This window comes from uncultured Polaribacter sp. (genome assembly GCF_947497695.1).
In the GTDB taxonomy this organism is placed as follows: Bacteria; Bacteroidota; Bacteroidia; order Flavobacteriales; family Flavobacteriaceae; genus Polaribacter.
Map to the genome: position 1 here is coordinate 346,027 of NZ_CANMHM010000003.1, position 57,671 is coordinate 403,697.

General features: G+C 29.5%; 54 protein-coding genes and 1 tRNA gene (1 of these 55 running past the window's edge). 23 read left to right on the top strand and 32 right to left on the bottom strand.

Features of this window, described 5'->3' with window-relative positions:
• From ffh to Q0731_RS05855, 3 genes are all read left to right on the top strand, one after another.
• On the top strand, positions 1–1,171 hold the 3' portion of the coding sequence (gene ffh / locus Q0731_RS05845; RefSeq protein WP_299061178.1) for a signal recognition particle protein. Its footprint begins 158 nt before the window's first position; 1,171 of the gene's 1,329 nt are visible here — the last part of the coding sequence; its start codon lies beyond the left edge, outside the window; the stop codon is at positions 1,169–1,171.
• A 151-nt stretch (positions 1,172–1,322) separates the two neighbouring features.
• Positions 1,323–2,198: a bifunctional methylenetetrahydrofolate dehydrogenase/methenyltetrahydrofolate cyclohydrolase FolD gene (folD, locus tag Q0731_RS05850; RefSeq protein WP_299061181.1), complete on the top strand. Its 876-nt coding sequence runs from the start codon at positions 1,323–1,325 to the stop codon at positions 2,196–2,198.
• A gap of 3 nt (positions 2,199–2,201) precedes the next feature.
• The gene (locus tag Q0731_RS05855; protein ID WP_299061184.1) at positions 2,202–3,113 is read left to right on the top strand and encodes a YitT family protein; all 912 of its coding nucleotides are present in this window, start codon (positions 2,202–2,204) and stop codon (positions 3,111–3,113) included.
• Between the two features lie 33 nt (positions 3,114–3,146).
• Here the strand turns inward: Q0731_RS05855 and Q0731_RS05860 are convergent, their stop codons facing one another.
• The 5 genes from Q0731_RS05860 to yiaK all read right to left on the bottom strand — a co-directional run bounded on the left by Q0731_RS05860 (position 3,147) and on the right by yiaK (position 8,297).
• The gene (locus Q0731_RS05860; RefSeq protein ID WP_299061187.1) at positions 3,147–3,515 is read right to left on the bottom strand and encodes a cupin domain-containing protein; all 369 of its coding nucleotides are present in this window, start codon (positions 3,513–3,515) and stop codon (positions 3,147–3,149) included.
• Between the two features lie 134 nt (positions 3,516–3,649).
• Complete coding sequence (locus Q0731_RS05865; protein WP_299061189.1) at positions 3,650–4,216, bottom strand: hypothetical protein; 567 nt, start codon at positions 4,214–4,216, stop codon at positions 3,650–3,652.
• A 45-nt stretch (positions 4,217–4,261) separates the two neighbouring features.
• Positions 4,262–5,833 (bottom strand): helicase HerA-like domain-containing protein, encoded by a 1,572-nt coding sequence (locus Q0731_RS05870; RefSeq protein WP_299061192.1) that lies wholly within the window; start codon positions 5,831–5,833, stop codon positions 4,262–4,264.
• Positions 5,834–6,049: 216 nt separating this feature from the next.
• The gene (locus Q0731_RS05875; RefSeq protein WP_299061194.1) at positions 6,050–7,054 is read right to left on the bottom strand and encodes a bifunctional oligoribonuclease/PAP phosphatase NrnA; all 1,005 of its coding nucleotides are present in this window, start codon (positions 7,052–7,054) and stop codon (positions 6,050–6,052) included.
• A gap of 223 nt (positions 7,055–7,277) precedes the next feature.
• Positions 7,278–8,297, bottom strand: coding sequence for a 3-dehydro-L-gulonate 2-dehydrogenase (yiaK, locus tag Q0731_RS05880; protein ID WP_299061197.1), 1,020 nt, complete (start codon positions 8,295–8,297; stop codon positions 7,278–7,280).
• A gap of 593 nt (positions 8,298–8,890) precedes the next feature.
• Here yiaK and Q0731_RS05885 point away from each other — a divergent pair.
• From Q0731_RS05885 to Q0731_RS05950, 14 genes are all read left to right on the top strand, one after another.
• Positions 8,891–9,457, top strand: a complete 567-nt coding sequence (locus Q0731_RS05885) for a hypothetical protein (protein WP_299061199.1) — start codon at positions 8,891–8,893, stop codon at positions 9,455–9,457.
• A 22-nt stretch (positions 9,458–9,479) separates the two neighbouring features.
• Positions 9,480–10,655, top strand: coding sequence for an argininosuccinate synthase domain-containing protein (locus tag Q0731_RS05890; protein WP_299061202.1), 1,176 nt, complete (start codon positions 9,480–9,482; stop codon positions 10,653–10,655).
• A 90-nt stretch (positions 10,656–10,745) separates the two neighbouring features.
• Positions 10,746–11,729 (top strand): N-acetyl-gamma-glutamyl-phosphate reductase, encoded by a 984-nt coding sequence (argC, locus tag Q0731_RS05895; protein ID WP_299061204.1) that lies wholly within the window; start codon positions 10,746–10,748, stop codon positions 11,727–11,729.
• Between the two features lie 73 nt (positions 11,730–11,802).
• Complete coding sequence (gene proC / locus Q0731_RS05900; RefSeq protein WP_299061206.1) at positions 11,803–12,597, top strand: pyrroline-5-carboxylate reductase; 795 nt, start codon at positions 11,803–11,805, stop codon at positions 12,595–12,597.
• Between the two features lies 1 nt (position 12,598).
• The gene (locus Q0731_RS05905) at positions 12,599–13,729 is read left to right on the top strand and encodes an aminotransferase class III-fold pyridoxal phosphate-dependent enzyme (protein ID WP_299061208.1); all 1,131 of its coding nucleotides are present in this window, start codon (positions 12,599–12,601) and stop codon (positions 13,727–13,729) included.
• 113 nt (positions 13,730–13,842) lie between these two features.
• Complete coding sequence (locus tag Q0731_RS05910) at positions 13,843–15,012, top strand: glutamate-5-semialdehyde dehydrogenase (protein ID WP_299061210.1); 1,170 nt, start codon at positions 13,843–13,845, stop codon at positions 15,010–15,012.
• Between the two features lie 101 nt (positions 15,013–15,113).
• Positions 15,114–15,878 carry a glutamate 5-kinase gene (gene proB / locus Q0731_RS05915; protein ID WP_299061212.1) on the top strand — a complete coding sequence of 255 codons (765 nt, stop codon included), beginning with the start codon at positions 15,114–15,116 and terminating at the stop codon, positions 15,876–15,878.
• Between the two features lie 79 nt (positions 15,879–15,957).
• Entirely contained in the window at positions 15,958–16,896 is a 939-nt protein-coding gene (locus Q0731_RS05920; RefSeq protein WP_299061214.1) for an N-acetylornithine carbamoyltransferase, read from the top strand.
• Between the two features lie 70 nt (positions 16,897–16,966).
• Entirely contained in the window at positions 16,967–17,743 is a 777-nt protein-coding gene (gene argB / locus Q0731_RS05925; protein ID WP_299061216.1) for an acetylglutamate kinase, read from the top strand.
• A gap of 2 nt (positions 17,744–17,745) precedes the next feature.
• Positions 17,746–18,813: a M20 family metallo-hydrolase gene (locus tag Q0731_RS05930; protein WP_299061218.1), complete on the top strand. Its 1,068-nt coding sequence runs from the start codon at positions 17,746–17,748 to the stop codon at positions 18,811–18,813.
• 184 nt (positions 18,814–18,997) lie between these two features.
• The gene (gene argH / locus Q0731_RS05935; RefSeq protein ID WP_299061220.1) at positions 18,998–20,272 is read left to right on the top strand and encodes an argininosuccinate lyase; all 1,275 of its coding nucleotides are present in this window, start codon (positions 18,998–19,000) and stop codon (positions 20,270–20,272) included.
• 115 nt (positions 20,273–20,387) lie between these two features.
• Positions 20,388–21,488: a Re/Si-specific NAD(P)(+) transhydrogenase subunit alpha gene (locus Q0731_RS05940; protein ID WP_299061221.1), complete on the top strand. Its 1,101-nt coding sequence runs from the start codon at positions 20,388–20,390 to the stop codon at positions 21,486–21,488.
• Positions 21,489–21,493: 5 nt separating this feature from the next.
• Positions 21,494–21,802: an NAD(P) transhydrogenase subunit alpha gene (locus Q0731_RS05945; RefSeq protein ID WP_299061224.1), complete on the top strand. Its 309-nt coding sequence runs from the start codon at positions 21,494–21,496 to the stop codon at positions 21,800–21,802.
• Positions 21,802–23,190 (top strand): NAD(P)(+) transhydrogenase (Re/Si-specific) subunit beta, encoded by a 1,389-nt coding sequence (locus tag Q0731_RS05950; RefSeq protein WP_299061226.1) that lies wholly within the window; start codon positions 21,802–21,804, stop codon positions 23,188–23,190. Before Q0731_RS05945 ends, Q0731_RS05950 begins: the two co-directional genes overlap by 1 nt.
• Positions 23,191–23,354: 164 nt before the next feature.
• Here the strand turns inward: Q0731_RS05950 and manA are convergent, their stop codons facing one another.
• Entirely contained in the window at positions 23,355–24,569 is a 1,215-nt protein-coding gene (gene manA, locus Q0731_RS05955) for a mannose-6-phosphate isomerase, class I (RefSeq protein WP_299061229.1), read from the bottom strand.
• A 264-nt stretch (positions 24,570–24,833) separates the two neighbouring features.
• On the opposite strand from manA, the gene Q0731_RS05960 reads away from it, so the two are divergent.
• Positions 24,834–24,917 (top strand) — tRNA-Leu (locus tag Q0731_RS05960).
• Between the two features lie 176 nt (positions 24,918–25,093).
• Complete coding sequence (locus tag Q0731_RS05965) at positions 25,094–25,816, top strand: carboxypeptidase-like regulatory domain-containing protein (protein WP_299061231.1); 723 nt, start codon at positions 25,094–25,096, stop codon at positions 25,814–25,816.
• Positions 25,817–26,797: 981 nt separating this feature from the next.
• Here Q0731_RS05965 and Q0731_RS05970 read toward each other — a convergent pair.
• Positions 26,798–27,337 (bottom strand): 1-acyl-sn-glycerol-3-phosphate acyltransferase, encoded by a 540-nt coding sequence (locus Q0731_RS05970; RefSeq protein ID WP_299061234.1) that lies wholly within the window; start codon positions 27,335–27,337, stop codon positions 26,798–26,800.
• A 90-nt stretch (positions 27,338–27,427) separates the two neighbouring features.
• Here Q0731_RS05970 and rmuC point away from each other — a divergent pair, with 90 nt between their 5' ends.
• Positions 27,428–28,771, top strand: a complete 1,344-nt coding sequence (gene rmuC, locus Q0731_RS05975) for a DNA recombination protein RmuC (RefSeq protein WP_299061237.1) — start codon at positions 27,428–27,430, stop codon at positions 28,769–28,771.
• Between the two features lie 55 nt (positions 28,772–28,826).
• Here the strand turns inward: rmuC and Q0731_RS05980 are convergent, their stop codons facing one another.
• Positions 28,827–29,447 carry a hypothetical protein gene (locus Q0731_RS05980; RefSeq protein WP_299061240.1) on the bottom strand — a complete coding sequence of 207 codons (621 nt, stop codon included), beginning with the start codon at positions 29,445–29,447 and terminating at the stop codon, positions 28,827–28,829.
• A gap of 184 nt (positions 29,448–29,631) precedes the next feature.
• On the bottom strand, positions 29,632–30,327 hold the full coding sequence (locus Q0731_RS05985) for a hypothetical protein (protein ID WP_299061243.1): 696 nt from the start codon (positions 30,325–30,327) through the stop codon (positions 29,632–29,634).
• 320 nt (positions 30,328–30,647) lie between these two features.
• Here Q0731_RS05985 and priA point away from each other — a divergent pair, with 320 nt between their 5' ends.
• Positions 30,648–33,092 carry a primosomal protein N' gene (gene priA / locus Q0731_RS05990; RefSeq protein ID WP_299061338.1) on the top strand — a complete coding sequence of 815 codons (2,445 nt, stop codon included), beginning with the start codon at positions 30,648–30,650 and terminating at the stop codon, positions 33,090–33,092.
• An 11-nt stretch (positions 33,093–33,103) separates the two neighbouring features.
• Here priA and Q0731_RS05995 read toward each other — a convergent pair whose 3' ends face one another.
• From Q0731_RS05995 to Q0731_RS06010, 4 genes are all read right to left on the bottom strand, one after another.
• The gene (locus tag Q0731_RS05995) at positions 33,104–33,319 is read right to left on the bottom strand and encodes a hypothetical protein (RefSeq protein WP_299061246.1); all 216 of its coding nucleotides are present in this window, start codon (positions 33,317–33,319) and stop codon (positions 33,104–33,106) included.
• Between the two features lie 28 nt (positions 33,320–33,347).
• Complete coding sequence (locus tag Q0731_RS06000; protein WP_299061249.1) at positions 33,348–33,950, bottom strand: hypothetical protein; 603 nt, start codon at positions 33,948–33,950, stop codon at positions 33,348–33,350.
• A gap of 678 nt (positions 33,951–34,628) precedes the next feature.
• Positions 34,629–35,804: a GlmU family protein gene (locus tag Q0731_RS06005; RefSeq protein WP_299061250.1), complete on the bottom strand. Its 1,176-nt coding sequence runs from the start codon at positions 35,802–35,804 to the stop codon at positions 34,629–34,631.
• Between the two features lie 101 nt (positions 35,805–35,905).
• Entirely contained in the window at positions 35,906–36,679 is a 774-nt protein-coding gene (locus tag Q0731_RS06010) for a choice-of-anchor V domain-containing protein (protein ID WP_299061252.1), read from the bottom strand.
• A 254-nt stretch (positions 36,680–36,933) separates the two neighbouring features.
• On the opposite strand from Q0731_RS06010, the gene Q0731_RS06015 reads away from it, so the two are divergent.
• The gene (locus tag Q0731_RS06015) at positions 36,934–37,479 is read left to right on the top strand and encodes an acyl-CoA thioesterase (protein WP_299061254.1); all 546 of its coding nucleotides are present in this window, start codon (positions 36,934–36,936) and stop codon (positions 37,477–37,479) included.
• Between the two features lie 103 nt (positions 37,480–37,582).
• On the opposite strand, the gene folE is transcribed toward Q0731_RS06015, so the two are convergent.
• The 17 genes from folE to hisG form a co-directional block, all read right to left on the bottom strand.
• Positions 37,583–38,251, bottom strand: coding sequence for a GTP cyclohydrolase I FolE (gene folE, locus Q0731_RS06020; RefSeq protein WP_299061258.1), 669 nt, complete (start codon positions 38,249–38,251; stop codon positions 37,583–37,585).
• Between the two features lie 164 nt (positions 38,252–38,415).
• Entirely contained in the window at positions 38,416–39,780 is a 1,365-nt protein-coding gene (gene hisS / locus Q0731_RS06025; protein WP_299061260.1) for a histidine--tRNA ligase, read from the bottom strand.
• A 111-nt stretch (positions 39,781–39,891) separates the two neighbouring features.
• Entirely contained in the window at positions 39,892–40,830 is a 939-nt protein-coding gene (locus Q0731_RS06030; RefSeq protein ID WP_299061261.1) for a YihY/virulence factor BrkB family protein, read from the bottom strand.
• A 392-nt stretch (positions 40,831–41,222) separates the two neighbouring features.
• Positions 41,223–42,053, bottom strand: a complete 831-nt coding sequence (locus Q0731_RS06035; protein WP_299061263.1) for a prohibitin family protein — start codon at positions 42,051–42,053, stop codon at positions 41,223–41,225.
• 105 nt (positions 42,054–42,158) lie between these two features.
• Complete coding sequence (locus Q0731_RS06040) at positions 42,159–44,045, bottom strand: VWA domain-containing protein (RefSeq protein ID WP_299061267.1); 1,887 nt, start codon at positions 44,043–44,045, stop codon at positions 42,159–42,161.
• 235 nt (positions 44,046–44,280) lie between these two features.
• Positions 44,281–45,588: an MFS transporter gene (locus Q0731_RS06045; protein ID WP_299061269.1), complete on the bottom strand. Its 1,308-nt coding sequence runs from the start codon at positions 45,586–45,588 to the stop codon at positions 44,281–44,283.
• 10 nt (positions 45,589–45,598) lie between these two features.
• Entirely contained in the window at positions 45,599–46,492 is an 894-nt protein-coding gene (locus Q0731_RS06050) for an EamA family transporter (protein WP_299061271.1), read from the bottom strand.
• 205 nt (positions 46,493–46,697) lie between these two features.
• The gene (gene hisIE, locus Q0731_RS06055; RefSeq protein ID WP_299061341.1) at positions 46,698–47,351 is read right to left on the bottom strand and encodes a bifunctional phosphoribosyl-AMP cyclohydrolase/phosphoribosyl-ATP diphosphatase HisIE; all 654 of its coding nucleotides are present in this window, start codon (positions 47,349–47,351) and stop codon (positions 46,698–46,700) included.
• A 16-nt stretch (positions 47,352–47,367) separates the two neighbouring features.
• Complete coding sequence (gene hisF / locus Q0731_RS06060; protein WP_299061273.1) at positions 47,368–48,123, bottom strand: imidazole glycerol phosphate synthase subunit HisF; 756 nt, start codon at positions 48,121–48,123, stop codon at positions 47,368–47,370.
• A gap of 80 nt (positions 48,124–48,203) precedes the next feature.
• The gene (gene hisA / locus Q0731_RS06065) at positions 48,204–48,959 is read right to left on the bottom strand and encodes a 1-(5-phosphoribosyl)-5-[(5-phosphoribosylamino)methylideneamino]imidazole-4-carboxamide isomerase (RefSeq protein ID WP_299061275.1); all 756 of its coding nucleotides are present in this window, start codon (positions 48,957–48,959) and stop codon (positions 48,204–48,206) included.
• A 56-nt stretch (positions 48,960–49,015) separates the two neighbouring features.
• Positions 49,016–49,396 carry a RidA family protein gene (locus Q0731_RS06070; protein WP_299061278.1) on the bottom strand — a complete coding sequence of 127 codons (381 nt, stop codon included), beginning with the start codon at positions 49,394–49,396 and terminating at the stop codon, positions 49,016–49,018.
• Positions 49,397–49,505: 109 nt separating this feature from the next.
• On the bottom strand, positions 49,506–49,862 hold the full coding sequence (locus Q0731_RS06075; RefSeq protein ID WP_299061280.1) for a four helix bundle protein: 357 nt from the start codon (positions 49,860–49,862) through the stop codon (positions 49,506–49,508).
• 42 nt (positions 49,863–49,904) lie between these two features.
• Entirely contained in the window at positions 49,905–50,486 is a 582-nt protein-coding gene (hisH, locus tag Q0731_RS06080; protein WP_299061283.1) for an imidazole glycerol phosphate synthase subunit HisH, read from the bottom strand.
• Between the two features lie 69 nt (positions 50,487–50,555).
• The gene (gene hisB / locus Q0731_RS06085; protein ID WP_299061286.1) at positions 50,556–51,695 is read right to left on the bottom strand and encodes a bifunctional histidinol-phosphatase/imidazoleglycerol-phosphate dehydratase HisB; all 1,140 of its coding nucleotides are present in this window, start codon (positions 51,693–51,695) and stop codon (positions 50,556–50,558) included.
• A gap of 63 nt (positions 51,696–51,758) precedes the next feature.
• The gene (gene hisC / locus Q0731_RS06090) at positions 51,759–52,808 is read right to left on the bottom strand and encodes a histidinol-phosphate transaminase (RefSeq protein ID WP_299061288.1); all 1,050 of its coding nucleotides are present in this window, start codon (positions 52,806–52,808) and stop codon (positions 51,759–51,761) included.
• Positions 52,809–52,908: 100 nt separating this feature from the next.
• On the bottom strand, positions 52,909–54,192 hold the full coding sequence (hisD, locus tag Q0731_RS06095; protein WP_299061291.1) for a histidinol dehydrogenase: 1,284 nt from the start codon (positions 54,190–54,192) through the stop codon (positions 52,909–52,911).
• A 256-nt stretch (positions 54,193–54,448) separates the two neighbouring features.
• Positions 54,449–55,306: an ATP phosphoribosyltransferase gene (hisG, locus tag Q0731_RS06100; protein WP_299061294.1), complete on the bottom strand. Its 858-nt coding sequence runs from the start codon at positions 55,304–55,306 to the stop codon at positions 54,449–54,451.
• Positions 55,307–55,735: 429 nt separating this feature from the next.
• Between hisG and ttcA the strand changes: the two genes are divergently transcribed.
• Complete coding sequence (gene ttcA, locus Q0731_RS06105) at positions 55,736–56,536, top strand: tRNA 2-thiocytidine(32) synthetase TtcA (RefSeq protein WP_299061297.1); 801 nt, start codon at positions 55,736–55,738, stop codon at positions 56,534–56,536.
• A gap of 17 nt (positions 56,537–56,553) precedes the next feature.
• On the opposite strand, the gene Q0731_RS06110 is transcribed toward ttcA, so the two are convergent.
• The gene (locus Q0731_RS06110; RefSeq protein ID WP_299061299.1) at positions 56,554–56,931 is read right to left on the bottom strand and encodes a hypothetical protein; all 378 of its coding nucleotides are present in this window, start codon (positions 56,929–56,931) and stop codon (positions 56,554–56,556) included.
• Positions 56,932–57,191: 260 nt separating this feature from the next.
• On the bottom strand, positions 57,192–57,620 hold the full coding sequence (locus tag Q0731_RS06115) for a peptidylprolyl isomerase (protein WP_299061302.1): 429 nt from the start codon (positions 57,618–57,620) through the stop codon (positions 57,192–57,194).
• Positions 57,621–57,671: the final 51 nt, after the last annotated feature.

Genomic DNA, 57,671 nt, shown 5'->3' on the forward strand with positions numbered 1-57,671 from the left:
AAGAGTGCAAACCAAAGCAATAGGACAAAACGTTTTAACAACGTTAAATCCAGGGCAATTGATGGTAAAGTTAGTTAAAGATGAACTAACGGACTTAATGGGAGGAGAAACTGTAGGAGTTAATTTAGGTGGTTCACCAACCGTTATTTTAATGTCTGGTTTACAAGGTTCTGGTAAAACTACTTTTTCAGGAAAATTAGCAAACTATTTAAAAGATAAAAAATCTAAACAAGTTTTATTAGTTGGGTGTGATGTTTACAGACCTGCAGCAATTAATCAATTACAAGTTGTTGGAGAACAAATTGGTGTTGAAGTTTATGCAGAAGTTGGCAACAACAATCCTGTAGAAATTTCTCAGAATGCCATCAAACATGCAAAAGCAACTGGTAAAAATGTAGTGATTATTGATACTGCTGGTCGTTTGGCTGTTGATGAAGAAATGATGACTGAAATTTCTAACATTCACAAAGCAATTACACCACAAGAAACCTTGTTTGTAGTAGATTCTATGACAGGACAAGATGCTGTAAATACAGCAAAAGCCTTTAATGATATCTTAAATTTTGATGGAGTTATTCTTACAAAATTAGATGGAGATACAAGAGGTGGTGCTGCACTTTCTATTAAATCTGTTGTTGACAAACCAATTAAATTTATTGGTACTGGAGAAAAAATGGATGCTATTGATGTTTTTCATCCAGATAGAATGGCAGATCGTATTTTAGGAATGGGAGATGTTGTTTCTTTGGTAGAAAGAGCTCAAGATCAATATGATGAAGAAGAAGCCAGAAAATTACAGAAAAAAATTGCTAAAAATCAGTTTGGTTTTGATGACTTTTTAAGTCAGATTCAACAAATAAAAAAGATGGGTAGCATGAAAGATTTGGTAGGTATGATTCCTGGTGCTGGTAAAGCTATGAAAGATGTAGATATTGATGATGATGCTTTTAAAGGCATAGAAGCAATTATACATTCTATGACCCCAACAGAAAGAAGCACACCAACAACTATTAATGCAAGTAGAAAAAAAAGAATAGCAAAAGGATCTGGAACATCAATACAAGAAGTAAATCAGCTTATGAAACAGTTTAACCAAATGAGTAAAATGATGAAGATGATGCAAGGTGGAGGTGGCAAAAAGATGATGCAAATGATGAAAGGAATGAAGTAAAGTATGAGTCTAAGTTAGCAGTTAGCAGTTAGCAGTTAGCAGTTAGCAGTTAGCAAAAATGAAAAACTTTGAAACTTAAAGTAAATATTTAAAAAAGCATAAAATTTCTAGTACAAAATACTTTTATTGAAATTTAAAACATACTTAAATTATGATTTTATTAGACGGGAAAAAAACATCAGCAGATATTAAAGAAGAAATTGCTTTAGAAGTAAGAGAAATAAAAGACAAAGGTCTTGCTACACCTCATTTAGCAGCAATCATAGTTGGTAGTAATGGTGCAAGTATTACTTATGTTAATGCAAAAGTAAAAGCCTGTGAACGTGTTGGTTTTGAATCTTCGTTAATAAGATTACCAGAAGAAACTACAGAAGAAGAATTATTGAATGAAATAGCAATCTTAAATGTTGATAAAGATATTGATGGTTTTATTGTTCAATTACCTTTACCAAAACATATTGATGAACAAAAGATATTAATGGCTGTAGACCCTGATAAAGATGTTGATGGATTTCATCCAACGAATGTTGGAAAAATGGCGTTAAACCTACCAACTTTTATTTCTGCAACTCCTTTTGGTATTTTAGAATTATTAGAAAGATACCAAGTAGAAACTTCTGGTAAACATGTTGTTGTTTTAGGTAGAAGTCATATTGTAGGTAGCCCAATGAGTATTTTGTTATCTCAAAAAAGAAAGGTTGGTAACGCAACTGTTACCATGTGCCATAGTAGAACTAAAAACTTAAAAGAAATTACTTTACAAGCAGATATTGTTATTGCTGCCATTGGTATACCTGAGTTTTTAAAAGCAGACATGGTTAAAGAAAATGTTACTGTAATTGATGTTGGTATTACGCGTTTAGCGGATCCAAGTAAAAAAAGTGGATTTAGATTAGTAGGTGATGTTGCTTTTGATGAAGTTGCTGCAAAATCTGAATTTATAACACCTGTTCCTGGAGGCGTTGGACCAATGACCATTGCAATGTTACTAAAAAACACCTTATTAGCTTGCCAAAGAAATAACTAAAAGATGGATGCAAAAACAACCACAAATTATATAAGTGAATACTTACAAATATTTGTTGGTATTGTTTTAACCAGTTTAGGTTTAAAAGCTTTTTTATTACCTAATGGTTTTTTAGATGGTGGTGTTACAGGTATTGCTATCTTGGTAAGAACGCAAATAGATGTAAACATGTCTTATTTGTTGGTTATTTTTAGTATTCCTTTTTTAATTTTGGGCTATTTTACGGTTTCTAAACAGATTGTAATCAAATCGATTATTAGCATTATAGGAGTTGCCATTTTTATACATTTCGAAAATTTTCAAACCATTACTAGTGATAAATTATTGATCTCTATTTTTGGTGGGTTGTTAGTAGGTTCAGGCATTGGAATCGCTATTAGAAATGGTTCTGTTTTAGATGGCTCAGAAATTTTAGGTATTTATTTAAACGATAAATTTGGCATTAGTATTGGTAAAATTGTACTTTTTTTTAATATTATTTTATTTGGTATAACTGCATTTGTTGTTTCTGTAGAGGTGGCCCTCTACTCTATTTTAACTTATATTATTGCTGCAAAAGTTACAGATACTGTGATAGAAGGTTTTGAGGATTTTATTGGAGTTACCATTGTCTCTAAAAACCATAATGCTATCAAAACCGCTATTTTAGAGGAATTAGGTGTAGGCTTAACCATTTATAAAGGTGCATCTGGATTTGGAAATAAAGGAAAAGTAGAAGATTTTGATATTATACACTCTATTGTAAACAGAATAGATATTAAAAAAATGTACAAAATTGTTCAAGAAATAGATACAGAGGCCTTTATTGTTGAGTTTGATGTAAATAACGTTAAAGGTGGTGTTTTAAGACATTATATTGATAAAAAGAAAAATAAAAAATTATCTAATAACTCAGTAAATACTAGTAAAAAATAAATATTCTTTTCTTACGAATCGGCCTACTTAAAATTATTCATCTTCTCTATTTACTAAATCCATAGAAAAAGCAGGCAAACAAATAGCAATATATTCACAAGTCTCTTCAAATGGATTTGAATATTGCACTCTTGTATTTTTTTCTATTTTAATAGATTGACCAGCTTCTAAAACGATAATCTCTTCTTCTATGATAAATTGTTTTTTTCCTCTTATAATGTAAGTGTACTCGTCAAATTCTGGAGTTTGAAAAGGCTCTTTCCAGTTTGGAGGAGCAACCATATGTGCTAAACTTAATTGAGAATTACCATCTGTTGCATTTCCAAAATGTTCTTCTATTAATTTACCATCTGTTGTTGGAACTACAAATGGCGATTTTTGAATCGTATATTTTTTTTTCATAAATGATTGGTTTTGCGTAAGCGATTGAAATGGCATCCTTTTTATGCAAAAAACACTTAAATTATTTCTGCATAAAAAGATATAATTGAAAGCGTGGTCACGCATTTTTATGCGTGATACGCCCAAAAAAGACTTTAATTAAACCAAACAATAAACGTTTTCATCTTTGCTAAATCTGGAATTTGCTCTATGGTTACTTTCTGAGTATTGAATTCTTTTAAACCTAATTCTTCATTATCAATAGTAATTGTGGTATTTAAATTATCTAAAAACAAGGTTGCAGAAGAAAAAGTACGTTCTATTTTATTGATATTATTATTTGCATTGATATCTATAAAATTAGAATTGATGTTGATACCAGATTCCGTTTTAAAACGTGCATCATGAATTTCGATACTTTTTATTGTTGATGTAGAGTCTAATTGTTCTTTTGGCAAAATGGTTAACAAAAGCTTCCCTCCTTTTTCAAAAATATAATATTCATCATCTTCTTGAAAATAATTATCTCCTTGTGCTCCTTCGCTTAAATTTTTAACGATAGAATCGTTTTTAAAAATATCACTTAATTCTTGTATGGTAGTTTTGGTAGTAACATTACCAACCACACCTTTTTCTATTTTAAACTTACTATTGCCACTGCAACTAATTATAAATGCTGAAAATACGATTGCAATTATTGGTACAAGATTTTTTTTAATCATTATATAGGTTTTAATATCTGTTTAAACGTGTTTTATTTCAATTTTTTACTTTAATACTTTTTTTAATATACCAAATGCTGCTCTAATAAAAGTAGCACTGGTTAATACTTTTACAATAGGATTTTGTGCTGTACTTCGCCTTCTTGAACTACTTCTTGACGCTCTTTCTTCTCGTTGTCTTTCCTTCTCTTTTTCTTTAGCTAATTTTTCTTTTTCCTTTTGATCTGCTTCAGCTTGTATTGCTTTTTCTTCTGCCTTATTAATTCCTGCAATCTTAGCATTTAATAATTCGTACGCACTTTCTCTGTCTAAATTTTCGTTATATTTATAGAAAAGACGCGAATTGTTAATAACATTTTTCAGCTCTTTATCAGTCAAAACATCCATTCTACTCATTGGAGCTCTTAACATGGTTCTTGCCAATGGAGTTGGAATTCCTTTTTCATTTAAAACCGATACAAATGCTTCTCCAATACCTAATTGTGTTAGCACATCTTTGGTTTCATAATATACAGAATCTGGATAATTTTCTGCCGCTAACTTAATTGCTTTTCTATCTTTTGCAGTAAATGCTCTTAATGCATGTTGAATTTTTAAACCCAATTGTGCTAAAATATCTTCTGGCACATCTTTAGGGTTTTGCGTAACAAAATAAAGACCAATACCTTTAGAACGAATTAATTTTACAATACTTTCTATCTGATTTAATAAGGCTTTAGAAGCTTCTTCAAACACCAAATGAGCTTCATCAATAAAAATGATTAACTCTGGTTTATCTGCATCTCCTTGTTCTGGAAACGTTTCATAAACTTCAGCTAATAATTGCAACATAAAGGTAGAAAACAACTTTGGTTTGTCTTGTATATCTGTTAAACGTAATACAGAAATAATTCCTTTTCCATCTTCATCTACTCTTGTTAAATCTTCTACTTCAAAAGATTTCTCGCCAAAGAATAAATCGCCTCCTTGTTGTTCTATTTCTACAATTTTACGTAAAATTGCTCCTGTAGAGGAAGATGAAATACGCCCATATTCTGCTTGTATTTCTTCTTTACCTTCATTGGTAACATATTGTAAAACCTTTTTAAAGTCTTTAATATCTAAAAGTGCGAATTTATTGTCATCACAATATTTAAAAATGATGGCTACAATACCACTTTGAGTTTCTGTTAAATCTAAAATTCTTGATAATAAAACAGGTCCAAATTCAGATACTGTTGCACGCATTCTTGTGCCATCTTGTTCAGAAATGGTCAACACTTCTATTGGAAATTTCTGTGCTGTAAAAGGAAAACCAATTTTTGCATGACGTTCATCAATCTTTGCATGTCCTGGACTTGGTTGTGCCAAACCAGACAAATCTCCTTTAATGTCCATTAACAAAACAGGAATTCCTTTATCTGATAGCGTTTCTGCTAATACTTGTAAAGTTTTAGTTTTTCCTGTTCCTGTTGCTCCTGCAATTAAACCATGTCTATTTAATGTTTTTAAAGGAACTTTTACAATGGCATCTGTAATGGTTTCTTCGCCCAACATTGCAGCTCCCAAAGCCACATAATCTCCTTTGGTTTTATAACCATCATTAATGTATTCAAAAAATTCTTCTTGCTGACTCATCTTGTAAAATTTCGATAAAAATAATCAAAGTTTAAGAGTTAAGAAATTATTTGAAGATTTTGTTGAAAATAGTTTTTGTTGGAAGTTGATATTCAAATTCTGAATGAAAAACATCGGCGTAAAAAAAGCCACGAATTCACGAATTATATTAAGCTCAAAATTGAGACGTTCTTATAATTAGTGAACTAATAGCTCATAAACTTAAAAGTATAATTCTTATCCTTTGGGAAAATACTGTGGAATCAATCCTTTTAACTTCTCTAAAGTTTCATCAACAGTTAAATCACTCATTCCTCCAGAAGCATTTGCATGTCCTCCTCCATTAAAATGTTCTTTTGCCAAAACGTTTACAGGGTTTTCTACTCCTTTAGATCGGAAAGAAATTTTCATAATTCCGTCTCTTTCTGTAAACACAATAGCAGCTTTCATTCCTTTTATTGATAAAACAGTATTTGCCAAACTATCTGTATCACCTTTTTTGTAATTGTATTCAGCTAACTCTTCTTTGGATAAGGAAATAATCCCTACATTATTTTCATACAAAATTTCTAATTTTTTACTCATGGCATATCCTTGCAAACGCAAACGAGTTTCTGTATTATTATCACTTAATTTTTCATGAATTAGATGATGTTCCACTCCTGCCTCTAAAAGTTTTGCTAAAACCTCGTGTGTTCTTGGTTTTACATAACTGAATCTGAAACTGCCTGTATCTGTTAAAATACCTAAGTATAAAGGAGTTCCTATTTTCTCATCTAACAGCTCTAAATTGTCAGATTGCTCTATTAAATCTACAATTAATTGTGATGTTGAAGATGCTGTAGTTTCTGAAAGGGTAATTGTTGGAAATTCTTCAGGATTTAAATGATGATCGATCATTATTTTTTTACAAGTTGCCGCTTCTAACAAGGTTTGCATTTCTGGTCCTACTCTATTGGTTGCATTGTAATCTAAACAGAAAATTAAATCTGCTTGTTGCATTTGTGCAGTTACTTCCTCAGGATTTTCATCCATTAAAATAATGGAAGTAGTATCTAACCAATCTAAAAAATCGGGTGCTTTATCTGGATGACAAACCACTGCTTTTTTCCCTAATTTTTCTATAAAATGTAATAAACCTAAAGAAGAACCAATAGAATCTCCATCTGCAGATTTGTGTGCTGTAATAACGATATTTGAAGCAGCTTGTATTGCTGCTTCTATTTGTTTGTAAATATTCATGTATGGTGTTTTGTATAATTACTATAAACTATAACAACTGAATCTTCTTTTTAAGAATGCGAAGGTAGGTTTAATATTGAAGTAACAAAGAAAGTTTTTAAAAATTCAAGTAAAAATCATCGATAATTCACGAATTTTTAACCCTAAAATTTCGCCGGAAATTTGATCACTAAACTTTATCTATCATTAGTTAAAAAAATGCAAGAAACATTCTTTTCGCAATTTACTCTGATAACTCTACTATTTTTTCCCAAACACTATTATTAACTGAAATGCCCTCTTTAAGGTTTTTCGTTTTAGTTTTAGAACTTTGTTCTCCAGGATAATACGTTTTATCTCCAGGATTCATCGGTTCTACATCATGAGTATAATCAATTATTTCGTTGATGAGTTTTTCTTGCAGCTCTTTATCATTAAAAACTTCTGGATAAATACAAAGAAATACCTGAGAAACACCTGTTTCATATTCATTTAAACCTACTCTGTAAGTAGAATCTCCAGCAGATAATAAAGTTGCCAACATGTCTAAAATTATTGAAAGAGCAGATCCTTTCCAATACCCAATAGGTAAACCACGTTCTTTTAATAAAATTTCTTCTGGATCATTAGAAAGTTGGTCATTGCTGTCCCAACCACCAACAAAAGGTAACTTTTCTCCTCGAAGTTTGTAATTGTTTATTTTTCCAAATGCAAATTGTGAAATCGACATATCTAACACAACATGCCCTTCTTTTCTTGGTATTGAAACAACAAACGGATTATTACCAATTCTACTATATTTTCCTCCCCAAGCAGGCATATTAGGTTGTGTATTTGTAAAAATAATTGAAATGCAATCTGCATCTGCTATTTGCCTTCCATACGTTCCACCTCTCATCCAATGATTGGTATTGCGTAAAGCTACCATTCCCATTCCATTTAATTTAGCCAATTCTACAGCTCTATTGGCACATTTTGAAGCATTAACAACACCTGAACCAAAATGACCATCCCACCTTTCTATACTTCCAAAACTTTCTACTTTTTCAGCTTCTGCATCTATTTTAATGATACCTTTTTTAACATATTCAATAAAAAGTGGCACTCTATTAATTCCATGAGAATGTACACCTAACAATGTACTTTCAGTATGCACATTCGCCATTAACTGAGCTTTTTCTTTACTAAACTTGTATTTTAAAAATAGTTTATAAAGTATATCCTGCATTTTTTTGGGTGTAATTTTCTGGGTGTTTTTAGTCATTTTATAATGGTTTTGAAGCTTTAGGCAAATTAAAAAGGTCTATCTTTAGTTTATTGATTAATTACAAATTTGGAGTTTTTATTTTAAAGAAACAAACTGTAGTCATTAATTGCATTTTTAAATATTGCTTCAACTTTTTTTATTGATATTTACTTTTATTGATTTAAAAAATTTTAATCAAAAAAATAAGTAATAACCTTTACTTCAATATTTTTTCATTGCCAAAACCAAACCTGATTTTTTAATATATAATGATTGTTTAATTCATAAAATAATGTACTTTTGTAGCATATATTAACGAAAGGGGCTTTTGCCGACGATTTAGAGTTAATAGTTAAGTTAGTTATTCAGTGAAAACAGAAAACAACATATCTCTTATCTCCTTTGTTTTAGTAGCAAATACTAAAACAGTTGTTCTGCGTTTTCCTAAAACTCGTCCCTAAAAGGGGCTATTCATTTTAAGAAAGTAATTCACTTTCGCTTTTCGTTTTTATATAAAATACATGTTGTTAATTTCTATTTTAAAATAGAAACCATCAACTATTAATCAATTTAAAATTAAAGCTTTTTTAAAGTTTTATGGATAATAAATAATGAATACCAAATTAAACACCAATTTTTTAAGTGTTATAAATAAGGCAGAAAACTATTGCGAAGAAGAAGGAATAGATATTGAACTTGTTTTTAAACTTTCAGAAAATAAATTAGAAATTATTTCTGAAAGATCTAAAGAGCTTCCTACACTCTATTTTGTTAGTGTAGAATTGCTTCGTAAAAGAATTAAAAACGGTTGTTTTATATTGATTAGAGATGGTGAAATATTAGGTCATATTTTTGCACACGAACATTTGGTAAAAGGACATTCTGTTTTTGAAAGAGCTTGTTTATGGGTAAATAGAGATTTTAGAAACTATAATTTGGGTTTGTTATTAATGAGTAGAATGACAGAGTTGTTTACAGAAAGTTTTTTAATTTCGATTGCACAAACTCCTAAAGTGCATCATTATAATCAAATGTTAGGAATGACACATGTTACACTAGCTCAAATGTCTAAAGTATTAGTAGAAGAGTTAGAAAAATTAGGGAAATTAAGAGACGAAATACACTATAAGTATTTTGTAAACGCAACTTTTGAAGCAGAAATAAGACAATTAAAATAAATAATTTGTATAAATAAAATAAATGAAAAAATTAGTAATAGCATATAGTGGAGGCCTAGATACCTCTTATTGTGCAGTAAGTTTATCAAAAGAGTATGATGTACATGCTGTAAGTGTAAATACAGGTGGTTTTACATCAGAAGAAATAAGGAATATTGAAAGTAACGCCTATAAAATGGGGGTTTCTACCTATAAAAATATTGATGCTGTTTCTATTTTTTATAATAAAGTGGTAAAGTATTTAATATTTGGTAATGTTTTAAAGAACGCTACTTATCCTTTATCTGTAAGTGCAGAAAGAATTATACAAGCCATCGAAATAATAGAATACGCTAAAAGTATTGATGCAGAATATATTGCTCATGGTAGTACTGGTGCAGGAAATGATCAAGTTCGTTTTGATATGATTTTTCAAACATTAGCACCTAATATTAAAATTATTACGCCAATTAGAGATCAAAAATTAGCGAGACAAGAAGAAATAGATTATTTAAAGTCTGAAGGAATTGACATGAATTGGGAGAAATCTAAATATTCTGTCAATAAAGGACTTTGGGGAACAAGTGTTGGAGGTGTAGAAACGTTAAAATCTGAATTGCCTTTGCCAAGTGAAGCCTATCCTTCTCAATTAGAAAAAGAAGGAGAAGAAAAAGTAACACTAACCTTTAAAAAAGGGGAATTTATTGCTTTAAACGGACAAGAAAATGCTCCTGAAATTAATATTGAAAAGCTAAATGATATTGCTTCTAAGTATGCAATTGGTAGAGATATTCATGTAGGTGATACTATTGTTGGTACAAAAGGAAGAGTTGGTTTTGAAGCTGCTGCTGCTTTAATTACAGTAAAAGCACATCATTTGTTAGAAAAGCACAACCTAACTAAATGGCAGTTACAACACAAAGAGTATTTGTCTAGTTTTTACGGAATGCATTTGCATGAAGGTCAATATTTAGATCCTGTAATGAGAGATACTGAAGCTTTTTTACAAAGTTCGCAAGAAAAAGTAACTGGTAATGTTGTAGTTAGTTTAAAACCGTATCATTTTTCTTTAGATGGTATCATTTCTGACCACGATTTAATGTCAAGTGCTTTCAGTACGTATGGAGAAGAAAATAAAGCTTGGACTGCTGATGATGCAAAAGGATTTATTAAGATTATTGGAAATCAGAACAAAATTTACAGACAAGTAAATTCATAGTATTAGAAATAGGGTTTAATCGTGTAATTGTTTAATTGTGTAACTCACACTTACACAATTAAACAATTAAACATTTACACTTTTTAAAAGATGAAAAAATTAGAAGTAGGAATTATTGGAGGTGCAGGTTATACAGCTGGTGAGTTGATCAGATTGTTGTTAAATCACCCAAATACAAATATAAATTTTGTATTTAGTACTTCTAATGCTGGTAACAAATTATACAAAGTACACCAAGATTTAGTTGGAGACACAGACATTAGCTTTACAAGTGAAATTAATAATAAAGTTGATGTTTTATTTTTATGTTTAGGACATGGAAATTCTACTGCTTTTTTAGAGAAAAACAGCTTTTCTGATACTACTAAAATCATTGATTTAAGTAATGATTTTAGATTATTAGCAGATAAGAATTTTGAAGGAAAGGATTTTGTGTACGGTTTACCAGAATTAAATAAAGAAGCCATAAAAAAGGCTCAATACATTGCAAATCCTGGTTGTTTTGCTACAGCTATTCAATTAGCTGTTTTACCTTTAGCTGCTAATAGTTTATTAAAGGATGATATCCATATCAATGCTGTTACAGGTGCTACTGGTGCAGGAACATCTTTATCTGCAACGACACATTTTACGTGGAGAGATAATAATTTTTCTCATTACAAAGCATTTAATCATCAGCATTTAGGTGAGTACAACCAAAATATACTTCTATTACAAAATGATTTTAATGCAGAAGTAAATTTTATGCCCAATAGAGGTGATTTTTCTAGGGGGATTTTTGCTACAACCTACACAAAGTTTGATGGTACACTAGAGGAAGCTACCAAAATGTACAAAGCGTATTATAAAGATGCTGCATTTACATTTATTTCTGATCAAAGTATTTTTATGAAGCAAGTTGTAAACACCAACAAGTGTTTGATACAATTAGAAAAACACGGTAACAAATTACTCATTACAAGTACTATAGATAATTTATTAAAGGGAGCTTCTGGAGCAGCGATTCAGAATTTAAATTTAATGTTTGGTTTTGAAGAAACGTTAGGTTTAAATTTAAAAGCAAATTATTTTTAAAAATAGTTTTTAGTTTTTAGTTGTTAGTTTTTAGTACCAGCAACCAAAAACAGAAAACCAAAAACCAATATTTATGAAAATAGCAATTATAGGAACAGGAAACTTAGGAAGTGCCATTGCAAAGGGGCTTATTAAAAATAAAGCTTTTACATCGTTGTATTTAAGTGATAAAAACACACACCAAGTTGATGTTTATAAAGACACTAAAAATGTTACGATTACTAATAATAATAGTTTGGCTATTGAGGCTGCAGAGGTTGTTATTTTTGCGTTACAACCTAAAATTATAGCAACTGTTATAGAGGAGTTATCTTCTATAATTACAGAAAATCATATTGTAATGTCTGTAGCTGCTGGTTTTGAAATTTCTGCAATTGAACGTATTGTTGGTACAAATAAATCTGTAATTAGAGTTATGCCAAATACCGCAATTTCTATTGGTAAATCGATGACGTGTTTGTCTGGAAATGCCAATGGTGAGGCAAAAATGGAAGTTGCTAAAACTATTTTTAACGAGTTAGGAACTACTTTAGAAATTCCTGAATCGCAAATGCAAGCTGCTACTGTAATTTGTTCTAGCGGTATTGCTTTTTGGATGCGTTTAGTGAGAGCAACAACTCAGGGTGCAATTCAATTAGGTTTTGAAGCAGAAGAAGCAGATAAAATTGCGTTGCAAACCTGTTTGGGTGCTGCTAGTTTATTGCAAGAAACAGACAATCATATAGAAGCAGAAATAGACCGAGTAACAACTCCTGGAGGTTGTACCATAGAAGGCTTAAATGCAATGGAAGCAAAAGGAATGAGTACTGCTTTGGTGCAGGGAATTACAGCGTCTTTCGAAAAATTAAATCAACTTAAAAAGAACTAAAATGCCATTATTTGATGTTTATCCACTTTATAATGTAACTCCTGTAAAAGCAAAAGGAGTGTATGTTTATGATGAAAATAAAACGGAATATTTAGATTTATATGGAGGTCATGCAGTTATTTCTATTGGACATGCACATCCAAAATACCTAGAAGCCATTACAAAACAGGTTGCTAAATTAGGTTTTTATTCTAATGCTATTCAGAATCCTTTACAGGTTAAATTAGCCAATAAATTAGAGGCTTTGTCTGGTTGTAAAGATTACCAATTATTTTTATGTAATTCTGGTGCAGAAGCAAATGAAAATGCTTTAAAATTGGCTTCTTTTAAAACGGGTAAATCTAGAGTTGTTGCTTTTAAAAATGGTTTTCACGGACGTACTTCTGCTGCTGTTGCTGCCACTGATAACAAAAATATTATTGCACCAATTAACGCACAACAAAAAGTAACTATTTTAGATTTAAATGATATTGATAGCGTTAAAACAGAACTAGAAAAAGGAGATGTTTGTGCTATTATTGTTGAATTTATTCAAGGTGTTGGAGGTTTAGACCAAGCAACTGCTAACTTTTTTGAACAAGTAGATGTATTGTGTAAAGCAAATAATACGATGTTTATTGCTGATGAAGTACAATCTGGTTATGGAAGATCTGGTAAGTTTTTTGCCTATCAGCATTATAACCTAACACCAGATATTATTTCTATTGCCAAAGGAATGGGAAATGGGTTTCCTATTGGAGGTATTATGGTACATCCAGATATTAAGCCAAAATATGGAATGTTAGGAACTACATTTGGTGGAAATCACTTGGCTTGTGCTGCTGGTTTAGCTGTTTTAGAGACTATTGAAGAAGAAAACTTAATGGACAATGTGATTACAATGTCTGAATATTTTATAAAAATAGCAAAAACAATTCCGCAAGTAAAAGCAATTAAAGGAAGAGGTTTAATGTTAGGGTTAGAATTCGATTTTGAAGTAAGTGAATTAAGAAAGAAATTAATTTACGACTATCAAATATTTACTGGTGGTGCTTCAAATAAAAAAGTACTAAGAATTTTACCTCCATTAACTGTAAAAAAAGAGCATATCAATCAGTTTTTTGAAGCTTTGGTTGATGCTTTAGAAGAATAGAATAATTAAACGCAAAGACACAAAGTTTATTCGCAAAAGTTTTCTAAGTTGATACTGAAACTTTAACGCTACTGAAAACTGAGACTGAGACTGAATACTTGAATACTGAAAAGATGAATACACTATTATCCATAGAAACTAGAAATGCTGTTTTATTAACAATGGCAACACTTTTAGATGAAGAAAGAGAAGCTATCATAGCTATCAATAAAAAAGATTTAGAAGCATATAAAGGCGATGATATTTCTATGTTTGATCGCTTAAAAGCGGATGACAAAAAAGTAGATGAGATGATTGCTGCTGCAAAACATTTGGCTTCTCAAGAAGATCCTGTAGGTGTTGAGCGTTTTAGTTTTAAGCATGATAATGGCATGCAAGTTTACAACAAAACAGCCTCTTTTGGTACGATTTTAATTATTTATGAGTCTAGACCAGATGTTACTGTAGAAGCTGCAGGAATTGCATTTAAATCTGGAAATAAAATACTTTTAAAAGGTGGTAAAGAGTCGTTAAACTCCAATTTAAAAATTGTAGCATTATGGCACAAAGCTCTAAAACAGCATGGTGCATCTACAGATTGGGTAGAATATTTACAGTTTAATAGAACAGAAACGCAAGCATTTTTAGAAAAACCAACACAAAAAGTAGATTTAATTGTTCCAAGAGGTGGAGAACGTTTAATTGCTTTTGTAAAACAACACGCAACTTGCCCAGTTATTATTAGTGGTAGAGGAAACAATTTTGTGTACGTTGCTAAAGAAGCAGATACAGATATTGCTTTAGATATTATTCTGAATGGAAAATCTAAAATATCTGCTTGTAATGCAGTTGATAAAGTTTTAATTGATGAAAATTTACCAAATAGAATAGAATTTGTAAATCAATTAATAGAAAAGTTAACGGCTTTAAATATTGAAGTGTTAAAAGGTAAGAATTTTTCTTCGGATGAAATTTGGTATGAAGAGTTTTTAGATTATAAAATTTTAATTGGTAAAATTGGTTCTAATGCTGATGCAATTGCTGAAATTAACAAATATTCTGGCGGACATTCATCCGTAATTATTACCAAAAATGAAGCTGAAGCTAAAGTTTTTATGGAAAACGTAGATACAGCTGTTGTGTATCATAATGCTTCGTCTCGTTTTACAGATGGAGGTCAGTTAGGTTTGGGTGGAGAATTAGCAATTAGTACAGACAAATTACACCAACGTGGACCAATTGGTTTGCAACATTTGGTAACCAATAGATGGTATGTTCATGGAAATGGACAAACAAGAGGTTAGTTTTTTCAGAGGGCAGTTTTCAGTCACAGTTGGCAGTTGGCAGTTGGCAATAAAAGAGTACAAAATCATAATTTAGAATTAATAATTCGTAATTAAAAGAGATGCAAAAAAAGAAAAGAATCTTACTAAAAATAGGTTCTAACACACTTACTAAAGAAACCGATAATATTTCTAGAGGAAAAATAGAAGATCTTGCAAATCAGATTGCAAATTTAAAAGATACTTGTGAGTTTATTATTGTTAGCTCTGGTGCTATTGCAGTTGCCAAACAGTTTGTAAAATTAGAAAGTAAATCTGAAGATGTTTTTGTAAAACAAGCATTGGCCTCTATTGGTCAGCCTCATTTAATAAGAATTTATCAAGAAATTTTTAGAGAATATGGTTTGTTAAGTTCTCAATGCCTTCTCTCCTATTCAGATTTTGAAAAAAAACAGAGTAAAACCAATATTGTAAACACCATAAATGTATTGGTTAACAATAATTACATTCCTATTATTAACGAAAATGACACCGTTGCAACAGATGAAATTCAGTTTGGCGATAATGATAAATTGGCTGCACTTACTGCAACTTTATTAGAGGTAGATTTATTAATCATTGCTACAAATACAAACGGAATTTATACCAAAGAATCCTTTAAAAATAATACGCCAGAAACTATTTTAGAAGTTACTAATTTAGAAGATTTAAAAAACGTAGTTGTCAATTCTAAATCATCCCACGGAAGTGGTGGAATGGCATCTAAAATAGAAGCTGCTAGTTTAGCTAAAAAAGCCAGTATTGAAACATGGATTGTAAATGGTTTGGAAGATAATTTTATAGAAAATGCTATGAATAATACTGTTCCGTTTACAAAAGTTAAATAAAGCCATAAATTACAAGGAGTTTTAACCCCTTGAGCACAAAATAAGCAAGGGCTTGAAAACCCCTTGTCAAAATAAAAATATGAAAAATTACACCTCCATAAACGACATTGAAAATATCAATTCTTGGATTGAAGAAGCCAAAGAAATTAAAGCAAATCCTTTAAAAAATAAAAAATTAGGAAAAAACAAAACCTTAGGATTGTTATTTTTTAACTCAAGTTTACGTACGCGTTTGAGTACGCAAAAAGCAGCGTTAAATTTAGGAATGGATCCTATAGTAATGAATGTTTCTGGAGATGCTTGGGGAATTGAATTTGGCGATGGAACAGTAATGAATGGTAACACTGCAGAGCATATTAAAGAAGCTGCAGCAGTAGTTTCTCAATATTGTGATGTAATTGCAGTAAGAGCATTCCCTAGTTTAACTGATAAAGAAAAAGACGAATCTGAACAGGTTTTAAATTCGTTTGTAAAATTTGCTTCTGTGCCAATTGTAAGCATGGAAAGTGCAACAGGGCATCCTTTACAAGGTTTAACAGATGCCATAACTCTTGCTGAAAATTCGACTAAAAAGAAACCAAAAGTAGTTTTAAGTTGGGCTCCTCATGTGAAAACATTACCTCATGCAGTTGCGAATAGTTTTACACAAGCGATGCAAAAAATGGATGTTGAGTTTGTAATTGCAAATCCTGAAGGATATAATTTAAGCAAAGAAATAACTAAAGATACGCCTATTTATCACAACCAAGAAGAAGCTTTTAAAGATGCAGATTTTGTGTATACAAAAAACTGGAGTTCTTATGATGATTATGGTAAAATTCTTGAGGTTGATTCAGATTGGATGATCACAAAAAATAAAATTGGCGATGCTAAATTTATGCATTGTTTGCCTGTAAGAAGAAACGTAGTTGTAGAAGATGCTGTTTTAGATTCTGATAGCTCTTTAGTTATTGAACAAGCAAATAATAGAACGTTTGCTGCACAATTGGTTTTGAAAAAGATATTAGAAAATTTATAATTGGCTTTTAGCCTTTAGCTTTTTGCATTTAGGTGCTAAAAGCTAAAAGCAAAGGTCTAATAGCTAAAGAATGGAAAAACTATCAATCATAAAAATTGGAGGAAATATTATTGAAGATGATACGTCTTTAAATGCTTTTCTAAAATTATTCTCTAATCTAGAAGGACACAAAATTTTAGTTCATGGAGGAGGAAAACGTGCTACACACTTTGCATCAAAATTAGGGATTGAGTCTAAAATGATAAATGGTAGACGTATTACTGATGCTGAAACTTTAGAAGTAATAACGATGGTTTATGGAGGTTTGGTCAATAAAAATATAGTGGCTAAATTACAAGCTTTACAAATTGACGCTATTGGTTTAACAGGTGCAGACATCAACAGTATACAATCAGAAAAAAGACCTGTAAAAGAAGTCGATTTTGGTTTTGTGGGCGATGTAAAAGAAATTGCTTCTAAGTCTATTGATAAACTAATAAAAGCCAATTTCACGCCTGTATTTTGTGCAATAACGCACGATAGAAAAGGACAATTGTTAAATACAAATGCAGACACCATTGCAAGTACAATTGCAGTTGGAATGAGTAAAATATACGAAACAACCATTTATTATTGTTTTGAATTGAATGGGGTTTTAAGTGATTTTAATGATAAAAAATCTGTAGTAAAAAACATCAATACTAAAACATATAAAGAGCTGTTAGAGGCTAAAATTATTACAGATGGTATGATTCCTAAAATTGATAATTGTTTTGATGCTTTAAATAATGGAGTTCATCAAGTTCACATAGGTAACACTGCTATGTTAACACAGAAAAACGACAATTTTACAACGATTACATTATAACAATGGATATAGAAAAGTTAACAGAAAACGCAATTTCATTGCTGAAAAAGTTGATTGAAACACCCTCTTTTTCTGGAGAAGAAGAAAATACTGCAAAACTTATTGAAGATTGGTTTGTTCAAAATAAAATTCCGTTTCAAAGAACAAAAAACAATATTTGGGCAACTAACAAATATTTTGATGAAAGCAAACCAACACTATTGCTAAACTCACATCATGATACTGTAAAGCCAAACTCTGCCTACACAAAAAATCCCTTCGAAGTAATTATTGAAGATGGAAAACTATATGGTTTAGGGGCAAATGATGCAGGAGGATGTTTAGTTTCCTTAATGGCTACTTTTGCTACTTTTTATGCTCTCGAAAATCTAAAATATAATTTAGTAATTGTTGCATCTGCAGAGGAAGAAAATTCTGGAAAAAATGGGTTAAATTCTATGTTGCCAATCATACCAGCAATTGATGTGGCTATTGTTGGTGAGCCTACTTTAATGCATTTAGCAGTTGCAGAAAAAGGTTTGGTAGTTTTTGATGCAGATATTGCAGGAACTCCTAGTCATGCAGCACATCCAAATGATAACAATTCAATTTACAACACCATTGAAGTTTTACAATGGTTTAAAGATTTTAAGTTCGATAAAACTTCTGATGCTTTAGGCGATGTAAAAATGACAGTAACACAAATTAATGCTGGTACACAACACAATGTAGTACCTGCTCACACAAATTTAGTGATTGATGTTCGTGTAAATGACGCCTATTCTAACCAAGAAATCAATGATATTTTACAAGAACAATCGCCTTGCACAACAATCACTCCAAGAAGTTTACGATTAAATTCTTCTTGTATCGATACAAATCATGCATTGGTAAAGTCAGGTATTGCAATGGGAAGAAAAACCTATGGTTCTCCTACATTATCTGATCAAGCAGTATTAAATTGCCAGTCTTTAAAATTAGGTCCTGGAGATAGTACAAGATCACATTCTGCTGATGAATTTATATATTTGGCTGAGATTAAAGAAGGAATAAAAATATATGTTGAATTGTTAAATCGTGTAATTGTTTAGATAAAAAAGTTGAAACAAGAAACAAGACAAAAGAAAAGAGACAAGAATCACGATAAAAGTAGAAACAAGAAACAAGACAAAAATTAAAAATTTTGATTGAGATTTCTTATAAATATTAAAGATAAAATACAGTGAGAATTTTGGAAATAAACGAGCCACAATTACACAATAAAACAAAATACAAATGAAACTTTGGGATAAAGGATTTACTATAGATCAACAAATAGAAAAATTTACAGTGGGTAATGATAGAGAAATAGACATACATATTGCAAAATATGATGTGCAAGCCTCTCTAGCTCATGCTATAATGTTAGAATCTATTGGTATTATTAGTGCTGATGAATTGAAAGACTTAAAAAGAGGCTTACAAGAATTAGCTACTGATATTGAAAACGGAACTTTTGTAATTGAACCTTCTTTTGAAGATGTACACTCTAAAATTGAGTGGGAATTGACAAAAAAATTAGGCGAAGTTGGTAAGAAAATTCATACAGCTCGTTCTAGAAACGATCAGGTTTTGGTAGCCTTACAATTGTATTATAAAGAGAATTTGGCAATTATCAATAGTAAAACAGAAACGTTATTTGATACACTTTTAGGTTTAGCAGAAACGCACAAAGAAAGTTTATTACCTGGTTATACACATTTACAAGTAGCAATGCCATCCTCTTTTGGATTGTGGTTTTCTGCTTATGCAGAATTGCTAATTGATGATGTATATATGTTAAACGCTGTAGCTAAAGTTGTAGACCAAAATCCTTTAGGTTCTGCTGCTGGTTATGGTAGCTCCTTCCCTATTGATAGAGAACTAACTACCAAAGAGTTAGGATTTGCTACTTTAAAATACAACGTGGTTGCTGCACAATTAAGTCGTGGTAAAAGTGAGCGTTCTATTGCTTCTGCTTTAGGAGGTTTGTGTAATACCATGTCTCGTTTTGCAATGGATGTATGTTTGTATATGAGTCAGAATTTTGGCTTTATCACTTTTCCAGATGAATTAACAACAGGAAGTAGCATCATGCCACACAAAAAAAATCCTGATGTTTTTGAATTGATCCGTGGAAAATGTAATAAAATTCAGGCTTTACATACAGAAATGGTGATGATTACCAATAATTTACCAACAGGTTATCACAGAGATTTTCAATTATTAAAAGAAAATATTATTGCTGCTTTTGAAGATGTAAAAGATATTTTAGACATTTTTAATTATGCAATTCAGCAAGTAATTGTAAAAGATATTGATTTGAATGATGAAAAATATCAATATTTATTTACAGTAGATTCTATCAATAATTTAGTAGTTGAAGGTATGAGTTTTAGAGAAGCCTATCAAAAAATTGGTGGCCAAGTACAAGCAGGTAATTACAAGCCAGATTTAGGAAAACAACATTCACATGTTGGGAGTATTCATAATTTAAGTTTAGATAAAATTAAAGAAAAGTATCCTAAATAGTTATACAATCAACAAAAAAATAATTAAAATCAAGTTAGTACAGGTTAGTAATACAAAATAATAAAAGTAATTATGTAACCTATAATCACATAAGAAAACAACTAAACTTTATTAGATGAAAATAGGAATACTAAAGGAATTAAAGAAAGGAGAAAAAAGGGTCTCACTTTCTCCTTTTATTACAAAAAAATTAGAAAAAAATGGTTTTTCTGTTTTTGTAGAAACAGGAGCTGGAGATAATTCTTTATATAAAGATTCTGACTACAAATCTTCTGGAGCAACCATTGCAACTAGAAACGAAATATTTGAAACTGCACAAGTACTTATTAAAATTAACCCTTTTGATGAACAAGACTTAGAATTGATCAATAAAAATCATATTCTAATAAGTCAATTGTATCATAAATCTAATCCAGAATTAATCAAAGCAATATCAGAAAAGGGTGCAACTGCATTTTCTATGGATGCAATGCCTAGAATTTCTAGAGCACAAGATATGGATGTTTTAAGTTCTCAAAATAATTTAGCAGGTTACAAAGCCGTTATTTTAGGGGCTTATGAAATGACAAAAATATTTCCATTAATGATGACTGCAGCAGGCACAATTACACCTGCTAGAGTGCTAATTTATGGAGTAGGTGTTGCAGGTTTACAAGCAATTGCTACTGCAAAAAGATTGGGTGCTGTTGTAGAAGCAACAGACATTAGATCAGAAACAAAAGAACAAACAGAATCTTTAGGTGCTAAATTTATATCAGTAGAAAACACCAATGAAGAATCTGAAGGAGGTTATGCTAAAGAAGCATCTGAAGACTATGCTAAAAGACAAAAAGAAGCGGTTAATGCCTCTTTATTTAAAGCTGATTTGGTAATTACAACTGCAAGTGTACCTGGTAGAAAAGCACCGGTATTAATTACAGAAGAGCAAGTACAACAAATGAAAAATGGTGCTGTTATCATCGATTTATCTGCTGCTCAAGGAGGTAATTGTGAAGTGAGTATATTAGACGAAACAACTCTTGTAAATGGTGTAAAAGTAATAGGTACAGCCATGTCGCCAGAAAGTGTTGCTACCAATGCAAGTGAATTATATGCAAAAAACGTTTATAATTTTATGATGCATCTTACAGAAAACCAAATTTTCAAATGGGATTTAGAAGAAGAAATTACAGACGAAACTTTAATAATTAAAGACGGCGTTCAACGTAAAAAATAATAAAAATGAAAGAACTTATAGAGTTTATTAATAACAACTTGCAAATTGTATACATTATAATTTTAGCAATATTTGTTGGTATAGAAGTTATAAAAAGTATTCCTGCTGTTTTACATACACCTTTAATGTCTGGTGCAAATGCTTTAAGTGGTGTTGTAATTGTTGGGGCAATTTTAGTAATGTTACACTCTAACCCTACAGATTATTTAGCATTAGGTCTTGGTTTTACAGCTGTAGTTTTAGGTGTATTAAATGTGGTAGGTGGTTTTGCAGTTACCAACAGAATGTTAGAAATGTTTAAAAAGAAAAAATAATGAGTGTTATATTAAGTATTATTTATCTAATTGCAACAGTAACTTTTATTGTTGGATTAAAAAAATTAGGACATCCTGATACTGCTAAATCTGGAAATTTAATTGCAGCTACAGGAATGGGATTGGCTATTATTGGCACTATTTTTATACACGATTTACAAGTACCAACAATTATTTATGTACTAATTGGTATTGCAATAGTAATAGGTTCTATTATTGGTTGGTTGATAGCTATTAAAGTAGAAATGACAAAAATGCCAGAATTGGTATCTTTATTTAACGGATTTGGAGGAGCAAGTGCTGCTTTAATTGGTATTGTAGAGTTTGGAAATTCTGATATTAAAACTACAAGTGCAACTATTGTTGCCACCATTTTATCTGCCATTGTTATTGGAGCTATTACTTTTTCTGGTAGTTTAATTGCTTGGGGAAAATTAAATGGTTCTGTTAAAAGTGTTGTAAAAATACCTCAATATAATATTATAAACAATTTAGTAATTATAGCAATTATTGCTGCATCTACCTATTTAGTTGCTGGTAGCATAGACAACCCAATATTTTTATATGCTATTTTAACAGCTGGTTTATTGTATGGTATTTTATTTGTGTTGCCAATTGGTGGTGCAGATATGCCTGTAGTAATCTCTTTATTAAACTCTTTAACAGGTATTGCAGCAGCAATTACCGGAGTTTTATATGGTAATATGGTAATGCTTGTAGGAGGTATTTTAGTAGGTTCTGCTGGTATTATTTTAACAGTTGCCATGTGTAAAGCCATGAATAGAACTTTGTTTTCTGTTATTTTTGGCTCTTTTACAGCAAGTGAAGGACCAGAAGGAACCAACAAAGCTTTAGGTTCAATAAAAAGTACCACTTCTAGTGATGCTGCAATAATGATGAATTATGCAACAAACGTTATTATTGTACCTGGTTATGGTTTAGCTGTTGCACAAGCACAACATGTAATTCATGAATTAGAAGAATTATTGGTTAGTAAAGGGGTAAATGTAAAGTATGCAATTCATCCTGTTGCAGGTAGAATGCCTGGACATATGAATGTTTTATTAGCAGAATCTAATGTAGATTATGATCTTTTGGCAGAAATGGAAGACATAAATCCTCAATTTAATAACGCAGATGTTGTTTTAGTTGTTGGTGCAAATGATGTTGTAAACCCTGCTGCTCATAATGATCCTTCAAGTCCTATTTATGGAATGCCAATTCTAGATGTAGAAAACGCCAAACATATTGTTGTAAATAAAAGAAGTATGAAAGCTGGTTATGCTGGTATAGAAAATGAACTATTTTATAATGATAAAACTTCTATGCTGTTTGGTGATGCTAAAAAAATGATTACAGAATTAGTTGCTGAAATAAAGAATATGTAAGACTACTAAATGTTATTAATTTATTAAATTTATAACACTTAATAAATGAAATCCACTTTTTATCTTTTCAAAATTTAGAGGAAATAATTAAAGTGGATTTTTTTTATGGCTTAAATTAAAATTTCTTGTAAAAAACTAATATTCCGTTTTTTAAAGTAGTGAGTTTATGGTGACGTTGCTTTATATAGAACTGCAGAAGTTGTTGATGAAATTTTATAATCACAATCTGCCATAATAAAAGCTGATTGTCCTTTATTAAGAATTAAATCTGAGAGACTATCTTCTTCTTGTAATGTGATATTTCCTTCAATTACAATGATAATTTGAGCACTATTTGATTTAGATTGATACTCCTCCTCTTTATTACCTGATAATCTAATCTGACTCAGTTCAAAATCTAGAGCTGGACTTTTATAAACAAACTCCAAACCATTAGATTGTATTTTTCCTTTAATAATATTTGGAATGGTTTCTTGAAAAACTATATGTTTTAATAATTCAGGCACATCAATATGTTTAGATGTTAAACCACCACGTAAAACATTATCAGAATTAGCCATTAACTCCATATTTTGACCTTCTAAATATGCATGTGGAATTCCTGCATCTTGAAAAACGGCTTCTCCTTTATCAACCTTTACAAGGTTAAAAAAATAAATAGAATAAATACCTTTGTCTAAATCAGCTTCTTTAGTAGCAGAAATAACAGCTTTGGCTGCCCAAAAAGCAGGGTCAGATTTATTTAATTTACCAGATTTACTTAAAGGTACTATTCTTTTTATCAATGGACGCAGCATTTGGTTTGTTTCCTCAACTGTTTGACTCATTACTTTTTGATACAATCCTAAATACCCTTTTTCATTAAATACTGTTTGTAAAATTGAAAATTCTGGGATTGATGAAAGTACTTTTACCAACTTATCTTTGGGCAAAAAACCATGCAGTAACCAAAATTCACTAAGAGCCACCATTATTTCTGGCTTATGATTGTTATCCTTATAGTTTCTATAAGAAGCATTTAGAGGTATTCCTAAATCATTTTCTCGCTTAAAACCTTTTTCAGCTCCAACTTTAGTTGGATGAACTTGAATTGACAACATTTCACAAACATCTAGCACTTTAAATAAAAAGGGCAATCTACCAAACTTCTTTGCTGTTTTATCTCCCAACCCTTTAATAAGGTTACTATTTAAAAACTCATCTAAATTTAATTCTCCTTTATCTGTTACCACAAAAGAAGGAGCATTTATATGAGCTCCCAGCCAATATTCTGCATACTTTTTATTTTCTGATTTAATACCTAGTAAATCAGGAATATAATTAGAGCCTCCCCAGATATAATTTTTAATTTTTCCTTTGAGACTAAGTATTTTAGGCATATTTTATAATCATTATTTAATTTTATAAAAATAGTGAAATTCAAAAAAACATCTATTAAACTTGTTGCTTTTTATCTTAAAAATAATGAAACCTTATAAAAATATTTTAAACAAAAGAAACTAGATATTTAAAAAAATGAAATTAAAAAATGAAAGATGATATTCGAATTGATGTATATTTGTCAATCTAAAATTTTGAATAAATATTGTTAGCTTAAAATTAGAACTATTTATTTTAAGCATTGATTTTTATTTTTAAATAAAGCGCACGTGGCGAAATTGGTAGACGCGCAGCCTTGAGGGGGCTGTAAACGCAAGTTTGTGGAAGTTCGAATCTTCTCGTGCGCACTTTTAATGTTCCCTTTTATTAGCTTCTTCAAATAAATAAAATGCTTTTAGATAAAATTAACCTTTCTAAATCCTTTTATTAGTATTATTGCAATATGCAAAAACTACTCTCTATTTTATGCTTATGTTTTTCCTTAAGCATATTCTCTCAAAACGATACAATTCGTGTTAAAAAATTGAAAGGCCAAATTATTCATGCGGTTAACAAAAAACCTTTAAGTGCAGCACACATTTTAGATTTGAATAGTGTAAATGGTACAATTACAGATGATGAAGGTTTTTTTGAAATTCCAACGAGAGCAAATGATACTATTTTAGTTTCTTATTTAGGATATGAATCTATAAAAGTAAAAGTAACAAACGATTTACTAAAGGGAAACGAACTATTAATTGCTTTGTATGAAAAACCTCAAGAAATTAAAGAAGTAGTTATAAAATCTACAAAATTAATTGGTGTTTTAGAAATTGATATCAAACAAGTGCCAAAAGATAGGTTTACAAGAATTAAAATTAATGGATTGCCACAAACCTATGAAGTAGGTAAACCAAAAGGTGCAAACCTCTCCTCTCCTATTGCTGCTATTTTTCAACCTGTTGATTTCCTTTACAATCTATTTGGCAATAAACCAAAGCAATTAGAAAAGCTACAAAAATTAAAAGGCGAAGATGATTTACGTAAAATGTTAGCTGGTAAATTTGACAGAGAAGTAATGATGGAATATTTGCAAATGGACAGACAAGAACTCACAGAATTATTATCTGATTGTAATTATTCTGAATATTTTATCAAAAAAGCTTCTGATTTACAAATGATTGAAGCTGTTTTAGATTGTTATGAAAACTACAAAGCTCTTAAAAAAGGTAAGATTGAACGTGATAAAATACCTGTTAAGAATTAGATTTTTAATACCAAAATAATTTATTTATAAAACTAAACATATTTAGGTTTAAATTTAAAGTCACTTTTTATTTAACAATGAATCAAAAATACTTTATACACATTTACTCTTACTAATATGTTTTATTTATTTCCCCAAAGTTGTTAGTACTTATAAAAAAAACACTGTTTATTTATTTCTATTTTATTCTACTACTATAGAGTATATCAATCAATAAAAATTGATTGTGTACTGTAATAATTAATAATTTGGCTTTGCTTAAAAACTTTTGATATTAAATATGAATAAGTAACAAATAACGCTAAAATGTTTTTTTTCTTGATTAAAAAAAACATAAAAAAAAGCTTCAGAAAACTGAAGCCTTTTTTTGTTGTACAATTATTAATAATAAAGCCCCTAATCTCTATTAAAATTATTTGAACATTACAAACATAATACTTTTTATTAACAAATAACAAATTTTATCAACAAAAATTAACTTTTTTCATAAATTAATTCAATATAATAATGAATGTTTTGAAAATCATTATGTTATAAATTATTAATTCACATAAAATTCTCATTATATTATCTTTAAAAATATTATATAGATTTATAGTCAGAATTTACACCCTAAATCTTTAGATTACACTCTCTAAATAAAAATGAATTTGATAAACTTAATAAAAGAGTCTTATCTTTAAAATGAATTTAGAGGTAAAATTTATGAAGTTAATATCCTTAAAAATATTAAATAAATAATAATCTATAATAATTTTTGAAATTCTAAATTGTTTATTCATTTCTAATTGAAGATTGTTAAGCGAATTGAATTAGATAATTATGAATAACTGCTTAAATATAAGCAAAAATAGGCTTCAGAAAACTGAAGCCCATTTATAACTCTCTACAATCAATAATAATAAAGCCCCTAATCTCTATTAAAATAATATTTTGCAGATAACAAATATAGCACTTTTTATTAACAAACAACATACCTTATCAACAATTTTTAGTTTTTTTTCCTTTTATATTTTTAAAAAAAGCATAAAATACCTTAAAATCAGCCTTTTCACTGTTAGTTGTGTCATAAGGTTTAGAAAATTTTATCTTTTTATTACCAAAATCTAATGCTGCCATTACTATTGGCACATTGGCTCCTTTAGCAATATAGTAAAACCCAGTTTTCCAGGTAGCTACTTTTTTTCTGGTTCCTTCTGGAGATAATGCCAATCTAAACTCTTTTTTAGAGTTAAAAGTAGCTACTACTCCATCTACAAAATTATTGCTTTTTGATCGGTCTACTGGTGTGCCTCCTAACATTCTAAAGAAAAAACCAAAGGGCCATTTAAACAAAGACTTTTTGCCAATAAATTGAATCATTGTACCTGAAGCCATTCTAGTTAATATTGCAATAGGAAAATCTACCCAACTTGTATGTGGAGCAACAACAACAACATACTTTAAAGGCGATTTTGGAAAATCTCCTTCTAGTTTCCAGCCTAAAATGGTAAATAATATAAATCTTGAAATTGTTTTCATAAACGATGAATATCAATCTTTACAAAATCCTTATATAAAGGTTTTATTTTATAATTTAAAGTGATAAATTTATGAACTTAAACTGACATAATGAACCAATTAATTATTTACTTCTTAATAGCACTGTTTTTTAGCATTATAGGTTTTTTTATTGGAAAACTTCTAGGAAAACTAAATTATCAGAAAGAAAAAAGCACCTCAGAAAAAGAAAAAAATACTTTAGAATTTGAAATTTCTAAACTAAATGAAACCGTTAAAAAAGCAGATAGTAAAGTAGATGATTTACAAAGTGAATTAAAATTTATTCAAAAAGAAAAAGAAAATTTAATTTCTGATAAAATACGTTTAGAAACCGAGTTTAAAAACACAAAAGAAAAATTAGAAACTAATAAAAAGGAAGTAGAAAAATTACAAGAAAAATTTACGAATGATTTTGAAGTATTGGCTAACAAAATACTTGAAGAAAAATCGAATAAATTTACCATCCAAAATAAAGAAAACTTAAAAATAATTTTAAATCCTCTACAAGAAAAAATTAAAGGTTTTGAAGACAAAGTAGACAAAACTCACAAAGAAAGTATCGATTATCATGCTGCTTTACGCCAGCAAATTTTAGGTTTAAGAGAGCTAAACCAACAAATGAGTAAAGAAACTTTAAACCTTACCAAAGCTTTAAAAGGCGATAATAAAATGCAAGGAAACTGGGGCGAATTAGTTTTAGAACGTGTTTTAGAAAAATCTGGTTTAGAAAAAGATAGAGAATACTTTGTACAACAAAGCTTTACAAACGATGATGGTAAAAGAGTATTGCCAGATGTTGTGATTCATTTACCAGATAATAAAAAAATGATTGTCGATTCTAAAGTATCACTAACTGCCTATGAACAATTTGTAAACGAGGAAGATGAAACTTTAAAAGGGCAATTTTTAAAAGATCATATAGCATCACTTACAAGACATGTAGAACAGTTAAGTGAAAAAAAATACGAAGATATTTATAGAATTCAATCGCCAGATTTTGTTCTCTTATTTATACCTATAGAACCTGCATTTGCAGTTGCTATTAATACTGATACCAATTTATATAACAAAGCCTTTGAAAAAAATATTGTTATTGTTACTCCTACTACTCTATTGGCTACTTTAAGAACCATAGATTCTATGTGGAATAATGAAAAACAACAAAAAAATGCTATAGAAATTGCCAGACAAGCAGGTGCTTTGTATGATAAGTTTCAAGGGCTTTTAGGAGATTTAATTGGTATTGGTAAAAGAATTGACGATAGTAAAAAAGAATATTCTAATGCTATGAACAAGCTTTTTGACGGCAGAGGAAACCTAATTACGAGTGTTGAAAAATTGAAGAAAATGGGGGCAAAAGCAAAAAAAGCAATTCCAGAAAATATAATTAATAAAGCTAATGACAACTCATAAAACATCAAAAAAAAAAGCTTCTTTATTAGAAGCTTTTTTTAATTTATAATATAATTTATTCAAACCATTTTTCTAACCTTCTTTTGGTACGATCAAAAGTATTTCTTTCCCAAATTACTTCAAAACCATTCCAAAGTGTTCGTACTTTTGTACCTCCGTCTTTATAAATAATAAATTTGATATCTTCAAATTCTAAATAAACATTATTTACCTCACTTGCAGAAGATATATACTTGTTATGCGTTTCTTTTATTTTTTCAATTTTATTCAACAATTCTTTTGCTGTATCTAATGGAATATATCTAAATCCATAAGCTGTACCTATTACTCCAGATTCATTTCTATTATTTCCAAAAAAAGCCAAAAGCAATCCTTTTTCTTTTACTGCATTACAATTAAAAGCTGTAGAAATTAAACCAGCATCATCATCTGCTGCTAAATTTTCTGTTTCAAATTTTACTTCTTTTCCTGCTGTTTGCTTAATTAGGTATTTTACAATGTACTCTTTAGATCTAAACTGACTTATTTCTTTTGATATTGCTTTTCTATCAGCATCTGCTGCAACAAAACTTAAAGCGGCTAATCCTTTTGGAATTTTAGTACTTGAATTATTTTGAGAATATAATGCATTAAAAGTAAAAAAAAGTGCAATTAAAATAGTTAATTTTTGTTTCATCTTTTGGTTTTTAGTTAGTTATAACGATAAAATATTTATGATTAATGCTAAAATACAATAAAACAGTATTTCACTTTATAAAATTCAATTTCATTTATAAACATTTTATAACAATTCTCTTTTCTAAAAAAACTTTAACAAGTTAAATAGTTAGCGTTTTTAAGTTTCTTTAAAAAAAACTTAATTATTCATCTGTATTATGGGTTTTTAACCATTCTTCTCCTTTTGCATCTCTAAAAAAGTCCATCCAAACATAATACATCACTTTTCCTTTATCTACAGAAACAGAATGACTCGAACCTAAAGGAATATGAAGTACAGAAAACTCTGGAAAATCTATTTGATCTTTATCTGCATATACAATTGTATTATTATTAGACAAACCTAAAAACAACTGTTCTAACATTGGGTGTTCATGAAAACCAACTCTATCTGGTCCTGTTGTTTGCACAGTTCCCATAGCAATTCTTGGTATATATTTGTTAGGTAAAATTGTTCTACTTACAGTATTTGGGCTCTTAATTGGCTCTGTATAAGATTTACAATCTGTAAACTTTGCATAGTACACATTTTGAGTACGTTCGTCTAAAAAGACTTCTAAATCTAATTTATCTTGAGCAGTTAATAAACTCTTAATTCTTAAATAATGTAACGTATCATTTTTTGCTGCATTAATCGTTATATTTTTAAGAGATTGAGGTAATAAAATTGTTTCAGGTACAATTTCATAAATTGAATCTGCAGCAACTACATTTCCTTTACCTTTTACAAATAAGAAAATTGTTTTGTAATCATCACTAAAAGAATCTTCTAATCCTTTTTCTCCTGTAACAGCAACATGATCTACATGAATTCCTTTAATTTCATTTTCTAAAATCACAGTACTACTGTGTTGTGTATTGGCTGCTAATTGAGTTTTTAAATTTTCAAAGGAATTCCTGAAGTTTTAGTAGTTTTAAGAGTCTTTGTATTTTCAGGACTTTTAGAAGCTTGTTTACACTGTGTAATTGTAAATAATGATGCTACAAAAAATAAAATTGTGAGCTGTTTTTTCATATTCAATAATTAAAGATATTTAGTTTTTACGTATCACTAAATATAGTACTATTATTCTAAAGCATTTAAAAGACATTGTTTCTAATTTTCTAATGAAGATTTACAGGTTTTTATGTAGTTTTGATTTCAATTAAAAATTAATTTATTATTCACTTTATAGACGTCATATTACCCATTCCTATTCAGAAAACATTTACGTATTCTATTACTGAAGATGAAGCCAATTTTCTACAAAAAGGAATGCGAGTTGCTGTTTCTTTTGGGAAATCTAAAATGTATTCTGCGTTGGTTTTAAATATTCATCAAACAAAACCAACGTTGTATGAAGCCAAAGATATTCATCAAATTTTAGATGAAATTCCTTTGGTTAACGAACTACAATTAAAACATTGGCAATGGATTGCTAGTTATTATATGTGTTCTTTGGGTGATGTTTATAGAGCTGCTTTACCCTCTGCTTTTTTATTAGAAAGCGAAACTATTATTAATAAAAATGAAAGCTTTACAGACGAATCTATTCTTGCTGATGATGAATTTTTAATTTTTGAAGCCTTACAACATCAATCTCAGTTAACAATTCATCAGGTTTCTGATATTTTAGGGAAGAAAAAAGTAATGCCTATTGTAAATGCTTTGATTAAAAAAGAAGCAATTACTATTAAAGAAGAAATTTACGAACAATACAAACCAAAATTGGTAAAATATGTTCGTTTACATGCAAATTATTCTTCAGACGATTCTTTAAATGCTCTTTTAGAAGAACTCTCTAGAGCAAAAAAACAACGAGAAGCTGTTTTAGCGTTTTTTCAATTATTATCTACTAAAAAACCAATAAAAGCAAAAGATTTAGAAGAAAAAGCAGCTGTTTCTTCTTCTATCTTAAAATCTTTGGTAACTAAAAACATCTTTGAATTTTATCATATTCAAACTGATAGGGTTCAATTTAAAGGAGACACCAATGATTTAAAAGTACTGAATGAATTTCAAGAAAAAGCACTTGCTGAAATTAAAGAAACTTTTAAAGAAAAAGACGTAACACTTTTACACGGAATTACAAGTTCTGGTAAAACAGAAGTGTATACAAAGTTAATTCAAGAAGTTTTAGACGCTGGTAAACAAGTATTATTCTTGTTACCAGAAATTGCTTTAACTACCCAAATTATTACTCGTTTACAGTTTTATTTTGGCGAACAAATTTCTGTTTTTCACTCTAAATATTCTATGAATGAACGTGTAGAAGTTTGGAATAACATCTTAGAAAACAAACCAAAAGCAAGAATTATTTTAGGGGCTCGTTCTTGTATATTTTTACCTTTTTCTAACTTAGGTTTGATTGTTGTTGATGAAGAACACGAAACTTCTTACAAACAATTTGAACCTTCTCCAAGATACAATGCACGTGATGCTGCTATTGTTTTATCAAAATTACACAGTGCAAAAATTTTATTAGGTTCTGCTACACCATCTTTAGAGAGTTTTTTTAATGCACAACAAAAAAAATATGGTTTTGTTGCTTTAAATAGGCGTCATGGAAATGTACAATTGCCTAAAATTGAATTGATTGATGTAAAAGAAAAACAACGAAAAAAGGAAATGAAAGGTCATTTTTCTGATCGATTGTTAAAATTGATTCAAGAAGCTTTAGATTTAAAAGAGCAAGTAATTTTATTCCAAAACAGACGTGGATTTTCGCCAGTTGTAGAGTGTAAAACTTGTGGAGTATCGCCTCAATGTCCTAATTGTGATGTCAGTTTAACATTCCATAAATTCAGGTATGAATTACGCTGTCATTATTGTAATTATCAACGTGCAATGCCAAATAGTTGTGGAGCTTGTGGCAGCAATACTTTAGACAATAAAGGTTTTGGAACCGAAAAAATTGAGTTAGAATTAAAAGAACTCTTTCCAGATTTTAACATCGGGAGAATGGATTTAGATACGACTCGTGGAAAATTTGGGTATCAGAAAATAATTGTTGCTTTTGAAGCCAAAGAAATAGATATTTTGGTAGGTACACAAATGCTATCTAAAGGATTAGATTTTGAAAATGTATCTTTAGTAGGCGTTTTAAGTGCAGATTCTATGTTAAACTACCCAGATTTTAGAGCCCATGAACGTGCTTATGATATGATGGTACAAGTTTCTGGTAGAGCTGGTAGAAGTAAAAAACAAGGTAATGTAGCCATACAAACTTACAATCCTTACCATCAAATATTGCAACAAGTGTCTACTACTAATTATATAGAAATGTATAAAGAACAATTGCAAGAACGTTGGCAATATAAATATCCTCCTTATTATAGATTGATAAAAATTACCCTAAAACATAGAGATTATACAAAAGTAGATACTGGTGTAAATTGGTTATTTAAAGCATTGTATAACTCTTTTGGAGAAAACGTTTTAGGACCAACTGCTCCTGCAGTTTCTAGAATTCGGAATCAATATATTAAGAATATTGTGATTAAAATTCCACCAAAACAGAGTTTAGCAAATACAAAAAATCAAGTAACTAAAATTAGAAATACGTTTGAAGCTGTGAAAGATTTTAGACCAATCAGGTTTATTGTTGATGTGGATGCATATTAAAAATTTAGCTTCTAAAAAATAGTATAACCAAGTATTAAAGAAGAAGATTGAAAATCTCCAACTCTAGCAGAATACCCAAGAAGATCTCTATTAGTAAACGTTCTAATTTCTAAACTAATTTTATCTTTATATTTATAACCAATACCAAGACTGTAATTTAATACAGTGCTAATATCATAATTATTTTCTCCAGTTACCTTAGAGTTTAAAGGAATATCAAAAACCAAAGATGTGTTAATAAATAAACTTGAATTTTTATTTAAATAAAAATAAACCCAAAGGTATTTCTATCGAGGAATATTCGATTGTAGTTTCTCTAGCAATAGTATCTTCTTTAGAATCTTTATAAGGAGAATTGTATGTGGGTTCTATTATTAAACCCCATTTATTATTGTTAAATGGAAATAAATATTCTAATTCGAAACCAAACCTTAGAGGTTGTTTATTTTCAAAACTTAGATTTCTAATTGCAATATCATTTCCTAAAAAAAATGAAGAAAAATTAACACCAGACTTAATATTTAATTTGAATATACTTTTAGATTTTTTAGAATTTTTTAAAGAATAGTTTATCATTTTAGATTTAGCACAGGTATTGTATAGTGTAAATATATCTACTAAATCTGACTTACGATATTTTAAACTTTTCAGTTTTCCTGCTTTTATTTTTTCACAGTTTAAATTAATTAACAATTGTTGTTTATAGTATTCATTTTTCTTTATAGTTGAACTAAACCCAGTTGTAAAACTTTTAAAAACTAATTGTTTAACCTCAGAAGTATTTTTTTTGTAAAAAAATCGTAAAAAATTAGATTCAGAATATTGGTATAAACTAGCTTCTCCTTCTATTAATACCATTAAAAATAAACGTTCTTCGTTAAATTTAACTTTTCTTGTAGTACTAATTTCATCTATTATTTCACTAGATCTATCAATTTTTACAGAATGCCTTTCATATTTAGAAATATTATATATTTCAAAAACTTTTACATCATCTATTGTAGCTTTAATTTTTTCACCGTCTGAAGATAATTTATATGTAAAACTCTTAGGGTTATTGAGTAAATCTAGATTTTTTATAAGACATTCTATTTTTTCTCCAGAATTTTTTATAAAGTATCCTTTTTCAAATGAAGATTGTGCATGAGAATTAAAATAGGTAATTAAAATAGGTAATTAAAACTATCGTAAATATTAGATATTTTTTCATTTTTAGCATTTTTTTTTGTTAAAATAGTTTAAAATATACTTTGCGCAACTCTTAAAATAAAATTCTCAAAAAAATCGTTTTTTAAACATTGGCAATATAATATGCTTGCTCTTTATTATCTATTTATAAAAATCACACCAAAACAAAGTTTAGCAAATACTAAAAAACAACTTTAAAAAATTAAAATTACTTTTGAAGCTGTTAAAGGTTATAGACGAATCAGGTTTATTATTGATGTAGATGCGTATTAGATTAGTTGACAGTATTCAGTTTCAGTTTACAATACAAAACTGGCCTGTTTACTGCAACTGAAAACTGAGACTAAATTAATAGTTTCGATACTGTTTGGTTTCTTCAAAAACGTGCTCTAGAATTTTTTGATCTTTTTCATCAAAAACAATATCTCTACGTTTCATTACCACTTCTGCAACTTCAAAAACCTTATTGGTTTTATACTCTGTAAAACCTGATGCACCTCCCCAACTAAAAGAAGGAACAAAATTTCTTGGAAAACCGCTTCCAAAAATATTTGCACTAACCCCTACTACAGTTCCTGTATTAAACATAGTATTTATACCACATTTAGAGTGATCACCCATCATTAAACCACAAAATTGCAAACCTGTTTTTGCAAAACGACCAGTTTCATAATCCCAAAGTTTAACTTCGGCATAATTATTTTTTAAGTTAGAGTTGTTAGTGTCTGCACCTAAATTACACCATTCTCCTAAAACAGAATTCCCTAAATAACCATCATGTCCTTTGCTAGAATACCCAAATAAAACAGCATTACTAACCTCTCCTCCTACCTTACAATAAGGGCCTAAAGTTGTACCTCCGTATATTTTTGCCCCCATTTTTAAAACAGCATGATCACACATTGCAAATGGGCCTTTTACTGCAGAATTTTCTAAAACAACAGCATCTCTACCAATATAAATTGGGCCAGATGAAGCATTTAGAGTTGCAAAAGTAATTTCTGCTCCTTCTTCTATAAATATATTTTCTTTATTGATGTATCTTGTTCCTTCAGGGATTGGTTGTGATGTTCTACCTTCTGTAAGTATATCAAAATCTTGCTGAATTGCTTGATAGTTTAAAGAGAAAATATCCCAAGTATTTTTTACTTGTATTAACTCTTCTTCAAATTCTATTTGTTTGTAAGCATCAAAATTTACTTCTTCTTGAGAGTCTTTTGTATAAAAAGCAATTACATCATCACCTTTAAAAATAGCTTCATTTTCTGATAAATTCTTTACTTTTTCAACCAAATTTTTAGTCGGACAAAAAGAAGCATTGATTAAAATATTTTGCTCCATTTCTACCATCGGATATTTTTCTTCCAAATACTCCTCTGTAATTGTGGTAGTTGTGAGGCCTAAACGTTTTTCCCACTTTTCTCTAATGGTTAAAATACCAATTCTAATATCTGCAACTGGTCTTGTATAGGTAAAAGGCAGTAGTGATTTTCTAACATCACCATCAAATAAAATATAATTCATTTTTTCTTTTTAGTAGTATGGCAAATCTACTTTAAAATAGGCACAAAAAAAACCGATTGTAAAATTTACAATCGGTTTTTTTTATTTATTGTTGATTTCTATTATTGTTTTAGAAACTTTTGACTTCCAATTTTATCATCAGCAATTACTTTTAGAATATAAACACCAGTGCTTAAGTTTTCTATATTAATTTTTTCATTTGCTGAAGAAATTGTTTTTGTCAAAGCCAATCTTCCAATATAATCATAAAATTGAACGGTTGCTTTTTCAGAACCAAAAGGCAATTGAATAGTTACTTGATTTGTTGCAGGATTTGGAAACGTATCAAAATCTAATTTTCTAGCCTCTGAAGTGCTTAAAGAAGATGAAGATGAAGTTGCTGTTACTGTTTGATCTGAATCATCAAAGGCACGACCGTTTCCATTTGCAGCATTTACAGCTGTATAAAAAGTAACGTTACCTAAATCTGTAGCTGGTGATTTCCAAGTAAAAGTCCAATTTCCAGAACTTGATGGAGAGGAATGTGTAATTGTATTACCTGATACTCTTGAGCCACTACCTGCTGTAAATGTCCCTATTTTTGTATTAGAGCTATTTTCTGCTGACAGCTGAAAACCATGTGATGAAGAAGAAGAGGTTGTGTTTACACTAATTGTATAGTCTGTGTTTAACAAATATCCAGTAGCAGGTATATTTGATGTAATTGTAGCAGAAGCATTAAAATTACCCCCAGAATGACAAGCTGCACAAGTATTACCTCCATCTCCTGGAGAACCAGATCTTCCATCTGATCTACCTCCAGAGCTAGACATTAATAAAAAAGCTGAAATTGGGATACATAATAATACAAATTTTAAAAAGTAGTGTTTTTTCATAATGATAAATTAAATTTGTTAGTAATTATAGACGAATAAAATAGAAAATGATCACAAAAATAGTTGTTTATTTTTCTTAATTAAATACACAACAATATAATGTTCTTTTATGATTTGATTCACCAAATAAAATTATAATTTCGCTTTTGAGAAAGAAAAACACTGTAAAGAGGAAAAAAACGGCTTTAAAAGGTAAAAATTAAGGTTAAAAAACATAAAAAACTCTTATTTAAAAGAGATCAATAAAAAATAGAATGAAAAAATTTAAACACATAGAAGAATCACAAGTAAAAATTATGGAGTTAATGAAGCCTGTAAACTCTAATTTTAGTGGTAAAATTCATGGAGGCTATATTTTAAATTTGATGGATCAAATTGCGTTTGCTTGTGCCTCTAAACATTCTGGGCATTATTGTGTAACTGCGTCTGTAAATAAAGTCGATTTTTTAAACCCTATTGAAGTTGGTGAACTAGTAACCATGAAAGCATCTATTAACTTTACAGGAAGAACTTCTATGGTTGTTGGTTTAAGAGTAACCTCTGAAAATATTAGATCTGGAGAAATAAAACATTGTAATTCTTCTTATTTTACAATGGTAGCAAAAGATGAAGATGGTAATGGTGCTGCTGTACCAGGAATTATTTTAACTTGTAAAGACCAAGTAAGACGTTTTGCAAGAAGCATTACAAGACAAAGTGAAGGTAAAAATAGAATTTCTAGATTTAGTAGTAAAGTTTTTAAAACGGAAGATTATTTAGATTTACTTGAAAATAGCAATTCTAAAATTGATTTGAAATAAATTTTCTTAAAACATTATTCAGTAAAAATATAATTGCCTCCAACAAGTTTCAAACTTTTTGGAGGCAATTGCTTTATAATATATTTTGATAAACTATCGTAAATCAATCAAAATCAGTATCCATTTTTAGATAATCTAAAAACTCTCTTTTGGTATCTCTTTCTTTAAATTTACCTCCAAATTCTGCAGTTACAGTAGAGCTTTCAATATCTTTAATACCTCTAGAGTTTACACACAAATGTTTTGCATCAATAACACAAGCAACATCTTGTACTCCTAAAGCTTCTTGCATTGCTTGTACAACTTGCATGGTTAAACGTTCTTGCACTTGTGGTCTTTTAGAAAAATACTCTACAATTCTGTTCATTTTAGACAACCCAATTACTTTTCCATCAGAAATATAAGCAACATGAGCTCTACCAATAATTGGTAATAAATGATGCTCGCAAGTAGAATAAACAACAATGTTTTTTTCTACCAACATTTCACCATAATTGTAATTATTGTCAAAAGTAGACGCCTTTGGCATATTTTTAGGATCTAACCCCATAAATATTTCATTTACAAAAGATTTTGCAACTCTTTTAGGAGTTCCTTGTAAACTGTCGTCTGTTAAATCCATTCCTAAAGTGATTAAAATATCTTTTACACTTTCTTGGATTCTTGCAATTTTTTCTTCGTTAGAAATATCAAAAGCATCTGCTCTTAATGGCGTTATGGCAGATGTGCCAATGTGATCTTCTCCTAACTCTTCAATTCTTTCGTCATTCATTTTGCTGCTCAATTCAAACATTTCAATCTTAATTAAAGTGCAAATTTACGTGTTTGCAACGTATTATTATAATTATGCTTCGATAAACTTACACTTCGACAGGCTCAGTGTGACATTCTGAATGTCTATTAATTTTACACCTGTCAGTCTGAGCTTGTCGAAGACTATTTTAATTTTTCTACCAAATCTGATAAAGAACAATCTGATTGCTCTCCAGAAATCATATTTTTTAAAGTAAAAACATCTTCATTTACTTTAGAAACAACAAATTCTATGTTTCTATTCGTAACATATTTCCATTGTCGTTTTTGTGCCTTATTACTTTTACCCAAATCAGGATAAAATTCACTTTTAATATGATGTTCTCTTAAAACTTTCAAGGCTTTCATTTTTGTACTATCGGTAGTTGCATCAAAATTTAAGAAAATTACTTTTGGTTTTGGTAAATTGACTGCTTTAAACAATCCTAACTCTTCTAAAACTAAAAAAATTCTATCCAATCCAAAAGAAATACCAACACCAGAAACATCTTTTAAACCAAAAATTCCCGTTAAATCGTCATATCTTCCTCCACCTCCAATAGAACCAATTTTTACACCTTTTGGTGCAGCAACTTCAAAAATTGCCCCTGTATAATAATTTAAGCCTCGTGCAAGAGTAACATCTACTTCTAAGGCAGCAGTTTCTAAACCTAGTTCTGTAATATTATTGATAACAAAACGCAACTCTTTTACTCCATTTATTCCTTCTTCTGATGAAGCTAACATACTTTCTAAAGAAGCTAAATTCTCTAAATTAGAACCATTAAAACTGAACAAAGGTTGCACTTTTTCTATTGCTTTTGCTGTAATTCCTTTGGCTAACATTTCTTTAACAACGCCTTCTTTACCAATTTTATCTAACTTATCTAAAGCCACTGTAAAATCGATTAATTTATCTTGTGCACCAATTACTTCTGCAATACCAGATAATATTTTTCTATTGTTTATTTTGATGGTTGTACCTGCCAAACCTAATTTGGTAAAAACAGTATCGTATAACTGAATAAACTCCACTTCTTGCCATAAAGACTTACTTCCAACAACATCTGCATCACATTGAAAAAACTCTCTAAAACGTCCTTTTTGAGGACGATCTGCTCTCCAAACTGGTTGCACTTGATATCTTTTAAAAGGAAAAGTAATATCATTTTGATGTTGTACAACATACCTTGCAAAAGGCACTGTTAAGTCGTAACGTAATGCTTTTTCTGAGATTTGAGAAGTTACTTTTATGCTTTCCTTTTCTGATAATAATTTTTCATCTGCTTTTTTTAAAAAATCCCCAGAATTCAAAATCTTAAAAATCAAACGATCTCCTTCTTCTCCATATTTACCCATTAAGGTAGATGAATTTTCAAAACTCGGAGTTTCAATCGGCTGAAAGCCATAAGTTTCAAAAACAGTTTTAATCGTGTTTATTATGTATGTACGATTTGCTACTTCAATTGGCGAAAAATCTCTAGTTCCTTTTGGAATGCTTGGTTTCATATAAATCAGTTATCAATGTTCATTTATCAGTTATCAATTCATCAGAACACTGATAATTGTTAAATGATAATTGCTTTTTACGTCGGCAAATATCGTGAAAAACTTATAAATCTAGGATTTTGTATTGAATTTATTTCTTTGTCTTAAGGCATACAAACTAGCATTTAATTCAAAACCTAGCAATAATATAATTGCGTTTAACCACACAAATACCATCAAAATTAAAAGTGTACCAATAGAACCATATAATTGGTTGTATTGTGCAAATTTAACCACATAAATTCCGAATAAATAAAAGGTACACAAAGTAACTACTGTTGTTAAAACTGCACCTGCAGAAAAAAACTTTGTTTCTTTACCTTGTTTGGTTCCATACCTAAAAAGTAAAGAAACTATGGTAAAAATCATCACTAAAGAAACTACATTTTTACCAATGTAAAATAAATTTAAATCAGCAGTATTCAACCAACCTATTTCATCAATTTTAGATAATGCTACTTGGTATAAAATAAGTGTGGTAATAGTAACAATTAAAAAGAAAGACATTAATAAAGAAACCCCTAAAGAAATAAAATATGCCCTAAAAACGTTTCTAACATCTGTAATATGGTAGGAATGTTCAAAACCACCAAAAATAGCATTGACACCATTTGTCATTAAAAAAATGGATAACAAAAAACCAAAAGAAAGCAGGCCTCCATATTGATTGTTAATAATATCACCTAAAACAGTATTTACAGCATCAAAAGTTTGAGGTGGTAAAATTTCTTTAATAAATGTAAATAAACCTTGCTGAAAACCCTCTATTGGTATGTAAGGTATTAAGGTTAAAATAAATAGTAAAAAAGGAAAAACTGCCATAAAAAAACTGAATGCAATTCCTCCTGCTCTTGTGGTTAATGCTCCTCTAACAATACCTAAAATGTACATTTCTAGCACATCATATAAAGACATGCCCTCTAAACCTGGAATTTTTATTCTCTGACCAAAATTTACCAAAAGGTTTACAATGGGTATTTTTGCTAGTTTATTTTCAATTTCTTTACTCATTATATTTTGTCTTTTAGACACATCCCAAAAAGAGGAAAAACTATTTTTATGATAAGAATATTTTATAAAATTTAACTTCTAATATTTCTACAAATATAAAAAATCAAAGCCACAAAAATAGATGAAATTAAGAAATGGATTTCTAAGTTTCTCAAATAAAGCATGGTAAATTTAAACTACTTACTTGAGTTATATAACTTTATTAATGGTTTTGCTTACTTGTAAAATTCCTTTAAAATTTCATCGTTCGATTTTTATCTATCAAATTAATCTACAACTTTTATTGTACAAAGACACTTACAAAGAATCAATCTACTCTTTACAATTCAAGATCAGAAACCAAAAAAAAATCCAGCAAAAGCTGGATTTTTAAAATTATAATACAAATATTCTTATTGATTTCCTAAAATTATTGGCATTCCAGAATCTCCTGAACCAATTACAATTACCTTACTATTAGAAGATTCAGATAATTTAACAGTTGCTTCTATACCTTTATCTTGTAAAATTTTATCTGTTAAAGAAGCACTTAAAATTTTATTAGCATCTGCTTTACCTTGAGCTTCAATTCTAACCTTTTCTGCTTCTTTTTTAGCAGTTACCAATCTAAATTCATACTCTAAAGATTCTTGCTCTTGCTTTAACTTTCTTTCAATAGCTTGTTTAATTGTTGGTGGTAGTTTTACATCTTCTACCAAAACTCTTTTTACAGTTAAAAATTGGCCTGCTAATAACTTGGTTACTTCGTCTAAAATTTCTTGCTCAATTACATCTCTTTTACTAGAGTATAATTGTTCTGGTGTGTAACGTCCAACCACACTTCTTGCAGCAGCATTAATTGCAGGATCTAGCAATTCACGTTCATAATCTTCACCTTTTGTTTTAATTAAACTCCCTAAGTTTATAAACTCTGGTTCATACCAAATTGTACCATTTACTTTAACTTCTAATCCATTAACAGAAAGTACATTCATTTCATCAGAAATAGATTGCTGACGTACTTTTCTTACAATCATCTTGTTCCAAGGAGCAACAATATGAAAACCTTCTCCATACGTTTTTTCTGTATTTACACCATCTCCTAAAGTTTCAAAAATAACTCCTCCTTCTCCAGGTCCAATAGTTACTGTAGACTTAGAGAATAAAATAATTAATATTACTGCTATAATGATAAAAAACATTCCTCCTTTTGGAAGTTTTAATTCTGTTTGATTACTCGCCATTTTTGTTTGTTTTAAGTTTATTCAAATTTACAATTTATGTTTATGAAACACAATTGAAGTTTCCTAAATATTTGGTAAAATATAAAAGGTTCTACAGAATTGATATTAAATTTTACCATAATATTTTCTGATAAACCATTCTACTGACAATAAAGCGATTACAATGCATAAAATCCATTTCCAATCGATTAAATTTTGCTCTTTTACAGTTGATTTCTGTAGGGTATAAAACGCTTTATTTTCTAAAAGTGATTTTTTTAGTTGGTTAAACTCGTTATTATAAAACAATTTTCCTTCTGTTTTGTTAGCTAATTGTAAAAGTTTTTTAGCATCTGCATTGGTAAACTGCTCTTCTATTTGAGATTTTGTTATTTTAAATTTTCCATGTTTTTTAATATCTTGACCAATCACTGAAACGCTGTAACTATAATCTCCAGAAGTAAGGTTTTCTATTTCAGTTTGATAAGAATTGTTAACTAATGAAAATGGAAATTTTATACGCTGTTTTGTTTCTGAATTAGTAATTGTAATTTCTAAAGAAGCTCTTGCATCAAACAAATAATTTTTATCTGTGTAAAATGCTGATATTTCAATTGTTGAATTTGCAGGATATATACTCTCTGCATTCAATTCTAAACGACTTCTTTTTTTGTTGGATGCCAAATACTGAATAAAATTACCCATAAATTCATCAAAATCTTCAAAAGAGTTGTTGCTTAAAAAACTTGCTGCTCTCCATTTCCACAAACCTTCGCCAAATAGAACTCCTATTTTCTGATCATTAGACTCTAAAGTAGCTAATAAAGGCTGCTTGGTTTGTAAACCTTTTATATTTTGATACAATAATGTTTGAGATTCTTTAGAAACAACAACTTCTCCAAACACATCTTTTAATGGAGGGAATTGATTAAAACCAATATCCTTTTGTAAAAAAGTTAAAAATGAAGCATTAAAAGTAGCTCCATAATTTTCTGTTTGATTGATTGCCTTTTTTGTAATTCCCAATTGTTGTTTGTTGATAAAATTCCAGTCTGTATTTGCACCAGAAATTAGAAAATAATTACTATTTTTTGTTTTAATTTGATTTAAAACAGAATTAAACTTATTGTTTGGTTGATATAAAACAACTAACTGGTAATCATTTAATTGTATTTTAAAATTATCTATATTAAAAATAGATACAGAACGTTGTTTATTACTTTCTATCGATTTTTTTAACACACCTAAATCAGGATGTAAAACAGAGGTTAGAATTAACACTTTTGTTTGTTCATCAATCACTTCTACAGAGAAGCTTTTGGTGTTATTTTTGATGTTTTTCTCTCCTTGTAATTTACGAATTGACGCTGTATAATACTGTAAGCCTTCATTAGTAGATACTAAATTGGTAGTAATTGTCTTGGATTTATCCGTTTCAGAAAAATTAATTCTCTTTGTAAAAACAGTTTTTCCTTTTTTAGTAATTGTAAACTGAGAAGAAACTGTTTCTTTTCCTTCATAATTTAATAACACTTCTACAGGAAACTTATTTTTTATATAACTATACTTGTTAACATTTAACTGCGTTATTTTTAAATCTTTATACTGAGTTGTATCCCCAAAAACAATAGGATATATTTTTTGTTTAGAGTTTACAAACTCATAATCATTACCAATTGTTTGGTTTCCATCTGTTAATAAAATTACAGGAGCAATAGTATTTGTATATAATTGATTTACAGATACAATAGACTTACTTATATTAGTTTCAGCTTCCATAAAAGAAAGAGAATCTAAATCGTTTAATTGGCTTCCAAAAGTAAAGTTATGAACATCAAATTTTTCATTAATGCTTTTATCTTCTTTAATTTTATTTGCAAAAGCTTCAATATTTTTATCTTCTTTAAAAAAGGAAATAGATTTAGAGTTATCAACCAAAATAGAGAGCACTGGTTTTATGTTTTTTAGTTCTTTATTCTTAATTACTGGGTTTATTAGTAGTAAAATTAACAAAAAAAGACTCAGTGTTTTTAAACAAAAAAGTAAAACATTTACTTTACTCTTATTCTTAGTTTTATAAAAATACTGAAAAAAAGCTACTGAAATGCTCAACAACAGGGCAAGAATAACATATAAAATAGTAGTGGTTTGCAATGAATTTATTTTACGTGAAAGATATAAAGAACTATTTAAAAACTAAAACTATATTGTATTTCTATTTTGGTTAAATAGTACTTTTCAACTCATGCTATTTTTCAGGTTTTTTAAGCGTAAAAGACCCCATTAAAAGAAATAATAGAAAAGGCAATAAAATATAGCTTATATAATGATAGCTCCCCAAAGTTGTAAAACAATAACTAAACAAACTTGGTGCTAAAGCACTTGCAATGACTAAAAAGCTCATTACTTTACCTGTAATTGCCCCTAAATAATCTCTACCAAAATAACGAGGCCAAGTTACTGCATTTACAACTGCAAAAAGTCCGCTATAAATACCTAAACCAATTACTAATAAATAAATTCCAATTGCATTGTCTAAGATTAAAAGCCCAACAGCCGCTAAAACACCACTAAAAAGCATGATGAAAAGATATATTTTGTGCTGAACATAATCACTTAAAATATTTGCCAACGTAGAAACCGAAATTGCAATGATAGAAATAGGTAAAAAAACTGCAATTGCAGTTGTTTTGTCATACCCTTGAGCCTTAAAAATAGAAACCACATGAAAGGTAAAGCCAGTGCTAAAAAAGCTGTTAAAAGCAAGTGCCAAGCCAAACATCCAAAATGCTCTTGTATTTTTTGCTTCTTTTAAAGTAAAATTGACTTCAATAGTATTTTCTTTTTTTATTTTTTTCTTTACTTTAACTAAATATCCATCAGGAATAAAACCAAAATCTTCTGGTTTGTTTCTATAAAATTGAAGAATTAAAAAACTAAAAATAAACAAACACATAGCTAAAATTTGCCAACTTACCTCCCATCCATTTTCATCAATTAAATAATTAAACAAAATTGGAGAACTTGAAAAACCTAATGAAACAGCAATACTACTAATAGAGTTTACTTTTCCTCGGTTTTTATCAAACCACATCATTACCATATTTCTTGATGCCATTGTTAACACTCCTTGTCCGCAAAAACGGACTAAAAAGAACAAGACACAAAGCAGTAAAAACGGAATCATCCAAGAGGTAATTTGTAATCCTGCTTTTAAATTTTCACTAATTCCTGCTGCATAAGAAAAAATAATGAGGGCAACTGCCAAAAAGAAAGCTGCAAAAAAAGCAACAAATCTTGCTCCAAATTTATCAAACAAAACTCCAGCTTTTGTTACAAAAAAAGCACTTAATAAAGTACCAATTAAATAGGCATTGCTAAACTGATTTCTTGTTAAACCCAACGCATCTTTTACAGGATCCGTAAAAACAGAAACCCCAACTGTTTGCCCAGGAATACTAAATAAAACACCAATACTACCTATAATTAAAACAACATAACCATAAAAAAAAGGCCATTTTTTTGGGTTGATAAAAGAAAATTTATTTGGATTCATATAGATAATGTTATCTTTTTTTTCTTGAAGTGATAAAATAAACACCTGTTAACAATATTATAGATGCAATCATAGATTGATTGGTTATTTTTTCATTTAAAAAATACCATCCCATAAATAAGGCTATAACAGGATTTACATAGGCATTTGATGCTACTTTTTCTGTAGAAACTACTTTTAAAAGATAATTAAAAGCTGTAAAAGCAACAATACCCCCTAAAACAACTAAAAAAGCCATAGATATTTGAACGTTGGAAGTCCAAGTTAATGGAGATGTCCAATTTTCTTGAAAAATAAGACTAAGCACCGTTAAAATAAAACCAGCAAATAACATTTGTATTGCTGTACCTATAAAAAAGTTTTTAGGCAAATCTGCTTTAGACACAAAAACACTACCATAACTCCAACCTATAATACAACCAAACATTACTAAAATTCCTAAAAAGGTTTCTTCTGAAGTAACCAACTCTTGCTGACTTACTAACAAATACATCCCAAAAAGACCTAAACAAACACCAATTATAGATTTTTTTTGCATTGGTTTTCTATCAATAAACCTAAGTATTAGCAATACAAACAAAGGTTGAGTAGAGGCTATTAAAGCTGCAAAACCACTATCTACATATTTTAATGCCCAAACAAAAATACTATTTCCTAAAATTAGAAAAAACAAAGAAGCAATTGCAGAATTTATAAACTGTTTTGTAGTTACTTCAATTTTAAAACCAACCAATTTTGCAATAATTAGCATTATAATACCAGCAGTAGAAAAACGAATGGCTGCTAAAAAAAATGGCGGAAGCTCTGTTACTGCTACTTTATTAAACATATAAGTAGAGCCCCAAATCACATAAATAGATATAAATGCTAGAATTACAAGCACTTTAGAGTTTCTAAAAAGCATCAAATTTTAATTAGTTTGCGAAAGTACTATTAAAATAGGTAGAACCTCTGTAAATTTTCAAAACTTGATAAAACCTTAAAAAAACATTTAATCTAAAATACTCTCAAATAGAATTGTAAAAATAACCAAACAAGCTATTTATTTAGTTACTTTAGGATTGATATACATGAAATATATTCTTATCTTGACTGGAATAAGAAAAGATCTATTTATGCCTTCCTCTTAATTCTTTTTCAATATCCTTTAAAGTGAAACCTTTTGCTTGTAATAACATTAAATAATGGAATAATAAATCTGCAGATTCATACAAAAACAGCTCATCATTGTTATCCATCGCTTCAATTACAGTCTCTACAGCTTCCTCTCCTACTTTTTGTGCTACTTTGTTAATTCCTTTAGAAAACAGACTTGCTACATAAGATTTTTGAGTGTCTTTATTCGCTACTCTTTCAGCAATCACATTTTCTAAAGTAGACAAAAAACTATAATTTGGCGTGTTTTCTTCTTGCCAACAAGTATCAGAACCTTTATGACACGTTGGCCCATTTGGATTTACAGAAACTAATAAACTATCATTATCACAATCTAGTTTTATATCTACTAAATTTAACACATTTCCACTTTCTTCACCTTTAGTCCAAAGTCTATTTTTAGTTCTAGAAAAGAAAGTAACCAACTTTGTAGCTTGTGTTTTTGCAAAAGCTTCTTCATTCATGTAACCCAACATTAATACGTTTTTTGTAGTTGCATCTTGAATGATTGCTGGTACTAAACCATCGTTATTTTTATTGAAATCTATGTTCATATTTTGGTTGTTGGTTGTTGGTTGGTAGTTTTTGGTACAATAACCATCAACTATAAACCAAAAACTATTATTATATTCTTACAGGTATTTTCTGTTCTTTTAATGCTTCTTTTAACTCTAAAACAGGTATTTCGCCAAAATGAAAAACACTTGCTGCCAAAGCTGCATCTGCTTTTCCTTTGGTAAAAGTATCTGCAAAATGCTGAATGTTTCCTGCACCTCCAGAAGCAATAATTGGTATATTTAATGCTGATGATAATTTTGCCAAAGCTTCATTTGCAAAACCTGCTTTTGTACCATCGTGATTCATAGAAGTAAATAAAATTTCTCCTGCTCCACGACTTTCAACTTCCTTTGCCCATTCAAACAAATTTAGCTCAGTAGGTATTGTTCCTCCTGCCAAATGCACGAGCCATTCTCCATCAATTTGTTTTGCATCAATAGCAACAACCACACATTGACTTCCAAATTTCTCTGCCAATTCGTTGACCAATTCAGGTCTTTTTACTGCGGATGAATTTATAGAAACCTTATCTGCACCACATTTTAGCAATTTATCTACATGGGCTACAGAAGAAATACCTCCACCAACTGTAAAAGGAATATTTACTTGTTCTGCTATCTTTAAAACCATATCTAATGTAGTACCTCTATTTTCTAATGTTGCTGCTATATCTAAAAACACCAACTCATCTGCACCTAAATCTGCATATTGTTTTGCTAAAACTACTGGATCTCCTGCATCAATTAAATTCACGAAATTGACACCTTTTACAGTTCTTCCGTTTTTAATATCTAAACAAGGTATTATTCTTTTTGTTAACATTCTTTTATAGCTTTTTGCTTTTCGCTTTTCGCTTTTCGCTTTTTGCAGTTTGCTAATTGCTAACCGCTAAAAGCTAATGGCTATTTTTTTATTATAAAATTCTCCAATTGTTTTAAACTAATTTTATTCTCATAAATAGCTTTGCCAATAATCACACCTTCACAGCCATTTGCTGCTAATTTAGGCAATTCATCAAAAGTAGAAATTCCTCCTGAAGCAATTAGTTTAAGAGATGTTTCGACAAGCTCAACATGACATTCGTTAAGAATTTTGGTATAGGTTTCAAAACTTGGCCCTTGTAACATGCCATCTTTAGAAATATCTGTACAAATTACATACTGAATCCCTTTTTGCTGATACTCAGAAATAAACGGAATCAACTCTAAAGAACTCTCTTCTTGCCAACCATTAGTTGCAATTTTACCACCAGAATTATCGGGATAAAAATCGGCTCCTAAAATAATTTTTTGGGATCCATATTTTTCAATCCAACCTTCAAAAATTTCACTGTTTTTTACAGCAATACTTCCTCCAGTAATTTGATTTGCACCCGAATTAAAAGCTATTTCTAAATCTTTATCAGACTTTAAACCACCACCAAAATCAATTTTTAAATTGGTTTTAGATGCAATTTGCTCTAATACTTTATGATTGATAATCTGACTCGCTTTTGCACCATCTAAATCTACCACATGTAAATACTCAATACCAGCATCTTCAAATTCTTTGGCAACTTCTAACGGATTTTCATTATAGATTTTCTTAGTGTTATAATCGCCTTTTGTTAAACGAACACATTTACCTTCAATAATATCTATAGCTGGAATTATTCTCATATTTTTAGCTGTTGGCTTTTAGCTAATAGCTGATTGCTAAGAGCTAAAAGCTATTTTTACTTATTTAAAGCAGTAACCTGAATTTCAATTTTCATTTTATCATCAATTAAAGCTGCTGCAAAAACGGTTGCTGCTGGCTTTACAGTTCCCAAATATTTTTTTAAAACGGGTAAAATTGAATTAAAGTCTGATGCTGTAGGTAAAATATAAGTCACACGTACTATTTTATCTAAACTAGAACCTGCTTGTTCTAAAACCGCTTTTATATTTTTAAAACATTGCTCGGTTTGCTCTACAACATCCTCTGAAATGGTCATGTTTTCATAGTTAAAACCTGTTGTTCCAGATACAAAAACCCAATCTCCTTGTACTACTGCTCTTGAATATCCCATTTCATCCTCAAAAGGAGAACCTGAACTAATTAATTTTTTTGACATAATTTTTAATATTAAATGTTAGAAGTTAGATTTAAAAAGTAAAAATAGAAGTAGGTTATTTAAAACTTCTAAAATCTAATACCTAACTTTTTAGTTTATTTTAACTTATTTATTTTTTTTGATTTCTTTTTGCTGTATTTATTGACGCTACAATTATTGCTAATAATTCAGAACCTTCTTTCTTTAATTTTAAAATTTCTTCTTTATGTTCTGGTATAACTTCTTCAAATATCTCTAACCAAAATACACTTTCATCAGCTTCTTCTTCAACAATTTTTAGTTTATTAATAAAATCTGCTGTAGATTTTGCTCTTTGTGATGCTCTATAATTTGCTCCAACAGAACTTGAACTTCTAATTAATTGATTTACATAAGCATTATATTCTCTTGACTTTGGAACTTTAAAACAAAATCTCCAACAATCTAAAGCAAACTTTTTTGTTCTAAATAATATTTGATTTTTCAAAGCTCACTTTTAATATTTAACTTCTAATATTTTATATTAATTTTATAAGTCTAAAAAATTTTGTAATATTTTTGCTCCTTCAACGCCACTTTTCTCTGGATGAAACTGCACCCCATAAAAATTATCTTTTTGTAAAGCAGATGCATATTCAACTTCATAATCTGTGGTTGCAATTGCTTCTTTACAGTTTTCTGCATAGAAACTATGTACTAAATACATGAATTCTTTTTCTTTAATCCCTGTAAACAAATCAGATTTTAAGTTATAAATAACATTCCAACCCATTTGTGGCACTTTTACAGCATTTGTAAAACGCTTCACATCTACATTAAAAATACCTAAACCTTTTGTATTTCCTTCAGAAGATGAATTACACATCAATTGCATACCCAAACAAATACCTAAAACAGGTTGTTTTAAAGTAGGAATCACTTTATCCAATCCACTTTCTTGCAACATTTTCATGGCAGAACTTGCTTCACCAACTCCTGGGAAAATTACTTTATCAGCAGCTCTTATTTCATCAATATTATTTGATAAAACAGCATTTACACCTAAACGTTTAAAAGCAAACTGAATGCTTTTAATGTTTCCTGCTCCATAATCGATAATTACTAATTTCATCTTTATAGCTTTTTGCTTTTTGCTCTTAGCAATTAGCTAAAAGCCAACTGCTAAAAGCTAATCGCTAAATTATAACATTCCTTTTGTTGATGGTAAAAACATTTTATTTGCATCTCTTTTTACCGCCATTTTCATCGCTTTTGCAAATGCTTTAAAAATACCTTCTATTTTGTGATGCTCATTATCTCCTTCTGCCTTAATGTTTAAATTACATTTTGCTCCATCTGTAAAAGACTTAAACAAGTGTAAAAACATTTCTGTTGGCATATCTCCAATCATTTCACGTTTAAAATCTGCTTCCCAAACCAACCAAGGTCTTCCGCCAAAATCCACAGCTGCTTGTGCCAAACAATCATCCATTGGCAAACAGAAACCATAACGCTCTATGCCTAATTTATTACCCAATGCTTTGTGGAATAATTCCCCTAAAGCAATCATGGTATCTTCTATAGTGTGATGTTCATCAACCTCTAAATCACCATCTACTTTTACTGTTAAATCCATTGCTCCATGTCTACCAATTTGGTCTAACATGTGATCGAAAAACTTAACACCTGTATCAATATTATTTTTACCAGAACCATCTAAATTTAGTTGAATGTAAATCTTTGTTTCGTTGGTATTTCTTGTAATTTCTGATACTCTATCTTCTAACTTTAAAAACTCATAAATCGCTTTCCAATCAGTAGAAGTTAAAGCAATACAGTCTAAAATTTCTTGTTTAGAAGTTTCAATTTCATCAGCCCCTAATTCTGAGTTTTCTGATAAAAAGATTCCTTTTGCACCTAAGTTTTTTGCCAATTCCATGTCTGTAATTCGATCGCCTAAAACAAACGAATTTTCTAAATCATATTCTTCAGAAAAATACTTGGTTAACAAACCTGTTCTTGGTTTTCTGGTTTCTGCATTTTCATGCGGAAAAGTTTTATCAATACAAACTTCAGAAAAAACAACGCCTTCTTTTTCAAATGCAGAAATCACTTTATTTTGAGCTGGCCAAAAAGTATCTTCAGGAAAAGAATCTGTTCCCAAGCCATCTTGGTTGGTAACCATCACCAATTCATACTCCAATTCAGTAGCAATTTTTGCCATGTATTGAAACACTTTTGGATAATATTCTAACTTTTCTAAACTATCTAATTGATAATCTACAGGTGGCTCTAACACCAATGTTCCATCTCTGTCTATAAATAATACTTTTTTGCTCATTTTGTTGCTTTTGGCATTTGGCTATTGGCTCATAGCTAATTACTAATGGCAAATAGCTAAAAGCTATATTTTTTGTAATGCTTTTATCAATTTTTCATTTTCAATCTCAGTTCCCACAGTTAAACGCAAACAATTTTTGCACAAAGGTTGTGTTGTTCTGTTTCTTATAACAATTCCTTTTGCAATTAATTGATTGTAACGTTTTGTTGCATCATCAACCTTTACCAATACAAAATTACAATCTGTTGGATAAATTGTATGGATAAAATTAATTTCTTTTAAATTTTGAATTAATAAAGTTCTTTGGTTTATGATTTCTAATACTTCTTTATGTACCTCATCAACCTTTAATAAACGTTCTACAGCTTTTTGTTGTGTTAATTCGTTTACGTTATAAGGTGGTTTTATGTTGTTTAAAATTGCAATAATTTCTTTGGATGCATAACAAACTCCTAATCTGATTCCTGCTAAACCATAAGCTTTTGATAAAGTTTGAGTAACAATTAAATTCGGATATTCTGATAATTTTTCTAACCAACTTTTTTCTTCTGAAAAATCGATATACGCTTCATCAATAACAACTAACCCATTAAATTTTGTCAATAATTCTGCTACAATTTCTGTTGAAAAACTATTTCCTGATGGATTGTTTGGCGAACACAAAAATAACATTTTGCTATTTGCATCTACTTTTTCTAAAATCTGATTTACTTTTGGCTCAAAATCGGTTGATAATAAAACTTCTCTGTTTTCTATATTATTGATGTTAGCCAAAACAGCATACATGCCATAAGTTGGTGGCAAAGTGATGATATTGTCTTCTTTTGGCTCGCAAAAAGCTCTAAACAACAAATCTAACACCTCATCACTTCCGTTTCCTAAAAGAATATTCTCTTTGGCAACATTTTTAATTTCTGATAATACATCTTTTACCGAATTTTGTTGCGGATCTGGATAGCGATTTACGCCATTTTCAAACGGATTTTCATTGGCGTCTAAAAACACCATTTCATCAATAGAAACGTCTTTATATTCGTCTCTTGCAGAAGAATATGGTTTTAAAGATTTTATGTTTTCTCTAACTAAAGTATGAATGTCAAATTTTGTTTTCATTATAAAAAGACTTCGACAAGCTCAGTCTGACATTTTGATTATTATTTTTTATTTAATTTACTTTTTATGGATTCTTGCCTTCGCAGGAATGACAAAAAGCTTATTTTAATGATTCTAACCTTAAAGTAACCGCATTTTTATGTGCTTGTAAACCTTCTGTTGATGCCATTAATTCTATGGATTTACCAATACTTTGAATGCCTGTTTTAGATATTTTTTGAAACGTAATACTTTTATTAAAACTATCTAAATTTACACCAGAATACGCTTTTGTAAATCCGTTTGTTGGTAATGTATGGTTGGTACCAGATGCATAATCTCCTGCACTTTCTGGTGTGTAATTGCCTATAAAAACAGAACCTGCATTTTCTATATTGTCTATATAATAATCATCATTATTTGTGCAAACAATAAAGTGTTCTGGTCCATACTCATTGATTAATTCTAACGCAATTGCATCGTTTTCAACAAAAATAGATTTTGAGTTTTCCATTGCTTTTTTGGCAATTTCTACTCTTGGCAGCTCTAAAATTTGTTTATTAATTTCAACTTCTACCTCAGCAATTAGTTTTTTTGATGTTGATACTAAAATAACCTGAGAATCTACCCCATGTTCTGCTTGACTTAATAAATCTGAAGCCACAAAACTTGCATTTGCAGCATCATCTGCAACCACTAATAATTCACTTGGTCCTGCAGGCATATCGATTGCTACTCCAAACTTGGTCGAAAGCTGTTTTGCAACCGTTACAAACTGATTTCCTGGACCAAATATTTTATAAACTTGTGGAATGGTTTCTGTACCAAAAGTATAACCTGCAATTGCTTGTATGCCACCAACTTTTACAATTTTAGTAACACCACATAAATTGGCTGCATACAAAATAGCTGGATGAATTTTGCCTTCTTTATTTGGAGGAGAACACAACACAATTTCTTTACAACCTGCAATTTGAGCAGGAATTGACAACATTAAAACTGTTGAAAAAAGTGGTGCAGTTCCTCCAGGAATGTACAAACCAACTTTAGTTATGGGTCTTTTTTCTTGCCAACAAGCAACACCATTTGTAGTTTCTACAAAAACTTTTTCGGTTTTTTGAGCTTTGTGAAATTTGGTAATATTTTCTTTAGCAATTGTAATTGCTGCTTTTAAATCTGAGGAAACTAAAGAAATTGCTTCTTGAATTTCATCTACAGAAACTATTGCATTTTCTAAAGCAACACCATCAAACTTTTGTGTGTATTTTGATACTGCTTTGTCTCCGTTTTTTTGAATATCAGCAAAAACTTCATTGACAATACCTTCAATATCATCAACCGTTTTTGTGGGTCTTTCTAAGATTTGATTCCAATCTTTTTTAGACGGATTTAGTATTGTTTTCATTCTTTCTGATTCTCCTGCAAGGTTTTTAAAATCTTGTAGGTATTTTTAACTTTTTTAATTTATGCTGACAAGCTTTTTAAAAACTTGCGGAATGTTTGCAAACTTGCAATTTGCGTTAGGGATTGAAACGGCATCCTTTTTGCTTTTTCAGCAAAAAGATATAGTGGAAAGCCCGTTAAAACGCCCAAAAACTATTTTTATTTTTAGATACTGAAACAAGTTCAGCATGCTTTAAACAGATTTTACTAAAATATGTTTAAAGCACCATTTTTTCTATTGGACACACTAAAATACCTTCTGCTCCATTTTCTTTTAATTCGTCTATAATTTCCCAGAATTTATTTTTACCAATTACTGTGTGTACAGAGCTCCAGCCTTTTTCTGCCAATGGCAAAACAGTAGGACTTCTCATGCCTGGTAACAATTTTAGAATGGTATCTAATTTATCATTAGGTGCATTTAACAAAATATATTTAGAGTTTCTTGCTTTTAAAACAGACTGAATTCTAAACTGAATTTTCTTTAAAATTGCCTTTCTTTCATCATCAATTAAAGGAGAAACTGCCAAAACAGCTTCCGATTTTAAAAGCACTTCTATTTCTTTTAATCCGTTTTTAAATAACGTAGAACCACTAGAAACGATGTCGCAAATTCCATCTGCCAAACCAATATTTGGTGCAATTTCTACAGAACCATTAATTTGGTGTAATTGCGCATTTACATTTTGTTCTTTTAAAAATTTCTTTACCGTTTCTGGATACGAAGTTGCAATTCGTTGTCCGTCTAAATCTTTTAAAGAATTTGCATTTGATTCTTTTGGGACAGCAATAGAAACTTTACATTTAGAAAATCCTAAACGCTCTACAAATTCAATATCTGCTCCTTTTTCTATTAAAACATTTTCGCCAATTATGGCTGCATCTACTACTCCGTCTTTTAAATATTGAGGAATATCGCCATTTCTTAAATAGAAAACTTCTACAGGAAAATTTCTTGCTGCAGCTTTTAATTGATCTTTACCATTTTCTATAGAAATACCAATGTCTTTTAAGATTCTCATTGAATCTTCGTTTAACCTACCTGATTTTTGTACTGCAATTCTTAAGTTACTCATTTTATTATCTTTTTTTGTTCTTTAAAATTTAGAACAATCAAACTAATTTTTCTTAAAAGATTCCGATTTTAAATCGGAATTATTTTTAATTTTCTTATGAAATTAAAAATAAAAAACCCGTTTGATTTGCTCAAACAGGTTTATAAATATTTTGATTTTATTCAATACATTTCTAAATCGCTTGATGGCAATTGTAAAAATGATGATGATGGTTTTGAATAAATGTCATGTTTTTATTTTAATATTATGCAAATATCTGTAATTTATTTTATAAAAACTAAACGAATTTATAAAAAAGTGGATAATTCTAAAAAAATATCCATTTAATATCATTCTACAGAAACCAACGCCTAAAAATTATAGTATTTGAATCGCTTTTTGTGATTTTGATGATTATTTATTTTAAATGAAAACTTATTTTTGCAACGTATGGAAACACAAAAACAGGTTACAAAAAAGTTACAACGTTCAGTTGCAGAAGCTATACAGCAATTTTCTATGATTGCAGAAGGAGATAAAATTATGGTGTGTCTTTCTGGTGGAAAAGATAGTTATGCCATGTTAAATATGTTATTGTATTTTCAAAAAGTAGCACCTATTTCTTTTGAAATTATTGCTGTAAATTTAGATCAAAAACAACCTGGTTTTCCTGAGGAAGTTTTACCTAATTACTTAAGCAATTTAAAAGTAGCTTATAAAATTATAGAAAAAAACACTTATAAAATTGTAATGGACAAAACGCCTGAAGGTAAAACTACTTGCAGTTTATGTTCTCGTTTGCGAAGAGGAACTTTGTATGAAGCTGCCAAAGATTTAGGTTGTAATAAATTGGCTTTAGGACATCATAGAAATGATATTATAGAAACGTTTTTCTTGAACTTCTTTTTTGCTGGAAAAATGGAAACGATGCCCCCTAAGTTTAAAAATGATGCTGGTGATTTAGAGGTATTAAGACCTTTGGCTTTTTGTAAAGAAAGTGATATTGAAGTGTATGCAGATTATATGAACTTTCCAATAATACCTTGTAATTTATGTGGATCGCAAGAAAACTTACAACGTAAAAAAGTGAAACAAATGATGAATGATTGGGAAACTGAATTCCCAAACAGAAATGCAATTATGATGAATGCTTTACAAAATGTTTATCCTTCTCATCTTTTAGATAAAAATTTGTATGATTTTGAAAATTTAGAAAGTAAAATTACTGAAACTTCTTTAGTAGATAATTAATAGAAAAAGAGGAGAACTTACTGTTTTCTTGGAATTTCGGGTAATTTATTTGTAAAACTTGGTGCAGTGTCTCTGCAAGAAACTTGTTTCTTTTTAGAAACCATCACTAATAAATCATAACTAAGTGTAAATAAAGTACCTGCTCTAAAAGTTTCTAAAAGTAGTTTTTCTAAGGTTGATAAAGTATCCGTTAGAGAAAGTTTTTCATATTTTTCTTCCTCAGCATATCTATATTTTAATTCATACGTTTCAATGTCATCAACCCATAATAAACGTACATAAACATTTAACAAGCCTTCTTTTTTTCTGATAGGTTTGCTTAAGGTTAGTTTTACAAATTCGTCATTTTTAACGCTTTGTTGTATGGCTTCAAAAAACTCACTAAAATCGCTCATGTTGCAAAAGTATAGATAATATTAAATGTATGATCTATCTTTTTAAAATTGATATAATTTCTTTAAAAAGATTCAAAACTGCTTCGCTAAAAAGACTTAAGAAACAAGACTTACATAAGTAACTGTTTTATGAAACGTAAAATTAGTTGAAAAAATATTTTAAAGACACTAATAATAAACAAAAACAACCTTTGTGAAACGAATTTAACAAAGGTTGCTTGTATTAAAAATCTGTAGATTTTTAGTTATGAAACTGCAGTTTAATTAATTTCTACAACTTCTACATCAAAAATAAGATCATGACCAGCTAAAGGATGATTGCCATCAACAACAATACTCTCTTCTTTTACTTCTCTTACCATTAAATTAATTTCTTGTCCATCTGGCGATTTAGAAACTAATCCCATACCAACTTTTGGCTCCATATCTTTTGGAAGATCTGATTTTTTTACTTCTTGAATCATTTGTTCATTAACTTCTCCATAAGCTTCTTCTTTAGTCATAGAAATGGTTTTCTTTTCATTTAATTTCATATCAATTAAACCTTTTTCAAAACCTGGAATTAATCTTCCTTCTCCTAAAACAAACTCAATTGGTTCTTTACCTTCTGATGTATCAAAAACTTGACCAGTAGCTAATTTACCAGTATAATTTACTTTGATTGTGCTGTTTTCTTTAACTTGACTCATACTATTGTTGATTTTTAAAAAAACACTGCTACATAATTTTTATGAAACATG

Coding starts and splice junctions, on each gene's coding strand:
- Q0731_RS06005 (WP_299061250.1), bottom strand. CDS start 35,804: ATGAATTATATTTTATTTGATGGTGATGTTAGAAAATCACTACTGCCT.
- manA (WP_299061229.1), bottom strand. CDS start 24,569: ATGCCTAAAATACTTAGTCTCAAAGGAAAAATTAAAAATTATATCTGG.
- hisC (WP_299061288.1), bottom strand. CDS start 52,808: ATGAAAACAAAATTTGACATTCATACTTTAGTTAGAGAAAACATAAAA.
- Q0731_RS05855 (WP_299061184.1), top strand. CDS start 2,202: ATGGATGCAAAAACAACCACAAATTATATAAGTGAATACTTACAAATA.
- Q0731_RS05865 (WP_299061189.1), bottom strand. CDS start 4,216: ATGATTAAAAAAAATCTTGTACCAATAATTGCAATCGTATTTTCAGCA.
- rmuC (WP_299061237.1), top strand. CDS start 27,428: ATGAACCAATTAATTATTTACTTCTTAATAGCACTGTTTTTTAGCATT.
- Q0731_RS05940 (WP_299061221.1), top strand. CDS start 20,388: ATGAAAATAGGAATACTAAAGGAATTAAAGAAAGGAGAAAAAAGGGTC.
- hisB (WP_299061286.1), bottom strand. CDS start 51,695: ATGAGCAAAAAAGTATTATTTATAGACAGAGATGGAACATTGGTGTTA.
- hisH (WP_299061283.1), bottom strand. CDS start 50,486: ATGAAATTAGTAATTATCGATTATGGAGCAGGAAACATTAAAAGCATT.
- Q0731_RS05890 (WP_299061202.1), top strand. CDS start 9,480: ATGAAAAAATTAGTAATAGCATATAGTGGAGGCCTAGATACCTCTTAT.
- Q0731_RS05945 (WP_299061224.1), top strand. CDS start 21,494: ATGAAAGAACTTATAGAGTTTATTAATAACAACTTGCAAATTGTATAC.
- Q0731_RS06030 (WP_299061261.1), bottom strand. CDS start 40,830: ATGAGTAAAGAAATTGAAAATAAACTAGCAAAAATACCCATTGTAAAC.
- Q0731_RS05920 (WP_299061214.1), top strand. CDS start 15,958: ATGAAAAATTACACCTCCATAAACGACATTGAAAATATCAATTCTTGG.
- yiaK (WP_299061197.1), bottom strand. CDS start 8,297: ATGACTAAAAACACCCAGAAAATTACACCCAAAAAAATGCAGGATATA.
- proB (WP_299061212.1), top strand. CDS start 15,114: ATGCAAAAAAAGAAAAGAATCTTACTAAAAATAGGTTCTAACACACTT.
- folE (WP_299061258.1), bottom strand. CDS start 38,251: ATGAATGACGAAAGAATTGAAGAGTTAGGAGAAGATCACATTGGCACA.
- proC (WP_299061206.1), top strand. CDS start 11,803: ATGAAAATAGCAATTATAGGAACAGGAAACTTAGGAAGTGCCATTGCA.
- argC (WP_299061204.1), top strand. CDS start 10,746: ATGAAAAAATTAGAAGTAGGAATTATTGGAGGTGCAGGTTATACAGCT.
- Q0731_RS06035 (WP_299061263.1), bottom strand. CDS start 42,053: ATGGCGAGTAATCAAACAGAATTAAAACTTCCAAAAGGAGGAATGTTT.
- Q0731_RS06045 (WP_299061269.1), bottom strand. CDS start 45,588: ATGAATCCAAATAAATTTTCTTTTATCAACCCAAAAAAATGGCCTTTT.
- hisF (WP_299061273.1), bottom strand. CDS start 48,123: ATGTTAACAAAAAGAATAATACCTTGTTTAGATATTAAAAACGGAAGA.
- Q0731_RS06050 (WP_299061271.1), bottom strand. CDS start 46,492: ATGCTTTTTAGAAACTCTAAAGTGCTTGTAATTCTAGCATTTATATCT.
- hisG (WP_299061294.1), bottom strand. CDS start 55,306: ATGAGTAACTTAAGAATTGCAGTACAAAAATCAGGTAGGTTAAACGAA.
- Q0731_RS05980 (WP_299061240.1), bottom strand. CDS start 29,447: ATGAAACAAAAATTAACTATTTTAATTGCACTTTTTTTTACTTTTAAT.
- Q0731_RS06070 (WP_299061278.1), bottom strand. CDS start 49,396: ATGTCAAAAAAATTAATTAGTTCAGGTTCTCCTTTTGAGGATGAAATG.
- Q0731_RS06015 (WP_299061254.1), top strand. CDS start 36,934: ATGAAAAAATTTAAACACATAGAAGAATCACAAGTAAAAATTATGGAG.
- ttcA (WP_299061297.1), top strand. CDS start 55,736: ATGGAAACACAAAAACAGGTTACAAAAAAGTTACAACGTTCAGTTGCA.
- hisA (WP_299061275.1), bottom strand. CDS start 48,959: ATGAGAATAATTCCAGCTATAGATATTATTGAAGGTAAATGTGTTCGT.
- Q0731_RS05950 (WP_299061226.1), top strand. CDS start 21,802: ATGAGTGTTATATTAAGTATTATTTATCTAATTGCAACAGTAACTTTT.
- folD (WP_299061181.1), top strand. CDS start 1,323: ATGATTTTATTAGACGGGAAAAAAACATCAGCAGATATTAAAGAAGAA.
- Q0731_RS05885 (WP_299061199.1), top strand. CDS start 8,891: ATGAATACCAAATTAAACACCAATTTTTTAAGTGTTATAAATAAGGCA.
- Q0731_RS06110 (WP_299061299.1), bottom strand. CDS start 56,931: ATGAGCGATTTTAGTGAGTTTTTTGAAGCCATACAACAAAGCGTTAAA.
- argH (WP_299061220.1), top strand. CDS start 18,998: ATGAAACTTTGGGATAAAGGATTTACTATAGATCAACAAATAGAAAAA.
- hisS (WP_299061260.1), bottom strand. CDS start 39,780: ATGAAACCAAGCATTCCAAAAGGAACTAGAGATTTTTCGCCAATTGAA.
- Q0731_RS05860 (WP_299061187.1), bottom strand. CDS start 3,515: ATGAAAAAAAAATATACGATTCAAAAATCGCCATTTGTAGTTCCAACA.
- argB (WP_299061216.1), top strand. CDS start 16,967: ATGGAAAAACTATCAATCATAAAAATTGGAGGAAATATTATTGAAGAT.
- Q0731_RS05970 (WP_299061234.1), bottom strand. CDS start 27,337: ATGAAAACAATTTCAAGATTTATATTATTTACCATTTTAGGCTGGAAA.
- Q0731_RS06115 (WP_299061302.1), bottom strand. CDS start 57,620: ATGAGTCAAGTTAAAGAAAACAGCACAATCAAAGTAAATTATACTGGT.
- Q0731_RS05875 (WP_299061194.1), bottom strand. CDS start 7,054: ATGAATATTTACAAACAAATAGAAGCAGCAATACAAGCTGCTTCAAAT.
- Q0731_RS06010 (WP_299061252.1), bottom strand. CDS start 36,679: ATGAAAAAACACTACTTTTTAAAATTTGTATTATTATGTATCCCAATT.
- Q0731_RS06000 (WP_299061249.1), bottom strand. CDS start 33,950: ATGGTATTAATAGAAGGAGAAGCTAGTTTATACCAATATTCTGAATCT.
- Q0731_RS05910 (WP_299061210.1), top strand. CDS start 13,843: ATGAATACACTATTATCCATAGAAACTAGAAATGCTGTTTTATTAACA.
- Q0731_RS05905 (WP_299061208.1), top strand. CDS start 12,599: ATGCCATTATTTGATGTTTATCCACTTTATAATGTAACTCCTGTAAAA.
- hisD (WP_299061291.1), bottom strand. CDS start 54,192: ATGAAAACAATACTAAATCCGTCTAAAAAAGATTGGAATCAAATCTTA.
- Q0731_RS05930 (WP_299061218.1), top strand. CDS start 17,746: ATGGATATAGAAAAGTTAACAGAAAACGCAATTTCATTGCTGAAAAAG.
- Q0731_RS05870 (WP_299061192.1), bottom strand. CDS start 5,833: ATGAGTCAGCAAGAAGAATTTTTTGAATACATTAATGATGGTTATAAA.